A 57209-nucleotide genomic window follows, 5' to 3' on the forward strand; every position below is an offset into this window, starting at 1 on the left:
CGGGCACAAAAACACACCGTTCCCGCTTCGGCGCGAGAACGGTCGCTGGTGCGTCCCTGGTTAGCCTTTGCCCTTGCTGGGCCGTCGTGAAACCCGCGGCGACACCGTGCCGTCGGCGAGACGGCGTGCGGTGAGCAGGAAAGCGGTGTGCGCGACCATCCGGTGGTCCGGCCGCACCGCGAGGCCGACGACGTGCCAAGGCCGCATCAGCGTCTCCCACGACTCCGGCTCGGTCCAGCACTGCTGTTCCCGCAGCGATTCCGTGACGCGGGACAGCTGGGTGACAGTCGCGACGTAGACCGTCAGCACTCCGCCGGGCACGAGGTGCGCGGCGACGTTCGGCAACTGGTCCCACGGCGCGAGCATGTCCAGCACGACCCGGTCGACCTCGCCGGTGTGCGTGGCCAGATCGGCGACGGTGAGCGTCCAGTTGTCCGGCTTCTCGCCGAAGAACTTCGTGACGTTGCGTTCGGCGTGCTCGGCGTGGTCGTCGCGGATCTCGTAGGAGAACACCTGTCCCGCCGGACCGACCGCGCGCAGCAGCGAGCAAGTCAGCGCGCCCGAACCGGCGCCGGCTTCGAGGACGCGCGCGCCCGGGAAGATGTCGCCCCACATCACGATCTGCGCGGCGTCCTTCGGGTAGATGACCTGAGCGCCGCGCGGCATCGACAGCACGTAGTCCGGGAGCAGCGGCCGCAGCGCGAGATACGTGCTGCCGCCCGCCGAAGTGACCACGCTGCCCTCGGGACGGCCGATGAGGTCGTCGTGCGCGAGGGCGCCGCGATGCGTGTGGTACTCGCCGCCGTCGGCGAGCGTGAGGGTGTAGTGCCTGCCTTTCGAGTCCGTCAGCTGAACCCGGTCACCTGCACGAAACGGTCCGCTGACCGACAACTTCTTCCTCCACTGCAAACCCGGAACGCCGACGTCGAATCCTCGCAGGTCGTCCCGCGCGCGTCGTGCGCGGGTGCCTCACTGAGCGCGACGGCCCTGCATCAGCGCGGTCCGCAGGTCCTCGCGGCGCAACACTCCCGCGGGGCGGCCTTCGTCGTCGACCACGAGGAACTGCCAGGCAGGCGTCTCGCGCACGCGCTCGGCGATCTCCTCGCCCGGTTCCGACGCCAGCAACACGGTCTCCGCACGGATCGGCTCGGCGGCCTGTTCGGCGGGCGCGTGCGGACTGATGCTCGCCAGCTGCTGCGCGGCTTGCTCGTCCAGCAATCCGGCCGCGACACCGTCCGCGCGCACCAGCACGACGCCCCGTCCCGCCGACGCGGCCAAGGCGTCGGAGACCGGGCTTTCCGCGGGCAGCTGCAGCACTGGACGCACCAAATCGGACAGTTCCAGCCCGGCAGGCCAGCCGCGCCGGGCTTCGGCGGCCAGCTCGGACCGCGCGCCGAGGATCACGAACCACGCGGTCACGACGCACACGCCGAGCCGCAGCCAGCGGTCCGGGCTCTGCATCGCCAAGCCGAGCAGCGCCCACACGATCAGCCCGGTCGCGACCAGCGCGCCGCCGGCGACCGCGGCCTTCGTTCCCTTGGCCCGGAGCCCGGTCATCGCCCAGACCCCGGCGCGCACGAGCCGTCCGCCGTCCAAGGGCAATCCCGGCAGGAGATTGAACAACCCGACCGCGAAGTTGGCGACCGCGCACTCCGCGACGAGCAGCCACACCGCACCGTTCGGCGGGACTGCGAAGAGCAGCAGCGAACAGAATCCGCCCAGCACCAGCGAAACCGCCGGACCCGCCGCCGCGACAAGCCCTTCCTGCCCCGGCCGTCGCGGCGTACGGGCCACTTCGGACAGTCCGCCGAGGAGGAAAAGCCGCAACCGCCGGACGGGAATCCCGAGCCGCAGCGCGACGAGACAGTGGCCCAGTTCGTGCGCGAGCACGGAAAGCCCGAGCAGCACCGCGAACGCGGCGGCGAGCAGCCAGGAAGTCGGCGTCGAAACGTCCGGCAGCAGCCGCCCGACCAGCGGCGCGTAAAGCACCACGATGACGAGCGACCCGATCCACCACGACGGGGCGAGCAAAACGGGCACCCCGCCGACCCGGAACAGCAGCAGGCCGCCGTCCCCGCCGGCTCGCCGAGCGGGCCCGGCGCCGTGCTGACTGGTCGCGGCCATGCCGGACAGCGTAGGGGTCGGCGTGTGGGAAGCCGGTGACCCGGTCGCCCCGGACGGGTGGTGTCGTCTCGCCGCCCCCGGATTCCGGCGGCTCCCGGCGTCACGGGCTTTCCAGATTCGCCGACGCGACCCGCCTCCGGAACTCCCCGTGACAGGCGACGTCGCCGTCTCCACAGCCCCGGATCGGCGTCCGTCCGCCACGCCCGATTCTCCCCATGAAGGATCAACAGCAACGCACGATCAGACGGCCCGTCACCGTGCCCCCTCGACAACCTCGCCCACGCCCGTCGAGAGATCCAGCCCTCTGCCACCGCTAGACAAACTCCCGGCTCTTCTTTTCCAATACAACACAAAAAATCCCGAGGCCCCCGGAAGCCGCACCGCCTCCCCCGGCCCATCGAGCCCCACCACACACCCCCAACCCGACCACAACGCGAGATCGCGCCAGCTTGAGAGCGATCTCGCACGTCCCGGCGAAGCCGGGACCAAACAATTGTCGTACCCCGGCGTTACGCTCTGCCCCATGTCCGACACCGCCACGGTCACCACCCCTCCCGAGGCAGGCGCGCCCGCCAGGAGGCGGCCTGCGTTGTCGCCGTCCCGGGCGAGCGACTTCAAGCAGTGCCCGCTGCTCTACCGATTCCGCGCAGTCGACCGTCTGCCGGAGGTCCCCACCAGGGCGCAACTGCGCGGCACACTCGTCCACGCGGTTCTGGAGCGGCTTTTCGCCCTCCCCGCCGCCGAACGAGTAGCTCCGCGCGCCAAGGAACTCCTCGCCCCGACGTGGACGGAGCTGTCCGGCGACAGTCCGGAGTGGACAGAGCTGTTCGCGGACGGCGAACCCGGCGAGACCGACAAGTGGCTGGCTTCGGCCGAAAAACTGCTCGACTCGTACTTCGAGCTGGAAGATCCGCGCAGGCTGGAGCCGGAGGCGTGCGAGCTGCACGTCGAGATCGAGCTGGGCTCGGGGGTGCTGCTGCGCGGGTACATCGACCGGGTGGATGTCGCGCCGACCGGCGAGATCCGGGTCGTGGACTACAAAACCGGCGCCGCGCCGCGGGAAATCGGCGAGGCCAAGGCCCTCTTCCAGATGAAGTTCTACGCGCTGGTGCTGTGGCGGTTGCGCGGGGTGGTCCCGCGGCAGCTGAAGCTGATGTACCTGACCGACGGGCAGTCGCTGGCCTACACGCCGGACGAAGCCGAGCTGGTGCGGTTCGAGCGCACGCTGGAAGCGATCTGGCAGGCCATCCTGAAGGCGGGCAAGACCGGCGATTTCCGGCCGAACAAGGGCAAGCTGTGCTCGTGGTGCGATCACCAGGCGCATTGCCCGGAGTTCGGCGGCACGCCGCCGGAGTACCCGGGCTGGCCGGAGCCTGATCCGGGCGAGGAAACCGTCCTGGACCGGGCCGACTGATGGGCGACGCGTTCTTCCTCCCGCTCGGCGGCGAGCGGTACGAGGCGACTGAGCACACCACCGGCCCGTGGAACCCGGGCGCGCAGCATTTCGGCCCGCCGTCGGCGTTGCTGGTACGCGGGCTCGAACGGCTGGAGTCGAACCATCCGGCGCAGCTGGCGCGGGTGACGGTCGAGATCCTCGGCCCGGCTCCGGTGGGCGAACTGGAGCAGCGGTCGTGGATCGAACGGCCGGGCCGGACCGTCGAATTGATCCAGTCCGAGCTGTCCGCGAACGGCCGGACGGTCGCGCGGGCGTCAGGGTGGCGGATCGCGACGTCGGACACCGCCGACATCGCCACCGACGGCGGTCCGCTGCTGCCCGCGGCCGACGCCGGCAGCGAAGCGGCCTTCCCGGACGACTGGCAAGGCGGCTACCTCCACGCGATCGAATGGCGTTCGGTCCGGGGCGCGATCTCCGCTCCCGGCCCGGCCGCGGTATGGGCGCGGCAGCGGTATCCGCTGGTCGACGGCGAGGAACCGACGGGCCTGCAACGGCTGTTCGCCATCGCCGACTCCGGCAACGGGGTGTCGCACTTCCTGCCGACAGCCGAGTGGTGGTTCATCAACTCGGAACTCACCGTGCACCTGCGCCGGATCCCCGAGGGCGAGTGGATCGGCCTCGACGCGGTGACGCTGGTCGGGCCGCACGGCGTCGGCACCGCGACCAGTACGCTGCACGATCGTTCCGGTCCGGTCGGCACCGGCGCGCAGGCTTTGCTGGTGCGTCCGCGACAGGCCGGGGGCGGATGAGCGCGCCGCGGCGCACGAGTCCGATAGCCTTCGCGGAACGACCGACAAGGGAGCGCTCCGGCATGCAGATCACCTCGGTGGTCAACCAGAAGGGCGGGGTGGGCAAAACCTCGCTGAGCGTGGGCGCGGCCGCGGCCCTCGCCGAACGCGGCAGGCGGGTGCTGCTCGTCGACCTCGACCCGCAGGGGCACGCGACCACCGAGATGCTCGGCATCGACGAGGTCCCGGCGGACGCGCCGAGCCTGGCGAAGGCGCTGACGAAGCTGTGGAAGGGCCCGATCGAGCAGCTGGCGGTGCCGCACCCGCGCAGCAACATCGGCCGCGGCGGCGCGTTCGACGTGATCCCCACGTCCCCCGGCATGTTCGACCTGATCCGCAGGCTGGACCAGTTCCGCGTGCCCGGCTGGCAGCTGGCGAGGGTGATCCAGTTCGCCCACTACGACCACGTGATCATCGACTGCCCGCCGGCCCAGGACGTCCTGACGAACAACGCGCTGGCCGCCTCGCACGGCATCCTGGTCCCGGTCCAGCCGGACAAAACGAGCATCCGGGCCCTGCGCCTGCTGTCGGAACAGGTCCGCTACGTAGAACAAACCACCGGCCGCGCCCCCATCGCGTGGTTCGGCATCGTCCCGGGTCTCTACCGCCGCCCCATCTCGCACTACGCCGCGGCCGCGCTGCAGGAGATGTACTCCTTCGGGGTCCCGATGCTCTCGCACGTCCCGCTGGGCGTAGTGATGAACGAGGCCGCCGCCCACGGCGTCCCAGTCACGACCTTCGCCCCGGAGACCATCCAAGCAGTCTCGTTCCGGGAAATCGCCGAAACCCTGGACAGCTACCTAGCCCAAAACCCAGGCCCCACCGAGGTCCCCGCCGACGACGAGTTCGTGTTCGAGGATTTCATTTCCGAGGTGGCAGTCGCCCGCAACGTCAACGACAACGGCGCCCGCAAGAAGCTGTACGACCTGATGCCCAAACGCCCCAACCGCCCGCGCTAAGGCACCGTCCACTTCAGACCAACAGGACCACAACGCGGGATCGCGCCGGCGTTTGGGGGCTCACCGGCGTGACAGGCCGAAGGCCCCTCACGCCGGTGAGCCCCCAAACGCCGGCTTAAAAGCGATCCCGCCCGCGGCGGCGAAGCCGACGCCAAAAACACAGCTGGTGACCGCTCCAACCGACAGGACTACAACCGACAGGACCGAATATCCGACGCCAACACAGCCTTGGCACCAGTCTCAGCCAACTCATCCATAATCCGGTTAACTTCCTTACGAGGCACCATCGCCCGCACAGCAACCCACTTCTCATCCGCCAGCGGAGCCACAGTAGGCGACTCCAACCCCGGCGTAATCGAAATAGCCCGCTCCAAAATCTCCCGAGGGCAGTCGTAATCCAGCATCATGTAGTGCTGCGCGAACACCACCCCCTGCAACCGAGCCGCCAACTGCGACTTGGCCCGAGACCCCTCACTCGCAGCCCGCTGCAACAACACAGCCTCAGACGAACAAATCGGCTCCCCGAACGCCACCAAGTTGTGCTGCCGCAACGACCTTCCAGACTCGACCACATCGGCAATAGCGTCCGCGACCCCAAGCTGGATCGAGATCTCCACCGCCCCGTCCAGCCGGATCACCTCAGCCTCGACCCCGTGCCGAGCAAGATCGTCCCGAACCAGCCGCGGATAAGAGGTAGCCAACCGCTTCCCGTGCAGGTCGGCCGGTTTCCAGTCCCGGCCCGCGGGCGCGGCGTACCGGAACGTCGACGCCCCGAACCCGAGCGCGAGCACCTCGTCCACCGGCGCCCCCGAGTCGAGCGCGAGGTCGCGCCCGGTGATCCCGAGGTCCAGTTCGCCGGAACCGACGTAAATGGCGATGTCCTTCGGCCGGAGGAAGAAGAACTCGACCTCGTTGACCGGGTCGAGGACGGTCAGGTCCTTGCCGTCATGTCGCTTGCGGTAGCCCGCCTCGGAAAGCATCTCCGCCGAAGCGGCGGCGAGGGCTCCCTTGTTCGGCACGGCAACACGCAGCATTTCGGTTTCTCCTCGGTATCCGGTGCGCGAGCGCGTCACAGGTAGCGGTACACGTCCTCGGTCGAGATTCCCCGGCCGAGCATGAGCACCTGCACCCGGTACAGCAGCTGCGAGATCTCTTCCGACAGCCGGTCGTCGGACTCGTGCTCGGCGGCGATCCACACCTCGCCCGCCTCTTCGAGCACCTTCTTGCCCTGTGCGTGCACCCCGGCGTCCAGTGCGGCGACGGTGCCGGACCCGTCGGGACGGGTACGCGCGCGCTCGGCAAGCTCCGCGAACAGCTCATCGAAGGTCTTCACGAGGCCGGATCCTTTCATCCCGCGCCCGTCCGCGCCGTTCCGGGTGACCCGGATGCCGCCGAGGTCACAGCGAGGGCAGCAGCGCCGCCAGTTCGGGCACGCCGACGCCGGCCAGCGACGTGCGGAACACCCGGCGCGGGCCGTCCGGGACGGGCACGTCGTTGGGGACGACGAGCACCGTGCAGCCTGCGCTTTCGGCCGATTCCGCGCCCGGCGGCGAGTCCTCGACCGCGACGCAGCGGGACGGCGGCACGCCGAGCAGTTCGGCGGCCTTCAGGTACGGCCGCGGGAGGGGCTTGTTCTGGCCGTCGACCTCGTCGCCGCAGACCGTGACGTCGAAGAATTCCCGCCCGATCGTGTCGAGCGCGAGTTCGGTCAGCGCGCGTTCGGTGGAGGTGACCAGCGCGGACTTGAGCCCGGCCGCGCGGACCGCGGCCAGCGCCTCGCGCGCGCCGGGACGCCAGGGCAGCGCGTCGTCGAACAGCCCGGCGGTGCGGCGGCGGATCCACTCCCCGGTTTCCGCGACCGCTTCCGGGGTGACCGGACGGCCGGTCTGCTCGAGCAGCACGGTGGCGGTGGCGTCCATGTTGGACCCCACGAGCGTCATCCGGATCTCCTCCGAAAGCGTGCCGCCGAGCGCCTCGGCGGCCTCGTACAGCGCGACGTCCCACAGTTTCTCGGAATCGACGAGGGTGCCGTCCATGTCCCAGAGGACAGCCGCCAGTCCGTCCGAAGAGGACGGTGCAGTCACAGTTTCTCCTTGTCCGGTGCGCCGCTCCGGCCGGGCGCGCTCGCCTCCAGCGTCCCACGCGGGCCGTCGTGAGCGGGGCCACACCCGCTCCGTGACACGCGGGGGCGGACACGCTGCGCAGCGTAGGTGCCCAAGGCCGTAGGCTGGTCAGGTGAGTGAGCCTGTCGACGACACCCCGCGGCCCGGCGACCCGGAGCAGGACCGCGCCGATGACCAACGCCCGATCATGATCCTGGCTTTCGAAGGCTGGAATGACGCAGGGGACGCGGCGAGTCAGGCGATCGAACACCTCCAGCTCACGTGGGACGCGACGCCGCTGGCCGAGCTCGAGCCGGACGACTACTACGACTTCCAGGTGAGCCGCCCCACGGTGAAGATGGTCGACGGCATCACCCGCCGGGTCGAATGGCCGACCACGCGGCTCTCGGTGTGCCGTCCCGAGGGCTTCGACCGCGACCTCGTGCTGGTGCAGGGCCCGGAGCCGAACATGCGCTGGCGGAAGTTCTGCGCGGAGATCGTGGAGCACGTCCAGGAGCTGGACGTGTCGATGGTGGTCGCGCTCGGCGCCCTGCTGGCCGACACCGCGCACACCCGCCCGGTCCCGGTCACCGGGACGGCCTACGACAAGGACACCGCGAGCAAGTACCGGCTCGAGGTGAGCAACTACCAGGGCCCGACCGGGATCGTCGGGATCCTGCAGGACTACTGCGTGCAGGCCGGCATCCCGGCGGTGTCGATCTGGGCCGCGGTGCCGCACTACGTCTCGCACCCGCCGTCGCCGAAGGCCACGCTGGCGCTGCTGCACAAGCTGGAGGACGTCCTCGACGTCGAGATCCCGCTCGGCGCGCTGCCGGAGCAGGCCGAGGAATGGCAGCAGACGGTCAGCGAGATGGCCGACGAGGACGAGGAAATCAGCGAGTACGTGCGCAGCCTCGAGGAACGCGGCGACGCCGAGACCGACTTCACCATGGAGGAGGTCTCGGGCGACAAGATCGCCGCCGAGTTCGAGCGGTACCTGCGGCGGCGCCGGCCCGGGCAGGACGGCGGCTTCGGCCTCCGCTGATCCGCGGGTCGGCCTCGTGAAGTACCCGCGCCGGGAAGACCCGCGCGCGGGCGGCTTCTCGTCCGCGACGCGCCGAAGCGGCGAGGAAGCGGTCGAGCGCGACGGCGAGCAGCCGGCTCCCCGTCGGCGACAGTGCCCCCGCGCTCGCCCAGCCGAGCCTGTCCGTCACTCACCGTGGCAGCGGTCGAAGACTGCCCGGAATGCCCAGGCCTCACGGGCCACGGCGAGTCGCATTTCACGTTCCTCAGCGCCGTTTCGCGGTCGGCAAACCCCTGCGGGCAGCGGCTTGCCCGGCAGCAGTGCCATGCGCGCCACAGCAGAGGGAACGCACAGTAGCTTCTGATCTACGAACAGTCACCTGGGCCGCCCGGCGGGATGACGGCGCCTGCGCCGTGGACTGAGCACGCCGCGCCGCTCTGGTGCCCTGCCGAGCGTGTCTCGTTGACTGGCCTGGCGCGAGCGACATCGCGCGGACCAGGAGGTACGAGAATGTTCGGCAAGGCTCTAGCGGCGGCAGTGCTCGCGGCGGGCGCGATCACCGCGTCGGCGGCGACAGCGTCGGCGGCACCGGTTTCCCCGGTGACGGCGAATGGTTTCGGCGCCTGCATGGACTATGCGGTGGGCGAGTACGACGTCGAGCCCTGGCTCGCGCACGACGCGTGCGACGCCGGCTCGTTCGAGGAGTGCTACTGGATCCTCCGCCGCGACTACGTTCCCGCACAGGTAGCGGCTACGGCCTGCCGCCTCTCGTTCGACTGATCCGCGCCGGAGCACAGCGGGGGCGCGAGCGCGCCGATCGCGTCCCCGCTGTGCTCAGGCGGTGAGCAGCTTCCGCACTGGAACCGCGCCGCGGGCCCGCTTCCGCCATTCGCGCGGGTAGCCGAGTGACACCTCTTCGAAGCGCACCCCGTCCGCGGACGTCGTGCGCGGGATGTGCAGATGCCCGTACACGGCCAGCTCGGCGCGGTAGCGCAGGTGCCAGTCCTCGGTCTGCGTGGTGCCGCACCAGAGCGCGAAATCGGGGTAGTACAACGGATTCGTCGGGTGCCGGTGCAGCGGCCAGTGCGACATCAGGATCGTGCGCCGGTCGGCCGGGATCGCGTCCAGCCGGTCGCGGCTGACCTTGAGCCGTTGCTCGCACCAGGCCGCGCGCGACTCGTACGGGTCCGGGTGCAGGTAGTACTCGTCGGTGCATACGACGCCGATTTCGCGGGCGTGCGCGAGCGCCTCTTCGCGGGTCTTGCCCTCGGTCGCCGGGGTGCGCCAGCTGTAGTCGTAGAAGACGAACAGCGGCGCGATGGTCAGCGGCTCGGGTCCGAAGTCCCACACCGGGAACTCGTCCTCGGGCGTGAGCACGTCGATCTCGCGGCACTGCTCCACCAGGAACTCGTACCGCGCCTGGCCGCGCAGCTGGCATTCGTCGTTCGGCGTGGTCCACAGCTCGTGGTTGCCCGGGACCCACACGACCTTCGCGAACCGCTCGCGCAGCCTCGCGAGCGTCCCCCGGATGACCTTGGCGGACTCGGCGACGTCGCCGGCGACGAGCAGCCAGTCGCCGGGATCGTCGGGCACGACCTCGTCGACGATCGGGCCGTTGCCCTCGTGGGTCACGTGGAGGTCGCTGGTGGCGAAGAGAGACGGCACTTGTCCACCGTAACGACTTTCCGCGCCCGGGAGCGCCGGAACCGCCCATTCCCCCACCCCAGAACGACCAGCCCGGCGCTCACGTGAAGGCCTGCCTGCACGTTCAGCAGCACTGTCGGACCGGTCACCGCGACGAGCGCGCCGGCCAGCAGCGAACCGGCCGCCGTGCCCGCGGCCATCAGCGCGTACACCGTGCTCAGCACCCGTCCCGCCCGGTCCGGGCCGGTTTCCGCCTGGACATGCGACAGCAGCCCGGCACCAGCGACCACGGCGGGCGCGCCGACAGCCATGAACAGCCCGACGTACACCCCGAGCACCGTCGTCGCACCCGGCAGGTTCCAGATCGCCACCGACATCAAGCCCGCGGCGACCAGACCCCAGCCCTGCAGCAGCACCGGCGCGACCCGGCGGGCCAGCGTCGCCACCGCGAACCCGGCGGCCAGCCCGCCGATCGCCTGCACGCCGCGCAAGAGTCCGGCGTCGGCCTCGCTGCCGCGGAGGATGTCGAGCACGAACACCACGAACAGCACCAGGAACATGCCCTGCGCGACGGAGGTCAGCAGCGCCGACACGCTCGTCGGCCGGAGCCGCTTGCCCGCCAGATCGCGGACCCCGGCGAGCCAATCCGCCTGCTCCGGCACGGTCTTCCGCACCGTCACCCGGCGGAACGGGAACGCGAGCAGCATCCCCGCCACGGCGAGCGCGACGAGGTAGCCGGCGATCACACGATCCAGCCCACCCCACCCCAGCAGCGCTCCCCCGGCCCAGCCGCCCGCGAGCCGCGCGACACTGCCGTTCACACTCATCAGCCCGTTCGCCGAGGTGACGTCCTCGAGGCCGACCAGCTCCGGCACCAGCGCACTGCGGGCGGGCTCGAACACCGACGCCAGTCCCGCTTGCCCCGCCATCACCGCGTAGACCGCCGCGACCGGCAGTTCGGCGCCGATCAGCAACGGCAGCACCACGAGCGCCTGCCCGGCGCACACCACGGCCAGCACGACCCGGCGGTCCCACCGGTCCGCGACGACCCCGGCGATCGGGCTCAGCAGCACTGCCGGCAGCAGCCCGAGGACGATGCTCAGCGCGGTCGTGACCGCCGAACCGGTGCGCACGAACAGGTACACCGGCAACGCGACCTGCAGCATCCATTCGGCGGTCTCGCCGAAGAACGCCGAGACCCAGAGCCGGGCGAATCCCGGTGCCGCCAGCAGGCGTCTCATGCCGGTTTCCCGTCGTGCCCGATCCGGCGGAACGCGCGCATCCCGAGGAAGACCGCGCGGGCGTCGGCGGGCGCGTCCTTGCGGATGGTGCTGACGTACGGCCGGATCAGGTCGTCGATCGCCTTGGTCAGCGCGTTGACTTCCTCGGGCGTCGCGTTCAGTCCGTAGGAGAAGAATCCGCCGGTCTCGCGCCAGTCCTCGTCCAACTGCTCGACCGTGTCGAGGTACCGCTGAGTCAGCTCCTGCTCCTCGGCCAGCTCCGTGCCGGTGACCGCGAGCTGCGCCGCGGTGAGCGCCGGATCGCCGCCCGGGCGGCCGAGCACCAGCCCGACGTGGCAGGCCTGCCACGGCCGTTCCCGCCCGTCGCCGCCTTCGGCTCGCTCGACCAGGCCGTGTTCCGCCAGCTTGCGCAGATGCCAGCTGCAGTTCGACGCCGTCGAGCCGACCGCGTCCGCGCATTCGCTGGCCGTCGACGGGCCGACTGCCATCAGGTGGTGCACCAGCGCCGAGCGCAGCGGGTGCGCGAGCGCGCGCAGCAGCTCGACGTCGTCGATCCGCTTGCGCGGGGGCAGTTCAGTCATCAGAGGTCCGTCCAAACTCTGAAGGGTTTCTTTCGAAACTTCTCTTTCAGAGTTGCAGTCCGCCGCCCCGGCGTCAAGCCAGCTCCGCTACACCGCGGCGAGGAAAGCGCGCAGCCTCGCCAAGAGCACTTCGGCCGCCTCGGGGTCGTACGCGGGAAGCGACGAGTCGGCGAAGAGGTGCTGGTCCCCGGGATAGACGAACAGCTCCGCGTTCGCGGCCGAGCTGACGAGTTCGCGCGCGGCGGGCAAGTCCTCCTCGAAGAACTCGTCGTTCTCCTTGCCGTGGATCTGGGCCGGAACCCCGACCGGCCACGTCGTTCCGAACTCCTCGACCGGCAAGCAGGCGTCGATGAGCAGCGCACCGCGCGCACCCGGGCGGGTCTGCGCGAGCCGCTGCGCGATAGTGACGCCGAAGGAGAACCCGGCGTAGACGAGTTCGGGCCCCAGCGCCTCAGCCGCGGCGATCCCGCGCTCGCGCAACTTCTCGAGTCCTGCCTCGCGGGCGAAGGCGAACCCGTCCTCGATGCCGGCGAACGTCCGGCCCTCGAACAGATCGGGCGTGTGCACCGTGTGCCCCGCCCGGCGCAGTTCGCCGGCCACGCTCCGCACTCCGTCGGTCAGCCCCTGAATGTGGTGGTACAGCACGACTTCAGCCATGTCGGAAGCCCCTCAGTCAGTGAACGAATCATCTGGAACGTGCGGCCACGCTAGCCGGGGACCCGTCGCCGCGAAAAACCAGTTGCCAGGCGGGGCGCGCTCCGCGTTATGCTCCCGGCCATCATGGACAGCTGAACCGAGCCCTCCCCGCATCGAGGCCGCTCCCGGTCGAGCCCTGCTCCCGGGAAGCCCCGCGTTGCCCGTCGGGGATTTTGCTTCCACCGCAAAGGCCCGGTGATCACTCATGTCTACTGTCCTGCACGCCTCCGACCTCGTCTTCGGCTACGGCGCCCGCACCGTCCTCGACGGCGTCTCGCTCGTCGCGTCGCCCGGGAGGCGGATCGGTCTCGTCGGCGAGAACGGGGTCGGGAAATCCACCTTGCTCCGGCTGCTCGCCGGGCTCGAAGTCCCGCGCGGCGGTGACGTCGTGCGGCACGGCGACCTCGGCTTCCTGTTCCAGGAGCTGCCGTTCGCCGGTACCGCAACGGTTTCCGACGTCCTCGACGAGGCGCTCGCCGAGATCCGCACCGCGGCGGCGACGCTCGACAAGCTCGCCGCCGTGCTCGCCGAACGCCCCGACGACCCGGAGGTGCTCAGCGAGTACGGCCACGTCCTGGAATGGGCGCAGGCGCACGACCTGTGGGACGCGGACCGGCGCGCGGACCTCGTCCTCACCGGTCTCGGGCTCGGCGACATCAAGCACGACCGGCGGCTGCACACGCTCTCCGGCGGACAGCGGTCGCGGCTCGGGCTGGCCGCGCTGCTGGTGCGGCGGCCGCGCATTCTGCTGCTCGACGAGCCGACCAACCACCTCGACGACAACGCCATGGAGTTCCTCGAGCGCCATCTCGCGGAACTGACCGGCGTCGTCGTGCTGTCCTCGCACGACCGCGTGTTCCTCGACGCGGTCTGCACGGACATCGTGGACCTGGACCCGGTTCCGGCGGACCGCCGCGTCGGCGGCGCGACGCGCTACGGCGGCAGCTACACCGACTACCTCGGCCAGAAAAAGGCCGAACGCGCGCGGTGGGAGCAGCGGTTCACCGAAGAACAGGAGGAACTCAAGCAGCTGCGGGAATCCGTGCACGGCACCGCGCGCCGCGTCGCACACAACCGTGCGCCGCGGGACAACGCGAAGATGCTCTACGACTTCAAGACCGGTCGCGTGCAGAAGCAGATCTCCCGCCGGGTCCGCAACGCGCAGCTCAAGCTGGACACGCTGGAGCGCGAGCAAGTCCGCAAACCGCCCGCGCCGCTGCGGTTTCGGGCCCCGCTGACCGCGGACACCAGCGGCGAAGGCCCGGCGGTGTCGTTGCGCGGCATCGCGGTTCCGGGCCGGGTGCAGCTGGACGAGCTGGACGTGGACCGCAGCGCGCGGCTCCTCGTCACCGGCGGCAACGGGGCGGGCAAATCCACCCTGTTGTCCGTGCTGGCCGGTCAGCTGGCCCCGGCGGCCGGGACTGTCCACTTCGGACCCGGCGTGCGCGTGGGATTGCTGGAGCAAGACGTCACGTTCGCCCTGCCGAAGCGGACCGCGCAGGAGGTGTACCGCGCCGCGGCCGGCGAGACGGCTCCGTCGCTGTCCACGCTCGGGTTGCTGCCGCCGAGGGAACACGACCGTCCGGTCGGCGAGCTTTCGGTGGGTCAGCGCCGCCGGTTGGCGCTGGCGGTGCTGCTCGCGGAGCCGCCGGACGTGCTGTTGCTGGACGAGCCGACCAACCACCTGTCGCTCAGCCTTGCCGAGGAACTGTCCGAAGCGCTCGACAGCGCGCCGGGCGCCGTCGTCCTTGCCTCGCATGATCGGTGGTTGCGCCGCCGTTGGGAAGGCGACCACCTGGCGCTGGCGGACGGCCAGCGCCAGGATGTATAGGTCGTTATACAGTTAAGTGCGGCTGGACGGTGGCCGGAGCGAGTTCCGGCCACCGTCCAGTCCAACGGCTCAGAGAACGATGCCCAGCAAGGCGTCCACGGCTTCCTTGATCAGGCCGGGCGCGGCCTGGTCGGTGCCGTCGCGGCGCAGCGCCGAGGCGACCCAGGCGTCGATCGCGGTGAGCGCCTTGGGCGTGTTCAGGTCGTCGGAGAGGTGGTCGCGCAGCCGCGCCACGGTGTCCCCCGCGTCGGGTCCGGCCGGCAGCGCGACCGCTTCGCGCCAGCGGGCCAGCCGCTCTTGCGCGTCGACCAGCAGCTGATCGGTCCACGCCCGGTCCTCGCGGTAGTGCCCGGCGAACAGCGCGAGCCGGATCGCCGCCGGGTCGATGCCGTCGGCGCGCAGCCGCGACACGAAGACCAGGTTGCCGCGCGACTTCGACATCTTCTCGCCGTCGAGCCCGATCATCCCGGCGTGCACGTAGTGCCGGGCGAACGGGTGATCGGCGGCGACCGCCTCGGCGTGCGCCGCGCTGTACTCGTGGTGCGGGAAGATCAGGTCGGAACCGCCGCCCTGCACGTCGAAGCCGAGCCCGAGGCGGTTCACCGCGATCGCGCTGCATTCGATGTGCCAGCCAGGCCGTCCGGCGCCCAGCTCCGATTCCCACGACGGCTCGCCTTCACGCGCGACGCGCCACAGCAGGGCGTCCAGCGGGTGCCGCTTGCCGGGACGGTCCGGGTCGCCGCCGCGTTCGGCGAAGAACTTCGCCATGGTCTCGGCGTCGTAGTTCGACTCGTAGCCGAACCGGCCGGTCGCGTTGTGGTCGAAGTAGACGTCCGGGAACTCGGCGTCGTCCGCGCGGTAGGCGCTGCCGTCGGCGAGCAGCTTCGCGATCACCTCGACGATCTCCGGGATCGCCTCGACCGCCCCGACGAACTGGCGCGGCGGCAGCACCCGCAGCGCCTCCATGTCCTCGCGGAACAGCGCCGTTTCCCGCATGCCGAGCACGATCCAGTCGTCCGAATCGCGTGCCGCGCGCTCCAGCAGCGGCTCGTCGATGTCGGTGACGTTCTGGACGTAGTGCACCTCGTGCCCGTTGTCCCGCCACACCCGGTTGACCAGGTCGAACGCGAGGTAGGTGGCGGCGTGGCCGAGGTGGGTGGCGTCGTAGGGGGTGATGCCGCAGACGTACATCCGGGCGGCGGCCCCGGGCGCGGTCGGACGGACCTGCCCGGTCGCGGTGTCGTGGAGCCGGAGGGGGCGGGGCGTGCCGGGCAGCCGGGGCACGGCGACGGAGGACCAAGTCTGCATACCTCCGACTGTAAGCGTGACGTCCGTCCGCTTTCCCACGAGGTGGGAGAGACAACCGATCTGCCTCTCCCACCCCAAAGGTCAGGCCTGCCGCCGGGCGGCGTTCGCCCGGACGGCGTCGCGCACGTACGCCCCGATGCCGGGCCGCTGCTCGTCCTCCCGGACGAGGAACGCCAGCTGCGCGGGCTCGTCCGCGTACAGGGCCGCGATCCGCTGCTGCATCGCGTACCCGCACTCCCCCATCACCGCGGACAGCATCGCCCGGTGCTCCTCGGCGAGCTCGCCCGCCGCCGGGCTGTCCGCCGCCACGCCGTCGTCGACCAGCGCGACCAGGCGGCGCACCCAGTCCTTCCGCTGCCGCTCCGCCTCGGCCCACTCCTCCTTGGTCTCCGGCAGCTGCGTCCGCTTCCACTCCGGGCAGTCGCCCCAGCGCCGCACGGCCTCCTCCGCGTAGCCTTCCGGCTCCCGGAACCCGCCGAACACTTCGAACTTCTCCTCGGGCGTCAACGCGTTGCCCATGGCTCTCGCCTCCAGCAATCGGTCGACGGCCGCGACCATGCGCTCGATCCGGTCCCCTTGCGCCACCAGCAGCTCGCGCTGCCGTTTCAGGTGGTGGTCGGCGTCGGTTCCCGGCTCCGCGAGCACGGACGCGATCGTCTCCAGGGGAAAGCCGAGCTCTCGGTAGAGCAGGATCCGCTGCAGCCGGTCGAGGTCGGCGTCGTCGTAGCGCCGGTAGCCGGACGCGGTCCGCCCGCTCGGCGACAACAGCCCGATCTCGTCGTAGTGGTGCAGCGCGCGCACGGTGACGCCGGCCAGCGCCGCCACCTCGCCCACCCGGTAGCCCATCGCTCTCCCCCTGTTTCTTCGGCCGAACGGCCCTTGCGAGAAACCACGATCACGCCTCACGCCGCGTGAGGGTCAAGTCTGGTGGACAGCGCGGTCCGGCGCGAGTACGAACAAAGCATGGCTCTGCGCACGCCGATCCGCGCCCGTTCCGCTCTCCCTCCTGGTCCCCGGCTGCCGATGGCGGTCCAAACCGTCCTTTTCGGCGCTTTCCGCAACTCCCTGCTGCCTCTGCTGCGACGCCGCTACGGAAACGTCGTGCGGCTTCGGCTGTACCCGGAGCGTTCGGTGGTGCTGGTCGGGGATCTCGACCTGGTCCGCGAAATCTTCGCCGGTCCGGTCGACACGTTCCACGCCGGCGAAGGGAACATGGTCCTCAAACCCATGCTGGGCGCGCATTCGGTGCTGCTCACCGACGAGGAGGAGCACCGCCGGGCGCGGAAACTGCTGATGCCCGCGTTCAACGGGGCCGCGATGCGCGGGTATCGCGACATGGTCACCGAGCTGACGGTCGCGGAGCTGGAGCGGTGGCCCCAGGGCCGGGCGTTCCGGGTGCACGACCGGATGCGGGCGCTGACGCTGGAAGTGATTCTGCGGGTCGTTTTCGGGGTGACGGACGGGCCGCGGCTGGCGGAACTGCGGGTCGCGCTGGAGCAGGTCATCGACATCAGCGCGCTGGATCTTTTCGGCTGGCACAGCCCGGCGCTGCAGAAGTTCGGGCCGTGGCGGCGGAATCTCGAGCGGCAGCAGCGGGTCGACCAGCTGCTGTACGCGGAGATCGCCGAGCGGCGGGCGGCACCGGATCTGGCCGAGCGGACCGACGTGCTGTCCCGCTTGCTGGCTGTGCCCGGCGAGGATCAGCTCAGCGACCTCGAACTGCGCGACCAGCTGATCACCTTGCTGCTGGCCGGACACGAGACCACGGCGACCGCGCTGGCCTGGGCGTTGCACGAGCTTGCCCGGGATCCGGCGACCGCCGCCGAGACCGCCCGCGCCGCTGACGAGGGCGACGAGAAGTACCTGGAAGCGGTGGCCAAGGAAGCGATGCGGCTGCGGCCGATCATCTCCGAGGTGTCGCGGAAGCTCACGAAGGATGTGCAGGTCGGCCCGTACACGGTTCCGGCCGGGCACATGGTGCTGCCCTCGATTTCGCTGATTCACGCGGACCCGGCGCACCATCCGTCGCCGGAGGCGTTCGATCCGACGCGATTCCTCGGCAGCGGCCCGCCCTCGGGCAGCTGGTTCCCGTTCGGCGGCGGCGCGCGGCGCTGTCTCGGAGCGGGATTCTCGTTGCTGGAGGCCACGATTGTGCTGCGGGAACTGTTCACGCGGTACCGGGTCAGCGCGCCCAGCCCGCGGCCGGAGCGAGTGATGACCCGCCACATCACGCTCGTGCCCGGCGCCGGCGCGCGGATCCTGGTGCACCGCCGCTGACGTCCGTGAGGGGAACCCTGAGGGACTCTGATTCCCCTAGGGTTCCCCTCACGGACTTTTGGCCGAGTGGTCAGCGGCGGCGGGTGCGCAGGTAGTCGCCCACTACTGCCGCGCCCAGGCCGTCCAGGTCCGGGGCGATTACCCGGCCGCCGGAGCGCCGGGCGATGGTGTCCACGAACGCTTCCAGGCGCGGGTCGTCGCCCAGGCGGAAGACGGTGACCGACGCGCCCAGCTTCGCGATTCTGTCCACTTCGGACAGTGTCTTGTAGATGGTCGCCGGTTCCGGCGGGTAGGAGAATTCCGCTTCGCCGTCCGGTTCCAGGTGGGCGGTGGGCTCGCCGTCGGTGACCATGAGGACAACCGGCTGGGCGTCCGGATGACGGCGCAGGTGGCGTCCGGCCAGCAGCAGCGCGTGGTGGGCGTTAGTGCCCTGTTCCCAGGTGCCTTCCAGACCGACCAGTTCAGGCAGCTCCACGGGCATCGCGTAGCGGCCGAAGGTGATCAGCTGCAGGGCGTCGTTGCGGAATCTGGTGCTGATCAACTGGTGCAGGGCCAGCGCGGTGCGCTTCATCGGCAGCCAGCGGCCCTCTTGGATCATGGACCACGACGTGTCGACCAGCAGCGCTACCGCGGCTCGCGAGCGATGTTCGGTCTCGATGACCTCGACATCCTCGACGTCGAGACGCACGCTCCCCGCTCCGACCGCGGTGGAACGCAGGACCGCGTTGCGCACGGTCCGCGGAACGTCCCACGGTTGCATGTCACCGAACCGCCAGGGACGGCTCGAACCGGTCGGTTCGCCTGCCGCGCCAGCGGATTCGGTCTCCCGCTCGCCCGTTTTGCCGCGCAGCGAATTGACCACATCGGACAGTGCGGTCTCGCCCAAGCGCCGCAATGCCTTGGGAGACAACCGCAAGGTGCCGTCCGCGGCGCGTTCGAACAGGCCTTGCTGACGCAGTTCTCGTTCCAGTTCGGACAGACGGCGAGCGTCGACGCCCGCGTCCGGGCCGAGTTGGCGCTCCAGCGCCTCCAGGTCGATGTCCTCCAGGCGGGCGCCTGGATACGACTGGCCCAGCTGCTCGGCGAGGGCGTCCAGCTCCGCCAGGTCGGCCATCGCCTGTGCGCCTTCGCCCAGTCCCAGCGGGTCTTGGCCGCGGAAGCGCGAGGACGACGTCCAGTCCTCCCCTGGCCGCAACGCACGCAACTGGGAGTCCAAAGCGGACAGTTGCTGCGCCAGCCTCGGGTCGCCGAAGGCTTGCTGCGACAGCTCGGCCAGCTCGGCCCGTTGTTCCTCCGACATCGAGTTCAACATCCGCTGCGCGGCGGCGGAACGAGCGGCGAGGACGTCGATCAGCTCTTCGACGTTCTGCGGGTTCTCCGGGAAGAACTCGCCGTGCCGCCGCATGAACTCGTCGAAGCGTTCGCCGATGTCGCTCGCGCCCTGGGCGTGCGCGGACAGCAGCGCGTTGAGGTCGCCGAGCATCTGGTTGATCCGCTCGACGTCCTCGGGCTCGGCGTTCTGCATCGCCTGCTTCATGCCCTGGAACCGCGCGTCCAGCAGCTCGCGGCCGAGGAGGTCGCGGATCTGCTCGTACTTCTGCCGTGCTTCGGCCGAGCGCCAGTCGTACTCGTTCAGTTCGCGGACGGCCGCCGCGGTGCCTGGCGACAGCGCGTCCAGCTGGGCTTCGCGGAAGCGGGCCTCGTCGTCGGGGTCCGGGAACAGCTCCCGACGCTCGGCTTGGAGTGCGTCCTGCAGCAGCTGCTGGACTTCCTGCAGCGTGCCGTCCAGCCGGTGCCGCCGCTGGATTTGCGAGCGGCGCTGCCACAGCTGGCGCGTCAGTTCGTCAAGACCGGCCGTGCGTTCGGTGCCGCGGCGCAGCAGTTCCTCCAGCGCCGAGCGCGGCGACGAACCGCCCATGACCTCGCGGCCGATCTCGTCCAGTGCGTCCCGCAGGTCCGCGGGCGGGGCCAGCGGGTCCGGCCCGTCGTGCCACGGGCCGTAGGCATATCCCTCCGGTAAGAGCGGCATTATTCGCCGTACACCGTCGTGCCGTCGTCGGAGTCCTTCGCCAGCCTGCGGGCGAGGAACAGCGACTCCAGGGCCAGTTCGACCGCCGCCGCGATCCGGCCCGCCGGCTCGTCCGCGGCCACTCCGGCCCGCTGCGCGACCTCGTGCAGCACCGGCAGTTCCGGCAGCGCCGCCAGCACTTCCGCGCCGGGGACGCGTTCACCGGTGGCGACCAGGTGACCGTCCGCGACCGCGTCGGACAGCGGGCGCAGGTCCAGCCCGGCGAACCGTTCGCGGGCGGTTTCCGCGATCGCGCGGCGCATCAGGTGCACGAGGTGCTCGACCTCGCGGCCCTCCTCGCCGGGCTCGAACTCGACCTTGCCGCGCAGCACGGCGGGCACGGCTTCGAGATCGACCGGCCGCGCGACCGCCGGGTCCTCCCCCGTCACCGCGGCCCGGCGCAACGCGGCCGCCGCGACGGTTTCCGCCGCCGCCACCGCGAACCGGGCCGAGACGCCGGAACGCTGGTCGATGACCGGCGACTCGCGCAGGTTGCGCACGAACCGGGCCAGCACCTCCAGCAGCGGCTCGCCGACCTCCGCGACGAGGTTCGCTTCCTGGCGCACGACGGCGACCTCGGACTCGACGTCGAGCGGGTAGTGCGTGCGGATTTCCGCGCCGAAGCGGTCCTTCAGCGGCGTGATGATGCGGCCGCGGTTGGTGTAGTCCTCGGGGTTGGCGGTCGCGACGAGGAGGACGTCCAGCGGCAGCCGCAGCGTGTAGCCGCGGACCTGGATGTCGCGTTCCTCCATGACGTTCAGCAGCGCGACCTGGATCCGCTCGGCGAGGTCGGGCAGCTCGTTGATCGCCACGATGCCGCGGTGCGCGCGCGGCACGAGTCCGAAGTGGATGGTCTCCGGGTCGCCGAGGCTGCGGCCTTCGGCCACCTTCACCGGGTCGACGTCGCCGATCAGGTCGCCCACGCTCGTGTCCGGCGTGGCCAGCTTTTCGGTGTAGCGCTCGCTGCGATGGCGCCAGGCCACCGGCAGGTCGTCGCCGAGCTCGGCGGCACGGCGGATCGAGGCGGGCGTGATCGGGTCGAGCGGGTGTTCGCCCAGCTCGGAGCCCTCGATGACCGGGGTCCACTCGTCGAGCAGGCCGGCGAGGGTGCGCAGCAGGCGGGTCTTGCCCTGGCCGCGTTCGCCGAGCAGGACGACGTCGTGGCCGGCGAGCAGGGCGCGTTCGAGCTGGGGCAGCACGGTGCGGGAGAAGCCGACGATGCCGGGCCAGGCGTCGCGGCCCTCGCGCAGCGCGGCGAGCAGGTTGTCGTGGATCTCGCGCGCGATCGGGCGCGGGGCGTATCCGGCGGCGCGAAGCTCGCCGGCAGTACGGGGAAGAGCGTCGGGAACAGCGTTCACCCCTTCGACGCTACTGACCGTTCCGGCATCCGTCGATGTGGAGCGGCTCCAGCCGGGCGGGGATCGGCGGAGCCGGGAGGAACCGGTAAAATCAGCAGTCGTGTGCCGACCCAGTGCGACCCTCGCCGTCTGGTCCTCCGCGTGGCTGAACGGGGCCGCGGCGTCCGACGACGTCCTCGATGCCCTGCAGGACTGGGCCGAGGCCCACGACGTCGTCGCGGCGGATCCCGCCGCCGCCGACGCGTTCGATCTTCCGCTCGCGTTCCATCGGGCGGCCACTCCGGTGCAGCTGCTGCTCGCGTTGCGGGCGCAGGGCGCCGGGAGTGTCCAGCTCGTCCTGCCCGTTCCCGGCGACGTGCGCGGGTTGGGCGGGGGCGGGCCGTTCGCTGACGCCGCGTTGCGTTGCGGCGAGGCGGTCGTGTTGAGCGGGCTGGCGTTCGGGCTGGTGCCGGAGCCGATCGCCGAAGGGCTGATGCGGTGGACGGTGTATTCGCTCGCCGCGCCGGTTTCGCTGGAGTATCAGCCGTTGGCGGACGCTGAGCATGGGTTGACGGACGCGATCCGGGCCAGTGCCGGGGCGTTGCAGGCGTTGGATGTGGCCAGTGATCGGCCTGGGGTTCGGGCGGAGTTGTCCGCGCATTTGCGGGCCCGGCCGCAGGTTGAGTGGCCTGCGGGGACGCCCGGGCGGGCGTTGCGGGTGTTGCAGCGGGCTGAGGAGATTTCGGCGATTTTGGCTGTGGCTCAGGCGGATGATCCCGGTGGGGCGTTGTCGGCTTCTGCGGTGAATCGGCGGGCTGAGGCGTTGCGGCCGTTGGTTGAGGCTGTTCGGGGGGCTCGGACGGCTTCGGTTAATGAGGCTGTTCGGGTGTTTGCTGAGCAGGGGGATCGGCAGGCTTGAATTTCCGGCTCGTCGCCTGGCGGCGACGTTGCGCCGCCTTGGTTGCGTGGGGCACCCCGAAGCTTGATTGTGACGACGGCGCGGGGGTGCTTGTCAAGGCGGGAAAGATGCCTTGACAAGCACCCCCGAACCGCAGAGAAGGCTTCGTATCGGGGTTGGGGTAGGGCCGGGTGCCTCGATGGTTGTGTGCAGCGGCGGCGGTTTAGCGGTGGGGCTCGCGCCCCAATGTGGCATTGGGTGCGTCAGACGCACCGAACGCCACATTGGGTGCATGCGATGCACCCAATGCCACATTGGGTGCATCCCGCTGGACGGGCGGGGCTGGTCCGTGAAGGGGTCGTTCACGGACTTGCGCGGGTCGTGAGGGGAACCCTGAGGGACTCAGAGTCCCTCAGGGTGGCCCTCACGGAACGTCGTCAGCGGGTAGGGCGGCGAGGGGGTTCGCAGCAGGCGACGGCGCAGGGGGCGCCGTTGACGGTGCAGCCGGCGACGGGGAAAGGCGAGAGTTTCCGCGCGGGGGCATCGGCAAGGTGTTCGCGGATCAGTTCGACCACCATTTCCGCGAACCTCGGGTCCGAGTCCGGCGTCGCGGCGCGGGCGAAGGCCATGCCGTGTTCGGCGGCTCGGTCCGCGGCTTCGTTGTCCAGGTCCCAGATCACCTCGAGGTGGTCCGCGACGAAGCCGATCGGGCTGACCACTACGGAGTCCACGCCTTGGGCGTGCAGGGCGTCGATGTGGTCGACGATGTCCGGTTCCAGCCACGGGATCTGCGGCGGGCCGGACCTCGACTGCCAGACCACGTCGTACTCGGCGATTCCGGCTTCGACGGCCACGAGACGGGCGGCTTCGGCGATCTGGTTCGAGTAGCGGCGGCCGCCCTCGGAAGGCGGGCCGGAGGCTAGATCGGCGCTTTCCGGGATCGAGTGGGCGGTGAAAACCGTGCGCGCGCCGGGGCGGTCGCCGAGTTTCGCGTGGGCCGCGCGGACCGCGTCGGCGATCGTGGCGATGAACAGCGGGTGGTCGAAGAACTGGCGCAGCTTGACCAATTCCGGCGCGTCATCGCCGACGGCGGCGCGGGCTCGTTCGATGTCCTCGTCGTACTGGCGGCACGCGGAGTAGCCGCCGTACGCGCTCGTCGGGAACACCAACGCGCGGCGAACGCCCGCGTCCTTCATCCCGGCCAGGGTGTCTTCGACCATCGGCGTCCAGTTGCGGTTGCCGAAGTGCACCGGAAGTTCGATGTTCTCGGCCGCCAACTGCTTCTCGACCGCAGCGATCGCGGCCCGGTTGAGCCGGTTGATCGGCGAGACCCCGCCGAAGTGCTGGTAGTGCTCGGCGACCTCGAGCAACCGCTCCCGCGGCACGCCTCGGCCCCGGGTGACGTTCTCCAGGAACGGCATCACCTCGTCGGGCCCCTCCGGACCGCCGAACGAAAGCCATAGCAACGCGTCGTAACCCACGGTGCTCCATCCTGCCCCTGTGGCGCTCCGCACGCCTCAGCGCCCCAGTTGTGTACTGAACTATCCAAAATGTGTTAGCGTGGTTGCATGCCGAGGCCACGCGAGTTCGACGAAACCGAAGCACTCGAAGGCGCCATGAACGCCTTCTGGGCGCGCGGATACGAATCCACGTCGACCGAAGAACTGTGCGCCGCCACCGGCCTAGGACGCAGCAGCATCTACAACACGTTCTCCAGCAAGCACGAACTCTTCCGGCGCGTACTAGACCACTACTCGCACCGCGGCATCCGACTGCGGGAAACCCTGCTGGACAACGCTCCCGACGGACTAGGCGCGATCCGCCTGCTCCTCGCCTCGACAATCGACGACGAACTGGAAAACGGCAGACGCGGCTGCCTGATGGTGAACGCCATCGCCGAATTCGGCACCACCGACCCAGAAGTCGCCGCACAGGTGAACGCGGACACCGAAGCACACCTGTCGGCGCTGACGCACTTCGCCCGCACCGGCCAAGCAGACGGCAGCATCACCCGCGACCGCGACGCCACCGAAATCGCGAACTTCATCCACGCCACCATCTCCGGAATCCGCACCATGTCCCGCCGCGGAGCCGAACAAAAAGCACTGACGTCAGTAGCAGAACTAGCGACCAGCGCAGTCTCCCGCCGCTAACCCCGCCGCCCGCAGCCGGAATACGCCCCAATGCGGCATCCGGTGCATCCCACGCACCCAACGCCGCATTGGGTGCATCCCACGCACCCAATGCGGCATCCGGTGCGCCAGACGCACCCAATGCCACATTGGGGCGCTAGCCCCCACCCACGAAACCGCACCGACGCACCCAACGATCGAGGCACCCAGCCCCACCCCCGCACCCCGATACGAAGCGTCCCTGCGGCCTGAAGGTGCTTGTCAAGGCATCTTTCCCGCCTTGACAAGCACCTTCAGGCCGTCAGCACAATCAAGCTTCGGGGTGCCCCACGCAACCACCACGGCAATGTCGCCGCCAGGCGACGAGTCGCCCCCCGCCCCTAACCCCACCCTAATTTTGTACTGTCAGTTTCAGAAAGAGAGACCCCCGTGCCCGCAGCCGTCTTCGTACTCGGGCTCAGCATCTTCGCGCTGGGCACCTCCGAGTTCATGATCACCGGCCTCCTCCCCGGAATGGCCGCCGACCTCGGCGTAACCATCCCGGACGCAGGCCTGCTGATCTCCGCCTTCGCCGTAGGCATGGTAATCGGCGCCCCGCTGCTGGCAGTCGGCACAATCCGCCTCCCCCGCCGAACCACCCTCCTCGGCCTGCTCGTCGTATTCAGCGCCTCCCACGTCATAGGCGCGATCTCCGACGGCTACGCCATCCTCTTCGCCACCCGCATCATCAGCGCGATAGCCTGCGCCGGATTCTGGGCCGTAGCCGCCGCGACCACCGTCAACCTCGTGCCAGAAGCCCGCCGTGGACAAGCGCTGGCAGTACTGGTCGGCGGCCTAACAGTCGCCAACGTCGTCGGTGTCCCGGCGGGAACGCTGCTCGGGCAGCACGCAGGCTGGCGAAGCGCATTCTGGGCAGTAGCCGCACTAACCGTCATCGCAGCCATCGCCGTTCTGCTGTCGGTCCCGCGCACCACCAAGGAAACCGAAGCCCCGCGAATCGCCGAAGAACTCCGAGTATTCCGCCGCAGCCGCTTATGGCTGGCACTCGGCGTGATCGCACTCCTGCAGGCAATGGTCTTCGCGACGTTCAGCTACCTAGCTCCCCTGCTGGTCTCGGTCGCAGGACTCCCCGAATCCGCCGTGCCAGTGGTGCTGGCGCTGTTCGGCGGCGGCGCAGTAATCGGCATCTTCGCCGGCGGCAAACTCGCTGACACATATCCGTTCGCGACGCTTTACGGCAGCCTCGGCATCGCCGTAGCCGCTCTAGTCGCGCTCGCCTTCGCCACCAACGCCGTAGTCGCAGTAGCCGCCGTCTTAGTCCTCGGTGCGGCTGGGTTCGCGGCGAACCCGGCGCTCAACGTCCGCGCCTACGCCGCGGCAGGAGGAACCTCAACGCTCGTCGGCGCAAGCACGACATCCGCGTTCAATGGGGTTGTTTCATCGTGGTTTGTGCTGGTCAAGTTGTGTTGACTTGGTCTGATAACGCTCATCCCGGGCCTGAACGGGCCGCATCGCGGACGCTTTGCTCGTGTTGGGTCAGGACGAGCAAAGCCCGCAGCAAGGTCGTGGCATGGCGGGTGTCGAGGCGGAGTTTGTCGAGGATGTGCCAGTGCTTGAGGGCGGCGAAGCCGCCCTCCACCGCGCACCGCATAGCCGCGAACGCCGCGTTCGCCTGCTTCTGCGCCTTGCTCAACGGCCGCTTCGCCTCGGCCTTGTAGGGGGTCAGCACGATCTGCTCGCACCGTCCCCCGCAGTCCGGGCAGTCACGGCTGGTGCGGACGTCTTTGTGCCAGCCGTGGAAGCCTTTGTCCCCGGCCGGGGTCAGGTCGTGAGCGTGCAGGCGTTCCCGGATCCGCAGCCGGCGGGCGGCGGTGATGTCGGCGGTCTTGCCCGGCAACGCCGCCGACACCCACAACAGCCGGCCGTGTTCGTCGGTCAGGGCGAGCACGACCAGGCCGTGCTGTTTGTGTTTGCCGTTGTAGTTCGCGCGGTTCGCCCGGCCGGTGCGGCGGCGGGTCCGGATCAGGGTGCCGTCCACCAGCACCACCGCCCCGCCCCGGACGGCCTGGCGGCGCAAGACCCGGCCCAGCCGGGCGGCGCGGGCGGCCAGCAGGGCGACGGCTTCCAGCACCCACCGCCGCACCGTGGACGCGGACACGCCCATGCCGGCCCCGAGGGGGGCCAGGCGCGGGTCGTGGCGCAGCACGGCGAGCACGGCCAGGGCCTGCTCGGCCGGGGCGGCTTTGCGCCAGCGGGAACGCAGCCGACGGCGATGGGCGCGGATCAGCTCAGCCAGCATCTGCAGGGTCGATCGCGAGAGAGGAAGCGCGACCTGATAGGAAAAGGACTCGAAGCCCTCGGCGGGTTGTTGACTCACATCTCGATCTTGCCGAGGGCTTCACCCGTTCCCGGCCCCGCCACGCCGGTTCCGGCGCCGCTTCGTCGCCACCACAGGCAACCACCAGAACCCCAGCACCCTGACCAGCCACAACCACGATGAAACAACCCCAATGTGGGAAACACCGTCGGCCCGTGGCTGGGCGGAACGACGATCAGCGCCGGGCTCGGCTTCTCGAGCGTGGCATGGGTGAGCGTCGCACTCGGAGCGCTCGCGTTGGCGGCCCTGACGTTCGCACTGCGCCTCCACCGACGCGACACAACCCCGCAACTGGTCACCGCATAAAGAATGGCCCCGCGGGAACACTCCCGCGGGGCCATCCCACCGACAAGCTCAAATCCCGAGCGCGTGCACCCCGCCGTCGACCATGATCATCGAACCGGTGGTGGCGGGCAGCCAGTCGGACAGCACGGCGCAGACCGTCTTCGCGGTCGGCTCCGGGTCCGCAGAGTCCCAGCCGAGCGGCGCGCGGTCGCCCCATCCGGCCTCGAGCTCGCCGAAACCAGGAATGGACTTAGCGGCCATGGTCTTCATCGGACCAGCGCTGACCAGGTTGACCCGGATCCCCCGCGGGCCGAGTTCCTTGGCCAGGTACCGGTTCACCGACTCCAGCGCGGCCTTCGCGACGCCCATCCAGTTGTAAACCGGCCACGCGACACGCGCGTCGAAGTCCATGCCGACGATCGAGGCGCCGCTGCTGAGCAGCGGCAGCGTCGCGACGGCGAGGGACTTGAACGAGAACGCCGAGACGTCCACCGCGACCTTCACGTCGTCGCTGGGAGCGTCCAGGAACGGCGCGCCGAGGCAGCTCTGCGGCGCGAAGCCGATCGAGTGCAGGACGCCGTCGAGGCCGTCGACGTGCTCGCGGACGCGGTCGGCCAGCGAGTCGAGGTGCTCCTGGTTCGTGACGTCCAGCTCGAGCACCGGGGCGGGCTCGGGCAGCCGCTTGGCGATGCGCTCCACCAGCGACAGCCGTCCGAAGCCGGTGAGCACGACCTTCGCGCCCTCCTGCTGGGCGATGCGGGCCGCGTGGAACGCGAGCGAGGCGTCGGTGATGACGCCGGTGATCAGCAGCCGCTTGCCTTCGAGCAATCCGGGCAACACGTCCTCCAGGTCGTGGGTGTTCTTCTCGGGAAGGTCAGTGGCCGAGGCCGAGGCCGCCGTCGACGGGCAGCACCGCGCCGTTGACGTAGCCCGCCTCGTCCGAGGACAGGTACCGCACGGCGGCGGCGATCTCGGCCGGTTCGGCGTAGCGGCCGGACGGGACGCTGGCGAGGATCTCCTTGCGCCGGTCCTCGGGCAGCGCGTCGGTCATGTCGGTGTGCACGAAACCGGGCGCGACCACGTTCGCGGTGATGTTGCGCGAGCCCAGCTCCCGCGCGAGCGAACGCGCGAAGCCGACCAGACCCGCCTTCGAGGCCGCGTAGTTCGCCTGCCCGGCCGAGCCGGAAAGGCCCACCACGGACGAAATGAACACGAACCGGCCCCAGCGGGCGCGCAGCATGCCGCGCGAGGCCCGCTTCGCGACGCGGAACGCCCCGGTGAGGTTCGCGTTCAGCACGCGCTCGAACTGCTCCTCCGACATCCGCATGAGCAGGGTGTCGTCGGTGAGCCCGGCGTTGGACACGAGGACCTCGACCGGCCCCTGGTGCTCCTCCACGAGCTTGAACGCCGCGTCCACCTGCTCGGCGTCGGTGACGTCGGCCTGCACGCCGAAAAGCCCCTCCGGCGCGCCGGACCCGCGGTGCGTCACCGCGACCCGGTGGCCCTGCTCGGCGAGGTCCCGGGCGATCGCCAGCCCGATCCCTCGGTTGCCGCCGGTGACCAAGACCGACCGTCCCACTGCGTTCTCCTCGTCGTCTTCGCGATTGCGCCCGCCTGAGGCTATCGGCTGCGCTGACCGGCGGCGCACCCGGCACTCCCGTCCTAAGCGACGGTAAGGAACCGTGCCTCGACCTTGATGGTTACTCCCCGGTTGGTCACCGTGAGTCGCGACACAGGAGGTCAAGGATGACTACCCGGATCCAGGACGCCGGCTCGGCGCGGGACGAGCGGCGCGTGGTCGGCAACGTGCTGCGCGGCTCGATCGGAAACCTCGTCGAGTGGTACGACTGGTACGCCTATTCGGCGTTCACCGTCTACTTCGCGAAGGCGTTCTTCCCCGGCGGCGATGCCACGGCGCAGTTCCTCAACACCGCGGCGGTGTTCGCCGTCGGATTCCTCATGCGCCCGCTCGGGGGCTGGCTGCTCGGCCGGTTCGCCGACCGCTACGGGCGCCGGTCCGCGCTCGTGGCATCGGTTTCGATGATGGCCTGCGGTTCGCTGCTCATCGCGGTGACCCCGGCGTACTCGACGATCGGCATCGCGGCCCCGATCCTGCTGGTGTTCTCCCGGCTGCTGCAAGGGCTTTCGGTCGGCGGCGAGTACTCCACCTCGGCGACGTATCTGTCCGAAGTGGCCACTCCCGGCAAGCGCGGGTTCTACTCCAGCTTCCAGTACGTGACCCTCGTCGGCGGGCAGCTGCTCGCGCTCGGTCTGCAGCTGATCCTGCAGAGCGTGCTCACCGACAAGCAGATGGGCGACTGGGGCTGGCGGATCGCGTTCGTGGTCGGCGCGCTCGCGGCGGTGATCGTGATGGCGCTGCGGCGGTCGATGGACGAGTCCGAGAGCTATCAGCGGGTCAAGGAAAACACTGCGAACGCGGCAGGTAAAGACAACGAGCGCGGCACGCTGCGCCAGCTCGTGAAGTACCCGCGGGAGATCCTGCTCGTCGTCGGCCTGACGCTCGGCGGCACGGTCGCGTTCTACACCTACGCCACCTACACGCAGAAGTTCCTGGAGAACACCGCGCACATCCCGCGGCGCACGGTCACCGTGATCATGTTCCTCGCGCTGCTGGTCTTCGCGATCCTGCAGCCGCTCGCCGGGAAGCTGTCGGACAAGATCGGCCGCCGGAAGCTGCTGATGTTCTTCGGCATCGCGGGCACCCTGCTCACCGTGCCGATCATGACGCTGATGGCGCGCACCAGCCAGCCGTTCCTCGCGTTCCTGCTGCTGCTCGGCGCGCTGGTGATCGTGACCGGCTACACCTCGATCAACGCGATCGTGAAGGCCGAGCTGTTCCCGACGCGGATCCGCGCGATCGGCGTCGGCCTCCCGTACGCGCTCACTGTCGCGATCTTCGGCGGGACCGCCGAGCTGATCGCCCAGGCGCTGAAGAAGGCAGGTCACGAGTCGCTCTTCTTCTGGTACGTCGCGGGCTGCGTCCTCGTGTCGCTCGTCGTGTACGCGACAATGCGGGAAACTTCGCGTTCGTCCGCTCTCGAGCGCGGCGAGGACTGATCAGGAGGACGGCCGTGCGCGTGCTGCTCGTCGAGGACGACACCGGGGTCGCCCGGGCACTCGCCGAAACGCTGCACGCGCACGGCCACCCCGTCACCGCGGTCGGCCGCGGCTCGGACGCCCTCACCCGGCACCGGGACGCGGACCTGCTGCTGCTCGATCTCGGCCTGCCGGATCTCGACGGGCTGGACGTGCTCCGCAAGATCCGCCAGGTCTCGCCGGTGCCGGTGATCGTGCTGACCGCGCGCGCCGACGAGCGTTCCGTCGTCCGCGCGCTGCGCTTCGGCGCGGACGACTACCTGGCGAAACCGGTGCGGATGGCCGAATTGCTGGCTCGGATGGACGCCGTGGCGCGGCGGGCGAGCAACTCCTCCCCGGCCCCGAAAGACCCGGTCGTGCACATCGAGGACGTCGAAATCGACCTCGGCGCGCGCCGGGTCGTGGTCGACGGCCGGGACATCGGGCTCACCACGAAGGAATTCGCCGTACTCGCGGTGCTCGCCACGCGGCCCGGCACCGCGGTGAGCCGGCAGCAGCTGATGGACGAGGTGTGGGGCGACGCGTACCTCGCCGTCTCGCGCTCGCTCGACGTCCACATGACGCAGCTGCGCGCGAAGCTCGACCGGCCCGGTCTGCTCACTACGATCCGAGGTTTCGGCTACCGGCTCGGCCGGAGCTGATCGGTGCGCACTCGCCTGCTGGCTGTTCTCGTCACGCTCGCGCTCGCCGTCGTGGCGGCCTTCGCGGTGCCGCTGCTCTCCGCGACAGCCGATCAATGGACGCAGCAGCTGGTGATTTCGCGCAGCAGCGACGTCGATCGCTTCGTGGTGCTCGCGCAACAGGCTGTCGATTCCGGCGACGCGACCGCGTTGAACGCCGACGCGCGAGTGTATTCGTCGTTATACAGCGAAGGCGTGCTGATCGTCGACGCGCAACGGCGGCCGCTCGTCGAAACCGGCGGTCTGACCAGCAGCGATCCCGCCGCGCGGTCGATCATCGAGGCGACGCTGCGGAACGAGCCCGAGGCACCGGTCGAGCGGATCCGGCCGTGGTCGGACGCTCCGGTGCTCTTCGCCCGCCCGGTCGGCACCGGGACGCGGGTGTCCGGTGTGGTCCTGCTGCGGGCTTCGGTGACCGCCGCGGCGGCGGATGTCGGAGCCGCGTGGAGCGCCATCGCGGCCGGGGCGATGGTGGTCGCGGCGCTGTTCGTGTTGCTGGCGGTCCTGCTGTCGCGGTGGATGGTGCGGCCGCTGGTGGAGCTGGAAACCGGCGTGCTGGCGGTGGCGCGCGGCCGCCGGGCGCAGGTGCCGGAACGGTCCGGGCCGCGCGAACTGCGGTCGCTCGCGGCGTCGGTGAACCGGATGTCCGACGCGGTCGTCGAGTCGGCGAACCAGCAGCAGCGGCTCGTCGCGGACACGTCGCACCAGCTGCGCAACCCGATGGCCGCCTTGCGGCTTCGGCTCGACCTGCTCGGCACCGAGGTCGAAAACCGCCCGGCCTACGACGCCACGGTCGCGGAAGTCGAACGGCTGGAACGGATCCTCGACGGCCTGCTCGCCCTCGCCACCGCGGAAAGCACCGCGACCCGGCTGGCCGCGCGCGCCGACGACGAGCCCGCTGACCTGGCCGCGGTCGTGGCGGAACGGGTCGACGCGTGGCGGTTGTCCGCCGACGAAGCGGGCGCGACCCTCGTGCCGTGCGCGGGCCACACCGAGCCGCTGATGGTGCGCACGCCGGAGAGCGAACTCGCGCAGATTCTCGACGTCCTGCTGGACAACGCCGTCCACCACGCCGGGCAGGGAGCGACCATCACCGCCGCTTGGGAGTCCACTTCGGACACTGTCACGCTGATCGTCACCGACGACGGTCCCGGCCTTCCGCCCGAGGATATCGCCCGCGCCACCGAACGGTTCTGGCGCGCCGGAGGCGACGGCGCGCCGCGCGGAACCGGCCTCGGACTCGCGATCGCCCGGGAGCAAACCCGTGCGCGGGGCGGGGTTCTGGAGCTGCGCGCGGTCGAACCGCACGGCCTGCAGGTCCGGATCACGCTGCCCGCCGAGGTGACGCCATGACCGTCACCCGCCGCGCCGCGCTCCTTGGCGGCCTCGCCCTCGCACTCGCCGCGTGCGACGACACTTACCGCGGCCCGGACCGGCAGATCACCATCGCGTCCGGCGAACCCGGCGGTTTCTACTTGGCCTTCGCCGAGGTGCTGGCCGCCGAACTGTCGCGCGCCGAACCGCGGCTGCAGTGCAGTGCGCTGCGTACCGAGGCGAGCGTCGAGAACGTCGAACGGGTCCGCGACGGCACCGCGGATTTCGGGCTGGTGCTCGCCGACATCGCCCAATCCGCCATCTCCGGCGGCGCGCCGTTCGGCAAACCTGTTCCGCTGCAAGCGCTCGGCCGCGTCTACGAGAACTATCTGCAGCTCGTCGTCCGCGCCGAGGACCACATCACCGACCTGCGCGCGCTCGCCGGACGCCCGATCTCCGTCGGCGCGAGCCGCTCCGGTGCCGCGCAGCTGGGCGAACGGGTCTTCGCCGCGAACGGTGTCCCGGTCGAGGCGCAGCACCTGCCGCTGAACGACGCGGTCGCCGCGCTGCACGACCGCCGGATCGACGCGTTCCTGTGGTCCGGCGGGATCCCGACGCCCGCGCTCGCCGACCTCAACCGCACCACGCCGCTCGCGCTGCTCCCGCTGACGTCGGTGCTCCCCCAGCTACGCAAGGCGTACGGGCCGCTGTACGAGCAGGTGCAAGTGCCTGCCGGGGCGTATCGCGGGGTTGGCTCGCTGCCCACCATCGGTGTCGCGAATCTGCTGGTCTGTTCTCCTGCGCTGCCCTTCGACGTGGCTGCGGCGGTTGTGCGGGTGCTTGTAGAGCGCGCCGCCGAACTTGTGCCCGCGCAGGCTGTCGGGACGCAGTTCCTCGACGTGCGGACACTCATCGGGACCCAGCCCGTCCCCCTGCACCGCGGTGCCGCCGACACCTACCGCGCGCTGCACGGGTGATCGCTAGATTGGTCGGGTGACCGAACGCCGACCTCTCGCCGAAATGCCCCTCCGCGTGCGCTACCACGAATGCGATGCGCAGGGCATCGTCTTCAACGCGCACTACCTGGCCTACGCGGACATGGCGGCGTTCGAGGTCGAGAGAGCGCTCTTCGGCTCCCACGACGCGCTGCTCGCCACCGGGGTCGACGTGGTGGTCGCCGAGTCGAACCTGCGGTACTTCGCGCCGTGCCGGTTCGACGACGAGCTGGTGGTCGCGGTGTATCTCGTGCATCTGGGCACCACGTCGATGCAGTTCGAGCTGGAAGTCCGCCGCGGCGACACGGTGACAACCGAGATCCGGCTGCGGTACGTGTTCGTCGACACCGAGAACTACCGCAAGGCCGAACCGCCGCCGGAGGTGCGCGGGGCCTACGCGCAATACCTCCCCGAGGCGGCGTGATGTTCCGAGTGCTGTTCTACCGCCCCGAGATCCCGCCCAACACCGGCAACGCGATCCGGCTCGCGGCGAACACCGGGTGCGAGCTGCATCTGGTGGAGCCGTTGGGATTCACCTTGGAGGACAAGCAGCTTCGCCGCGCCGGGCTCGATTATCACGACCTCGCGCGGGTCCACGTGCATGCGGATCTGGCTGCTGCGTGGGAGGCTTTGCTGCCGTCAAAGGTGTATGCGTTCAGCGCCACGGCGACCCGGCTGTACACGGATGTGTCTTACGCGGCTGGGGATGTGCTGATGTTCGGGCCGGAGTCCGCCGGGTTGCCGGACGAGGTTCAACACGCGCCGGAGGTCACTGATCGGCTCCGGTTGCCGATGCTGCCGAACAACCGGTCGCTGAACCTGGCCAACACGGCCGCCATCGCCGTCTACGAGGGCTGGCGGCAGAACGGCTTCGCAGCGCCGTGAAGGACTCCTTGAGGGAATCTGGTTCCCTCAAGGAGTCCTTCACGGACTTACGGCAGTCTCTGGCCGAACACCAGCGCGGTGGCGGCGCCGGCCATCAGGATGATCGTCCCCAGCACCACCCACGGCTTGCTCGCGTCGGCGTTCTTCAGCTCGTAGCCGATCTGCTCGCCCAGGTCGGCGTACACGCGTTTCAGCTCGTCCGCGCTCGCCGCCTTGTAGAACTCGCCGCCGGACAGCCGGGCGATCTCGCGCAGCGATTCGTCGTCCACGCGGACGTCCTGCTGCTTCCCCTCGATGTCCACCGAACCGTGCTCGGTGCCGAACGAGATCGACGAGATCGGCATTTGCGCCTGCTTCGCCGCCTGCGCCGCGGTGTACGCGCCGCGCGGGGCGTACAGGTCTTCGGGCACCGTCTGCTTGCCGTCGCTCATCAGCACGATGCGCGCGGGCGGCGGGCCGTCCGCGCCGCCGACCACGGCGGAGAAGCTCTGGATCGACTGCATCGCCGCGTAAATGCCCTCGCCGGTGGCGGTGGACTGGGCGAGCTTCAGGTTGTCGATCGCCTTCGACACGCCCGCCCGATCCGTCGTCGGATTGACGAGCACGGTCGCGGTTCCGGCGAACGAGATCAGGCCCAGGTTGACGCCCGGCGTCATGTTCTGCGCGAACTGCTTCGCCGCGTCTTGTGCTGCCTTCAGCCGTGTCGGGGCGACGTCGGTGGCTTCCATCGACAGCGAAACGTCGATCACCAGCATGACTGTCGCCCGGTTGCGCGGCACTTTCTGCTCGGCCGTCGGGCCGGCCAGCGAGACCGTCAGGAACAGCAGCGACAGCACGATCAGCACCGCGGGCACGTGCCGGATCCAGCCCTGCGCCTTGGGCGCGACCTTCTCCAGCAGTTCGAGATTCGCGAACCGCATCACCCGGCGGCGGCGCTGCCGCTGCGACAGCACGTACGCGCCCGCCACCGCGGCGACCGCGAGCAGCAGCAAGAACCACCACGGCGAGCTGAAACCGGCGAGGCTCATGCCGTCGCCTCCTTACTGGTTGCCCGGGCGGCGGCCGCGTGAATGGCGATGGCGCTCATGCGACACCCCCGGACCAGCGACGCTTGCGGGCGACCACGAACCGCACCATGTCCGCGATCCAGTCGGAATCGGTGCGCAGCACCAGATGCGCGGCCCCGGCCCGGCGCAAACCGGCCGCGACCGTCTGCCGGTGCGCGTTCGCCGCCGCGCCGAATTCCTTGCGCAGCAACGCCGAAGCGTGCACTTCGCGCTGCCGTCCGGTCTCCGGGTCGGCCAGCACGACGGTGCCGACCTCCGGCAGGTCCACATCTCGCGGGTCGACGATCTCGATGGCGATCAGCTCGTGCCTTCCGCCGAGCGCGCGCAACGGGCGCTCCCAGTCGAGCGGGCCAAGGAAGTCGGAGATCGCGACCGCCAGGCCGCGCCGACGAGGCGGGCGGCGCAATTGTTCCAGTGCACCAGCGAAATCACCGCGGACGCCCTCGGCGGCACGAGGCGTTTCGGCCAGCCGCCGGACCAGGCCGCGGGCGTGTGGAAGCCCGCCACGCGCCGGGAGCCGGGTGATGCCTTCGCCGTTGGACACGAGCGCGCCGATCCGGTTTCCGCCGCCGCCGGTCAGGTGTGCGACAGCAGCGGTCGCGCAGACCACCAGATCCCGCTTCTCGCACAGCGCGGTGCCGAAGTCGAGGCTCGCGGACATGTCCGCGACGACCCACGTCTCCAGCTCGCGGTCCGCCACCGTCTCGCGGATGTGCGGCGTCGTCGTGCGCGCGGTGACCGCCCAGTCCATCCGGCGCACGTCGTCGCCGGGCTGGTACGGCCGCGCCTCGCCGGGCTCCGAACCCGGGCCCGGCACGAGGCCGAGGTGGTTGCCCTGGAGCAAGCCGTCGAGGCGGCGGCGCACTTCGAGTTCGAGGGTGCGCAGTCCCGCTTCCATCCGGTCGCCGCGCAGGACCGGCGGCGCCCAGCCGGGACGTCCGCCCGGGTCTTTCTCAGAGGTGCCAGCCACGCCGCTACCTGACGGGCGCGCCCGCCGGCACCGGGCCGGCGCCGCCCTGCGGCCGGGCCGAAACCTGCGGCAGCGGCACGGTCTGCAGGACGCGGGTGACGATGTGGTCCACCGGCACGCCGTCGGCCAGCGCGTCGTAGGACAGCACGAGCCGGTGGCGCAGCACGTCCGGCACGACGTCGACGACGTCCTGCGGGAGCACGTAGTCCCGGCCGCGCACGAGCGCCAGCGCCCGCGCCGCGGCGATGATGCCGAGGCTCGCGCGCGGCGAAGCGCCGTAGGACACCCAGCCCGCGACGTCGGAGAGGCCGTGGTCGTTCGGGGTGCGCGTGGTGAGCACCAGCCGCACGACGTAGTCGACCAGCGCGTGGTGCACGAACACCTGCGACGCGACGCCCTGCAGCCGGACCAGCTCGCCCGGGCTCAGCACCTCGTGCGGCTCGGGCGGCGTGACGCCCATCCGGTAGATGATCTCGCGCTCCTCCTCGGCGGAGGGGTACTCGACGAGGATCTTGAACAGGAACCGGTCGCGCTGGGCCTCCGGCAGCGGGTAGACGCCCTCGTTCTCGATCGGGTTCTGCGTGGCCAGCACGAGGAACGGGTCGGGCATCGGGAAGGTCTTGCCGCCGATCGACACGTGCCGCTCGGCCATCACCTCCAGCATCGCCGACTGCACCTTCGCCGGGGCGCGGTTGATCTCGTCGGCCAGCACGAAGTTCGCGACGACGGGGCCGAGTTCGACGTCGAAGCGCTCGGCGCCCTGGCGGTAGATGCGCGTGCCGAGGATGTCGGCGGGCACCAGGTCGGGGGTGAACTGCACGCGGGAGAACGAACCGCCCACGACGCGCGCGAACGTCTCGACCGCGAGCGTCTTCGCGACCCCCGGCACGCCTTCGAGCAGCAGGTGCCCCTTCGCCAGCAGCCCGACGAGCATGCGCTCCACCAGCCGGTCCTGTCCGACGATGACGCGCTTCACCTCGAACACGGTGCGTTCCAGCAGCTGGGCGTCCCGCGCCGGGGTGCCGGGCTGCTGCCCGTTCGCTCCCTCGGCGAAGCCGGGCTCGGTCACTCTTCCTCCAGGGGTTTCACGTCTGCGTGCTCGCCCGCGACCCTACTGGGTCGAGAACTTCCCGCGACGGTAGCCAATCGCATCGCCGGTGTGACAGCTGTGAAGCCCCTGTCAGCGGTGCTTTTCCAGGTCCTCCGGCGTGTCGATGTCGTCGCTCTCGCCGGGTTCGGCGGCCGCCTCGGCGATCCGCAATCCGCCGAGCGTCCGGCGTAGCGACGCGTTCTCCGGACGTTCGGGCATCGCCTCGCGCAACGGCTCGGCGTGCCAGGCGCTTACCAGCCATTGCCGCTCCCCTGCTGCATCAACGAGGACGGCGCCGTCTGCTGTGCCCACAGTGGACCGCAGCCGGTCCACTGTGGAGCGGCGGATGCCCGGGAGATCAGCGGCGAGCAGCACGACGATCTCGGCGTCGCCTACTGCCTCTAGCCCCGCGGCGAGCGCGGCGACCGGCCCCGCGCCAGGAACGGCTTCACGGGCCCAGACGACCGCGTCGTATCCCGGCCGCCTCGGCCCGCACACCACGACCGGATCCGCCCCGGCCAGCGCCTCGACCGCCCGGCCCAGCAAGGACATCCCGCCGACCCGCAGCTCCGGCTTGTCCACTCCGGACAGCCGCCGCGCCGACCCGCCGGCGAGCACGATCCCCGCGAACCGGGTGCGTTCAGTCATGACCCCAGGGTGCCCGCCGCCGGAAAGCGGGAGCGGCGGGGGTGGGTGCTCGGCTCTCCGCCGCGAAAACCCGCGCGCGCTCCGAGGTCGGGCGGGTTAGGTTGCCGACGTGCCCGACGCCGCGCGGCTGCTCGCCGCTTACGACCGCGAAGTCCGCCAAGCCGAGCTGACGCAGGCCGAACCCGGACAACAGCTGACTCTCGACGGCCCGCTCGCCCGCCTCACCGGCGGCCGCCGCGGTTTCGTCTCCGGCCCGCCCGACCTCGGCGTGACCGGCGCCGCGCTCGACGAGCTGATCGCCCGCCAGCGTGCGTTTTTCGCCGCCCGCGGCGAGGAGTTCGAATGGAAAACCCGCAGCCACGACCGTCCCGCGGAGCTTCCCGAACGCTTGCTGGCCGCCGGTTTCACGCCGGAGGAAACCGAAACCGTCCTCATCGCGCCGCTGGACTCGGTCGCTGCCTCGGCCCCGCCGTCCGCCGACATCGTCGTGCGCGAGGCCGACGGCGACGACGACCTGCTGCGCATCGCGACTCTCTCGGCGACGGTGTTCGGCCACGAAGAGGCCGCGGTCGCCGCGGATCTGCTCGCCCGCGCCCGTGCCGATTCCGGGACCACCACGCACGTCGTCGCCGAAGCGGACGGCCGGTTCGTGGCCGCGTCCCGGCTGGAACTGGTGCCCGGCACCGGATTCGCCGGACTGTGGGGCGGCGCGACCCTGCCCGAATGGCGCGGCCGGGGTCTCTACCGCGCGCTCGTGGCGCACCGGGTCGGCGCGGCGCGGGCTCGCGGAGTGGACTACCTGCAGGTCGATGCGCTGCCTACGAGCCGCCCGATCCTCGAACGGCTGGGCTTCACCGCGGTCACCGAAACGACGCCATACGTGTGGAGCCCGCTCAGCCGATCAGGCGCGTCGCGTACGGCATGATCCCGCCGTACCGGACCGAAACCACGCGCACGTACGAACCCGACTGCGGGGCCTCGACCATCTGCCCGTTGCCCAGGTACAGGGCGACGTGGTGGATGCCGCCCGAGCCGCCCCAGAAGAGCATGTCGCCGCGGCGCATCTGGGACAGCGGCACCCGGCGGCCCGAGGTGTACTGGTAGCCGCTGAAGTGCGGCAGGCCCTGCACGCCGGCGAAGGCGTAGATCATCAGGCCGGAGCAGTCGAAGCCGATCTTGCGGTAGTCGCCGTACCGGTCGGCCACGCCGCCGTCGCGGATGCCGCGGGTCGGGCCGCTGCCGTTGCCGCCGCCCCACGCGTACGGCATGCCCACCTTGGACAGCGCCCGCGCGATCACGGCTTCGATCGAACTTCCCGCCGCCGGGGACGGACGGCTGCGGCTTCCGCCGCCGTTGTCATCGTCGCCGCCGTCGTCATTGTTGTTGTTCGCCGCGGCCGCCCGCAGCGCCGCCTGCCGCGCGCGCTCCTCGTCCTCGCGCTGTTTCTGCGCGACCCAGTCCTGGTAGCGCTGGCGCTGCCCCTGCAGGCCGTTGACCTTCGCCTGCGCGGCGTAGAGCTGCTGCTCGACGGAGTTCTTGTTGGCTTCCAGCTGCGTGTTCTGCGCGGCCTGGGCCTGCTGCGCGGACACGGCGGCGGACTGCGCGGAGTCCGCGGTGCCCTTCGCCTGGGTGGCCGCGTCCTGCTTCTGCTGCGCGAGCTCCAGCGCCTTGCGCGCGGCGGAGTCCTTGTTGGCCTTCTCGGTCTGGGCCTGCTGGAGCCGGTCCATCGCGTTGAGCCGCGAGCCGCCGATGGCGTTGAGCAGCTGGGCGCGGGCGAGCAGGTCCTTCGGGCTGTCCGAGGTGAGGTACGCCGAGACCGACCCGATCGTGCTGCCCTGCTCGAAGCTCGCGGCGGCGAACTTCTTCGCGTCCGCGCGGGCCTTCTCGATCGCGCCGACCGCAACGTCCGCCTCCTGGCGCGCGGACTTCGCGTCGTTCTGCGCCTGGGTGGCCTCGTCCTGCGCGGTCTGCAGGTCGACCAGGGCCTTCATGGCCTGTTCCTGCTTCAGCTCGACGTCGTCCTGCAGCGAGCTCAGCTTCTGCTCGGCCTGGGCGAGCTGGTTGGTGAGCCGCCCGACCTCGCCCGCTTTCGCGTTGGCGTCGCCCTTGGCGTCGGTGATCGACGAATCGCTCGGGTTCGGCGGCGGAGGGGGCACCGCGAGCCCCGTGCTCGTCGCGCCGAGCAGCGCGACCAGGGTGACCGCCGCAACCGTCAGGCCGCGCCGGGCTCCGGCGCCGTGCACCGGCGCACCCGCCGTCCCGGACCGTCCCCGCCTGGCCATCACGCCCCGCCACCTCCGCTCGCCGGCCGCCCGCGCGCCGTTTCGGACAAGCACGGACACACCGCGTACCACTGCAGTCACACCACTATCACAAGCAACAGGGAGAACTTACACACCGCGGAGATCATTTCCCCTGTTCGGGGGACCTGCCGGAGGAGCGTGTCCGCATGGCGTAGGTCACTCCGCGTGTCGTCTTGAACGAAATACAGGACACGCGTACTGTTTGGAACGACGGACGAGGTGTGCCCTCCCGGTTCCGGTCTTACGGTGGGGGTGCGCAAGACTCGCCTGGGTCGACCCGACGACCCGGAAACGACACCGAACTGACCCGGGAGGACACGCCGGCGGCGGCGTGGAATCCATGCCACTGGAGTTAGACGTGACTGCACCTAGCAAGGACAGCTTCGGCGCCAAGGACACCTTGCAGGTGGAAGAGAACTCGTACGAGATCTTCCGCCTGGACAAGGTCGAAGGCGCCGCCCGGCTGCCCTACAGCCTGAAGATCCTCCTCGAGAACCTGCTGCGCACCGAGGACGGCGCGAACATCACCGCCGACCACATCCGCGCGCTCGGCGGCTGGGATCCGAACGCGGACCCGTCGATCGAGATCCAGTTCACGCCCGCCCGGGTGATCATGCAGGACTTCACCGGCGTGCCCTGCGTGGTCGACCTGGCCACCATGCGCGAGGCCGTGACCGCCCTCGGCGGCGACCCGGACAAGGTCAACCCGCTCGCGCCGGCCGAGATGGTCATCGACCACTCGGTGATCATCGACGTGTTCGGCCGCGCGGACGCCTTCGAGCGCAACGTGGAGATCGAGTACGAGCGCAACCGCGAGCGCTACCAGTTCCTGCGCTGGGGCCAGGGTGCCTTCGACGAGTTCAAGGTCGTCCCGCCGGGCACCGGCATCGTGCACCAGGTCAACATCGAGCACCTGGCCCGCACGGTCATGGCCCGGGGCGGCCAGGCGTACCCCGACTCCTGCGTCGGCACCGACTCGCACACCACCATGGTCAACGGCCTCGGCGTGCTGGGCTGGGGCGTCGGCGGCATCGAGGCCGAGGCGGCCATGCTGGGCCAGCCGGTGTCGATGCTGATCCCGCGCGTCGTCGGCTTCAAGCTGACCGGCGAGATCCCGGCGGGCGTCACCGCGACCGACGTCGTGCTCACGATCACCGAGATGCTGCGCCGCCACGGCGTGGTCGGCAAGTTCGTCGAGTTCTACGGCGAGAGCGTCGCCCAGGTGCCGCTGGCCAACCGCGCCACCATCGGCAACATGAGCCCGGAGTTCGGCTCCACCGCGGCGATCTTCCCGATCGACGACGAGACCGTCCGCTACCTCAAGCTCACCGGCCGCTCGGCCGAGCAGGTCGCGCTGGTCGAGGCGTACGCCAAGGAGCAGGGCCTCTGGCACGACCCGGCGCACGAGGCGCAGTACTCGGAGTACCTCGAGCTGGACCTGTCGACGGTCGTCCCGTCGATCGCCGGCCCGAAGCGCCCGCAGGACCGCATCGAGCTGACCGACGCGAAGTCCTCGTTCCGCAAGTCGGTGCACGACTACGCCGAGGACGAGCAGCCCACCCCGCACACCAACGTCGACGAGACCGTCGAAGAGACCTTCCCGGCCTCCGACCCGGCCGCGCTGTCGTTCAAGGACGAGACCGCCGTGCCGGTGCAGTCCGCGGCGAACGGGGCCACCGGGCGCCCGACCAAGCCGGTCAAGGTGTCGACCGCCGACCGCGGCGACTTCATCCTCGACCACGGCGCCGTGGTGATCGCCTCGATCACCTCGTGCACCAACACCTCCAACCCGTCGGTCATGCTGGGCGCGGCGCTGCTCGCGCGCAACGCGGTCGACAAGGGCCTGTCGGTCAAGCCGTGGGTCAAGACGTCGATGGCGCCGGGCTCGCAGGTCGTCACCGACTACTACACCAAGGCCAACCTCTGGCCCTACCTGGAGAAGCTGGGCTACCACCTGGTCGGCTACGGCTGCACCACCTGCATCGGCAACTCGGGCCCGCTGTCGGACGAGATCTCCGCCGCGATCCAGGAGAACGACCTCACCGCGGTCTCGGTGCTCTCGGGCAACCGGAACTTCGAGGGCCGGATCAACCCGGACGTCAAGATGAACTACCTGGCGTCCCCGCCGCTGGTCATCGCCTACGCGCTGGCCGGGACGATGGACTTCGACTTCGCGACGCAGCCGCTGGGCCAGGACACCGACGGCAACGACGTGTTCTTGAAGGACATCTGGCCGTCGGCGCAGGAGATCCAGGAGACCATCGACTACGCGATCACGCAGGAGATGTTCACCAAGGACTACGCCGACGTCTTCGACGGCGGCGAGCGCTGGAAGTCGCTGCCCACCCCGGAGGGCAAGACCTTCGAGTGGGACGCCGAGTCCACCTACGTCCGGAAGCCCCCGTACTTCGACGGCATGGCCGCCGAACCGGCTCCGGTGCGGGACATCTCGGGCGCCCGCGTGCTGGCGAAGCTGGGCGACTCGGTCACCACCGACCACATCTCCCCCGCCGGCGCCATCAAGGCGGGCACCCCGGCCGCGCAGTACCTGGTCGAGCACGGCATCGAGCGCAAGGACTTCAACTCCTACGGCTCGCGCCGCGGCAACCACGAGGTCATGATCCGCGGCACCTTCGCGAACATCCGGCTGCGCAACCAGCTGCTGGACGACGTGCAGGGCGGCTACACCCGCGACTTCACCGTCGAGGGGGCCCCGCAGGCGTTCATCTACGACGCGGCCCAGAACTACGCGGCGGCGGGCACCCCGCTGGTCGTGCTGGGCGGCAAGGAGTACGGCTCCGGTTCCTCGCGCGACTGGGCGGCGAAGGGCACCAGCCTGCTGGGCGTGCGCGCGGTCATCACCGAGTCGTTCGAGCGCATCCACCGCTCCAACCTGATCGGCATGGGCGTCATCCCGCTGCAGTTCCCGGCGGGCGAGTCGGCGTCGTCGCTGAAGCTGGACGGCACCGAGACGTTCGACATCGAGGGCATCACGAAGCTGAACGACGGCGAGACGCCGCGGACGGTCCACGTGACGGCCACCAAGGAGGACGGCTCGAAGGTCGAGTTCGACGCGGTCGTCCGCATCGACACCCCGGGCGAGGCGGACTACTACCGCAACGGCGGCATCCTGCAGTACGTGCTGCGGAAGATGACGCAGTCCTGACGGCCTGAAACCCAGCTTGCGGCCCGCTCCGGTTCTCCCGGGGCGGGCCGCACTGGTTTCCGGCTGCCCCGGACCGTCCGTGAGGGGAACCCTGAGGGAATCTGATTCCCTCAGGGTTCCCCTCACGACCCGCGACGGTCGCGAGGTGCCCCTCCACGACCCGCTCCCCGCCGCCGCATGCACCCAATGTGGCATTCGGTGCGTCACATGCACCCAATGCGGCATTCGGTGCGTCACATGCACCCAACGCCACATTGGGGCGCTAGCCCCGCCCGAAACCGCAGCCGATGCACCCGAATCGAGGCACCCACACCACCCCCGCACCCCGATACGAAGCCAAAAACGCGGCGCGGAGGTGCTTGTCAAGGCATCTTTCCCGCCTTGACAAGCACCTCCGCGCCGTAGTCACAATCGGGCTTCGGGGTGCCCCACGCAACCGCTCAAAAGCAATGTCGCCGCCAGGCGACGAGCCGCCCCCGACCCGCAGCGCCCCTCTTAACCGACCACAGCCCCAGTCTTAGGGTCCAGCTTCAGCGGTTTCGCCTTCGGATGCGAGAAGTCGAACATCCCCGTCAACGGCGCCGCCAGCACATCGAACGACCCGCCGCCGATCCGCCCGAGATGCCAGTTGTCCTCGATGAACCGCAGTACCGACGTCTGGTCCGTCATCGTGTGGTCGACGTGATTCACCTTGCTGTACGGCGAAATCACCAGCAGCGGCAGCCGCGGGCCGTAGCCGCACCGATCCGCGAAGCCGCCCAGCTTCACCGGCTTCGACGTGCACACCGACGCGTCCTGGGCCGAATCGTGCGAGCCGTTGAGGATCTTCGGCGCGACGTGGTCGTACCAGCCGTCCGAATCGTCGTACGCCAGCACGATCGCGGTGTTCTTCCACTGCGGCGACGCCTGGATCCGGTTGATCTCGTCAGCCACGAAAGCCTGCTCGTCCAACGGATCCGAGTAGCCCGCGTGCCCGTCCTGGTACTCCGGGGCCTTCAGGAAGCTCACCGCGGGCATGGTGCCCGCGGCGAGTGCGTCGTTGAAGTCGCGGACGTCGTACTGGTGGTTCGCCTGGTCGTGCTGGCCCACCGCGTGCAGCGAGGACGGCGGGAGGTGCTTCCGGTTCGCGGTCGACTGGTAGTACTGGAACGGTTCGTGGTGCGGGCTGTAGTCGACGGACGCCTGGCCGCCCACGTTCGGGTGTTTCGTCCCGCAGACGGCGTATCCGTTCGCCTCGCCGGTGGGCTGGAAGCCGCCCTCGAACCAGCCCCACGTGACGCCGCGCGCGTTCAGCAGGTCGCCGACGTTGCGGCCCTGGAACGCGCCGAGGTTGTCCTTCGCGGTGTGGTTCTTGTCCGAGCAGTCGTCGAACGCCGGGTCCGGGTCGGTGATCATGGTGCCGACGCCGCGGGAGTCCGGCGAGGCCGCGGTGTGCGGGTCGACCTTCGGCTCGCCGGTGACCGAATCGACCGGCTGCAGGCCGTGCGTCTGGCCGGAGACGAGGTTGATCGCGCCGGGGCTGGACGGGCCGAAGACGGTGTTGAAGGAGTTGTCGTTCAGCGCGTAATGCTGGGCGTAGTTCCACATCGCGGTGACGGTGTTGCCGTCGAAGTAGTTCATCACCAGGCCGGGTTCGCCGAACAGCACCGGCTGCCCGGTGCACTTGTCCTTCTCGGTGTACTCGACGAACTTGTCCATCTTGCCGCCGTTGAACGCGGCCTGTTCCTTCTTGTAGTCGTGCGCCTGGTCGCAGGTGAGCGCCTGGTCCGGGCTGAGGCGCTTCGGGTTGTAGGCGTTCGGGTTTCGCTGCAGCAGGTCCGGCGTGAGGCCGTTGACCTTCGGCGTGCCGGGCGCGGCGTGGAACGGGGTGCCGTTTTCGTTGGTGGCGTTCGGATACGTGCCGAAATAGTGGTCGAAGGAGATGTTCTCGCCGAAGATCACCACGACGTTCTTGATCGGCGTCGACGTCGTGAACGTCTCGGCGGCGATCGCGTGCGCCGGTGCCGAGGTCGACGCCGCGCTGCTCGCGCACGCCGCGGCCAGCGCCGCGGTCGCCGCCAGCGCGGCCGCCGCGGTGGCCCGCTTCCTGGTCCGCTTCACTGCAGAACTCCTTCCGCTCAGCCCAGCACTGCCCGGCCGTAGTGGTCGGCCGGATCCGTCACGCCCGGGAAGAGGTGGAAATACCCGCCCCCGAACGGCGAGACGTAGTCGGTGAGCGGCTCCCCGGCGAGCCGCTTCTGCACGGCCTCGAACTGCTGCTCGAGATCGCGCTGGTAACAGGTGAAGACGAGGCCCATGTCGAGGTTGCCGTTGGAGTCCACGCCGCGGTCGTAGTTGACCGCGCGGCGCAGGATCCGCTGCCCGTCGGTCTGCGGGGTGCGCGGGTTCGCGAGCCGGATGTGGCTGGTCAGCGGGATGACGGTGCCGATCGGGTCCTCGGCGTAGCGCGGCGCGTCCTGCTCGGCCGCGCCGTCGAGCGGCGCGCCGGTGTCGCGGCGGCGGCCGATCATGTTCTCCTGCTCCGACAGCGACACCCGGTCCCAGAATTCGACCAGCATGCGGATCAGCCGGATGACCTGGTAGCTGCCGCCGTCGTCCGTCCACACCAGACTGTCCGCTTCGGACGGTGCGGGATTCGCGGTGCCGTCCTTGAAGCCGAGCAGGTTGCGCGGTGTCCCGGCCGGACGCGGCGGCGAGCTGAACCCGTCGATCTTCCAGCGCAGCTGCATGCCGCCGCGAGTCGCGCGGGCGATGTCGCGCAACGCGTGCAGCACGGTGTCCGGTTCGGCGGCGTTGAGCACGAGGCTCAGATCTCCGTGGCACCACTGCGGATCGAGCGCGTCGTCCGGGAACATCGGCATCTGCTTGAGCTTCGGCGGTTTGCGCGCGGCCAGCCCGTACCGGTCGTCGAACAGCGACGCACCGGCGCCGACGAGCACCGACAACTGTCCTTCCGGGACTTCCGGGCCGAGGACGCCGGAATCCGCGGGCGGTCCGGTGATCCCGACCGACGCGGGCGCGCCGCCGCTGGTGAGGAACCGCGCGCGGTCGGTGAGTTCCTTGAGCAGCGCGGTGAGTTCGGTGCGGTTCTCGGCGACGACGTCGAACGCGGCGACGATCGAATGTCTCGCGGGTTCCGCCAGCACGGCCGTCTGCCGGGGACCGTGGAACGGCACCGCTCCCCCGGCCGCCGTCGCGCTTCCGGACAGGCCGACCAGGCCCGCGCCCGCTCCAGCGGCTGCCGCTCCGCGCAGGAACGCGCGCCGCCCCAGGGTCACGAGGTCCTCCTTGGCTCGGCGATCGCCGCGACCGGGGCCAGGCGTTCGGTCAGCTCGGAGACGTCGGCGTTGATCCGCTGCCGCTGCTTCCGGTCCAGGGCGGGCAGCGGTTTGCCAGCGACGGCCCGCAGATCGCGATCGGTGCGGGCGATCCAGGCGTCGAGGTCTTTCAAGCCGGGGAACCGGGTGGTCAGGAGCGGACGCAGCACGTCAAGGACCGCGCGGGTGCCGGTGAGGTTCGCGCCCGCGGTCGCGAGGTTCGAGCCGCTGCCGTAGTCGGTGCGGCCGGTCAGCTCGAACTGGAGGGTGTTCTCCATGATCTCGTGCGCGCGCAGGCCGAGGTCGTTCTGGTCGATCTGGGCGTCGGCGAACGACGTGCGCAGCTTCTGGACCGCTTGGTCGAGCTGATCGGCGACCGGGCTCAACGCGGGCATCGCTTCGTTGTGCCACAAGCCGTTCTCGAGCCGGTGGAACCCGGTGAAGCCCGGATCGGCGGCTCCGCCGGGCAGCCCGGCGGTGGTGCCGTTGATCGCCCCGTCCGAATCGCCGAAGGCGTTGTAGGCGGCGCCGAGCCGTTCATAAGTCAGGTGCGCGGCGAGCCAGGCTTGTCGCGCCGCGCCGCGATTCCCCGACCGGACGGCTTGCGCCAGCGCGGCGGTCTGGCCGGTGAGCGTGCCGAGGCCGTCGGCGACGTACCCGTGGTACTGCTTGAGCGGCCCGAGCAGATCGGCGTTGGTCACCGGGACCACCGCCGGTCCCGGACGGGCCGCGCCGCCGGTGACCTGGACCGTCGGGCCGACGAACGGCGTGCCGTCCTCGGGTGCGCAGCGCAGGGCGTACGCGCCGTTGGCGAAGTTCACCGGCAGCGCGCGCGTCGTGCCCGGGCCGACTCCTTCCAGCTCCCCGAAGACCGTGCCGGTGGCCGGGTCGACGAGGTCGATTTCCATCGTGACAGCGGCGTCGTTGCGGACCTGGAGAGTCTGCGGCCCGGCCGGCGGCGCGGTCCAGCCGTCGCCGCAGGCCGAGCGCGAAACCGCGACCGGACCGGGCTGGGCGGGCGAGCCAGAGCAGCCGGAGAGCACCGCGGTCCCGACCAGGACCGCCGTCCACCTGGCCGCGCCGAACCCGCCCGCCCAGCGCCGCACGTCAACTCCCCTCAGGTGAACTTCTGGCGGACACTTTCACCGATCCGCCGACCGCTGACAAGAGGGTTGTGCCGTTATGCCCGTTTCCGGCGCAAGATCCACCGATAGATCAACCGATCAGCCGTTCGCGGGCGTCGTGAAGGGCTGCCGGTCCGGCTGGAACACCTGGCCGTCGGCGGGAACCTTCAGGTCGATCAGGTACGCGGCGGTCGCGTCGTCGACACCCCGCGCGCGGCCGAGGATGCAGTGGCCGAACGAATCGACCGACAGCAGCCGGGAGTTGCCCAGCTCCTCGGCCATCCGCTGGCCGAAGCGGTACCGCGTGGCCGGGTCGTAGAGGTTGCTGACCACCAGGACCGGCGTAGCGGTGTTCGCGCGCCACGGCCCGCGGTACGGGTCGGACGTCTTCGCGGCCGGCCAGACCGGGCAGGCCGCGATGTCGGAGAACACCTGGTAGCGGCCGAACGTCGGCGATTCCCGGTCCGCCTTGCCCGCGATGCCCGGCACCTGCTCCTGCTTGATCCGCATCGGCTTGTCCGCGCAGTTCACCGCGAAGTACGAGTCGTTGCCGGTGTACGGGCTGTCCGGGGCGAGGTCGAGCAGACCGCCGCGGCCCGCGGACAGAGTGCCCTTCCGTGCGGACTGGGCCTGCAGCGACGGGTGCAGCACCGAGTACGCCTGCTGCAAGCCCTCGGCCAGCTCGCCGAACGAGTCCGGCGAATACATCGCGCTCGACGCCGCGCTGATCAGCGTGCCCAGGTCCACCTTCTGACCGCCGGGCAGCGTGATCGGGTCGGTGCGCACGTGCTCGCGCAACTCGTCGAACTTCGCCCGCGGGTCGCCCGCGCTGAACGCGCACTTGTCGCCGGCCTGAGCACAGCGCTCGAGGAAGCCGTCGAGCGCGATCTCGAAGCCCTGCGCCCGCGCCAGGTCGTAGGTGACGCCGTCGTTGGTGCGCAGCTGCGGGTCGACGTTCCCGTCGATCACGATCGCCCGCGTCTGCTTCGGGAACATCGCGGCGTAGGTGGACCCGACGAGGGTTCCGTAGGAGAAGCCGGTGTAGGTCAGCTGCTGGTCGCCGACCGCGGCGCGCAGCTGGTCGAGGTCTCGCACCACGTCGCGGGTGGACATGTGGTCCAGCAGCGCGCCCGCGTTGCGGCGGCAGAACTGGCCGTAGTCGCGGTACCCGGCGAGGGTGCTCGAGATTTCGTTGCGCGACAACGGAACCGGCAGCAGCTGGCTCTGGACGTCCTGGGCGTCCTCGGCCGTGGTGAAGCAGCGCAGCGGGTTGCTGGCGCCGACGCCGCGCGGGTCGAACCCGACGAGGTCGAAGCGGTCCATCACCTGCGGACGGAAGGTGCGGTCGCCGGAGATCGGCATCCGCAGGCCGGACCCGCCCGGGCCGCCCGGGTTGAGGAACAGCGACCCGATCCGCTGCCCGGGAATCTTCGCGGCGCGCTTCATCAGCGCGATGTCGATGCTGCCGAGCGACGCGTCGTCGTGGTCGATCGGCACGCGGTAGAGCGAGCAGCTGTACAGCTTCACTTGGTCTTCCGGGACACCGCGCAGCTGTTCTTTGGTGCAGTCCTCCCACTTGACCGGCGCGGTGCGCGCGATCTCCGCGGGTTTGGCCGGTCGGGCCTGCGCCGCCGGGCCGGCTGGCGCCGCGACGGCAGTGCCAGCCAGCCCGGTCAGCGCGGTCGCGATCGCCGCGACCAGTGCTCCGGTTCGTGCTCTTCTCGATCCGCGCACGTGGAATCTCCCCTGTTTGCGCGCCCGCCTGATTACGGGGCGTCACCGAGACTGGCATAATCCGGCCAAGCCGGGCACCGGCCAAAAGGAGGATGTGCGGGTTCGGACGAGCGACAACGCGCGCTCAGGAGCAGTCCTCGACGACGGGCCGGACCGAGCCGCGCCCGCACACCGAGAGCTGAGCCCGGGCGGCTCCGCGCCCCGGCTGGGGAAAGGCCGCGCGAGCGGGAAGCGTCCAGCCGACGTGCCCCGGGAACGCTCAGCAGCGGGACAGCACGAACACCGGGAAGTCCCGCCGCGCCTCGTCCCGTTCCATCTGGTAGCCCGGCCAGAATTCGAGCAGTTCCGCCCACATCCGGTCGTACTCCGCGCCTTCCAGCTCCCGCGCCTTGACCTCGATCTCCCGGCCGCGCAGCGCGACCGTCGCCCTCGGGTTCTCGCGGAGGTTGTGCGTCCACGCCGGGTTCTGCGGGCGGCCCCAGTTGGAGCCGGTGAGCACGAACTCGCTGCCGTGCGGGTAGTACAGCAAGTTCGTGCTCCTCGGCAGGCCGCTGCGCCTTCCGGTGGTGGTGAGCCGCAGGGACGGCAGGCCGGCCAGGCCGACCAGGCTGATCCGGCCGCCGAACCACCGGTGCAGCTGCCGGTCGGTCGCGATGATGGCGCGCGACGCGCCCATCAGCCTGGGCTGGGTGCCGAGCTTGCGGGCGAGCGCCGCGACAGGGTTACGCACGCACTGATCTTGCCAAACTCACCCCGAACCGCTGCTGTGAGTCTGTCCACCATTGTTCCAGCGCGAACCCGGCGGCGTTCAGTTCCGCCTCGACGCCGCCGCGCCGGAACTTCGCCGACACCTCGGTGCGGATGTGCTCGCCCTCGGCGAAGGGCACGACCAGGTCCGCGCCGGGGATGCGCACCTCCGTCCGGTTCCGGGCGCGCAGGCGCATTTCGATCCACTCGTGCTCGGCGTTCCAGTGCGCGACGTGGTCGAACTCGTCCGGGTCGAAGTCCGCGCCCAGTTCGGTGTTGATCACGCGCAGCACGTTGCGGTTGAAGGCCGCGGTGACGCCGGCCGCGTCGTCGTAGGCCCGCTCCAGCGTTTCCCGGTCCTTCACCAGGTCGGTGCCGAGCAGCAGCCACTCCCCTTCGCCGAGCACGTCCCGCACCGAGCTCAGGAACTCGGCGCGTTCGCCGGGCAGGAAATTGCCGATCGTGCCGCCCAGGAAGGCCACGACCCGCGGCGCGGTGCCGGGCAGCAGCCGCAGGTGCTGGGTGAAGTCGCCGACCACTCCGCGCACCTCGAGCTTCGGATAGTCCGCCGTGATCGCCGCGGCGGCCTCGGCGAGCGCGGATTCCGACACGTCCATCGGCACGAACGCTTCCAGCGTGCCGTGCGCGGTGAGCGCGTCCAGCAGCAGCCGGGTCTTCTCGCTCGACCCCGAGCCCAGCTCGACGAGCGTGTGCGCGCCGGTGCGTTCGGCGACCTCAGCCGCCCGCTGCGCGAGGACCTCGCGCTCGCTGCGGGTCGGGTAGTACTCCGGCAGGGCGGTGATCTTCTCGAACAGCTTGCTGCCTTCGGCGTCGTAGAACCACTTGGGCGGCAACCACTTCTGGTCGGCCGTGAGCCCCTCGCGCACGTCCGCGCGCAGTTCGGCGGCCACGTCCCGGCGATGGCTCTCCAGATCCGCTTCGGTCATCCGGCGGTGCTCCGTTCCAGGGTCAGGGGAAGGATGTCGACGCCGGCCGCGGTGACGCGCACGGCGTGGTGGTCGGGCACGGCGGTCCAGGCCGGGTCCGGATCGCACGGCTCCGACGCCAGCACCACGCCGGTTTCCGTGCGGCGCACGGACAACGCGTGCGTCCAGGCGGTGCCGACGAGCAGTTCGCCGTCGGTGAGGAGAAGGTTCAGCCGGGAGCCGGGGGCGACTGCCTCGACCTCGCGCACGAGGGCGGTCGCCGCTTCGAGCGGCTCTTCCCCCGCGCGCAGCCGAGCCCGCAGCAATGCCCACAGCAGCGCGGAATCCGTCGGCGCTTCGAGCGTGAACAGCTCGGTCACGTCCAGCCGTCCGGCGAGCCCGCGCATCGAGCCGGGCCAGCCGCGGACCACGCCGTTGTGGCTGAACAGCCAGCGGTCCTCCAGGAACGGCGCGGCGGCCGCCTCGGTGACCGGCATACCGGTGGTGCCGTTGCGCACCGCCGCGACGAACGCGCGAGTGCGCACCGAAGCGGCCAGCGCGGGCAGCGTCTGGTCGGTCCACAACGGCTCGCGGCGGCGGTACCGCTGCGGCGGCGCGCCCGGTTCCGGGTACCAGCCCAGGCCGAAGCCGTCGGCGTTCACCGAACCGCCGCCGCGCATGTCGAGCGGCGCGTACGACTGCACGAGCAGCGCGTGCGGCGCGGCGAACATCAGCTCCGCCGGGGACACCGGCGCGCCGAGATAGGCGAGATGACGGCACATCCGGCTAGCCCGCCTCGCCCGGGCGCGGGTCGCGCGCGCACCGGAAGCCGGAGAAGATCTGCCGCCGGATCGGGTAGTCCCAGTTGCGGAACGTGCCCCGGATCGCCGCCGCGTCGGTGCCGAACGACCCGCCGCGCAGGATCTTGTGCTCCGGTCCGAAGAAGACCTCCGAGTACTCCCGGTACGGGAACGCCGAGAAGCCCGGGTAGCCGTGGAAATCCGTGCTCGTCCACTCCCAGACGTCGCCGATCAGCTGGTGCACGCCCAGCGGCGACGCGCCGGCCGGATACGCGCCCGCCTCGGCCGCGCGCAGGTGGCGCTGCCCGAGGTTGGCGTGCTCGGCGGTCGGTTCCTCGTCGCCCCACGGGAATCGCCGCGACCGCCCGCTCGCCGGGTCGTGCCGGGCGGCCTTCTCCCATTCCGCCTCGGTCGGCAGCCGCTTGCCCGCCCAGCGCGCGTACGCCTCGGCCTCGTAATACGAAACGTGCACGACCGGTTCGTTCTCCGGGACCCGCTCGTGCACGCCGAAGCGGGTGCGCCACCAGCCGTCCGGTTCGCGGCGCCAGAACCGGGGCGCGGTGATGTCGTGCTCGCGCAGGTACGCCCAGCCGGGCTCGCTCCAGAGCCGCCGCTGGTCGTAGCCGCCGGATTCCAGGAACTCGACGTACGCGCCGCAGGTGACCGGAGCGGTGTCGAGGACGAAGGCGGGCACGTCGATCTCGTGCGCCGGGCGTTCGTTGTCCAGCGCCCACGGTTCGGCGGTGGTGCCCATGGTGAAGCGGCCGCCGGGCACGAGCACCTCGGCGGGCAGCTTGCGGGCGGGCGCGGGCGGCGGCTCCGGGGCGTGCAGGACCGGTTCGCCCTTGCGCAGCTGGTGGGTGGCCAGCATGGTCTCGTCGTGCTGCTGCTCGTGCTGGGTGATCATGCCGAACGCGAACGCGCTCTCGGTGAGCCGCCGTCCGTCCAGCGGAGCGGTTTCCAGGACGTCGAACGCCTTGTCGCGAACTTCCTTCACGTAAGCGCGGGCCTCGGCCGGGCCGAGCAGCGGCAGCGCCGGGCGGTCCGCGCGGGCGTGCTGGAAGGCGTCGTAGAGGTCGTCGATGTCCGGGCGCAGCGGCTCCCGGCCGCCGACGTCGCGGACCAGCCACAGCTCTTCCTGGCTGCCGATGTGCGCGAGGTCCCACACCAGCGGCGACATCAGCTTCGAATGCTGCCGCACGAGGTCCTCGTCGTCGACCGCGTCGGTGAGGGCCACGCTGCGCTCGCGCGCCCGGGTGAGGGCGGCGGCCGTGTGCGCCCGCAGGTCTTGCGGGCTCAGCTCCAGCAACGGGTTCTGTTCGGGGATGGTGCTCATCGCTCCTGACTCCTCGAGTCCGGGGTGTGCCGGGCGCGCGGCCCGGCGGTGATCTCGGTCCTGCTCATCGGTCCTGGCGCGGCACTCCGGCGGCCCGGGCGCGCAGCCCGGCGACCAGCCCGGCGACGGCGCCCTCGGGAAGCCCGGTGGCCGGAAGCCCGTCGATGCCCAGCTCCACCAGCTCCCTGGCGACCGCCGCCAGTTGCGCTTCGGCCATTCCGCGCCGCGCGGCGTCGACCCACCGGCCCGCCGCGGGCGCGCACACCTCCCGCACCTTGTCCACTGTGGACTGATTCGCCAGCAGCGCGGTGACCAGCGCTACCGGCGGCAGCCATTCCCCCGGCGGCTGCCCGTCCAGGTACCTCAGCTCGAGGTAGCCCTGCGGCCGCACCGGGGTGAACATCGTGGTGAGGTGGTAGTCGAGGTCCGCGACCGTCGGGCGGCGCAGCACGGTGGCCGCGCCCCGGCCGCTGATCCACTCGGCGAAGGTGAGCCCGTCGGGCGCGTCCCACGGCCGTTCTCCGCGCGGGAACACCATCAGCGGCGTGTCCATCATCCGCCGGGCCCATTCGCGGGCCGGGTCCGGGCCGGGTTCGGGCGACTGGCTCCGCACTGGTTCGGTTTCCAGCACCGCGAGCCAGCGCGCCGAGGCGAATCCGGTGTCCGCTCCGGCGTGCACGCGGGAATTCGCGAACAGCGCCAGCAGCGGCGGACCCATCGCGTGCGCGGCCGCCCAGCGCGCGGCGACCTCGTGGGTTTCGCCCGCGTCCACGCAGATCTGCAGGCCCGCGGTGCTGCACATCATGGTGATGCCGCCCGCCCCGATCGGGGCGAACCGGCGTTCCATGGCGGCGTAACGGGGCGTGCGCAGAATGCGCCGGGGCGGCCGGTGCTCGTCGATGCCCGCGGCGCCGAGTTCGAGGCCGTGGCGGGCGAGAAGACCGGTGAGATGAGCGAGATCGGCCTCCACAGCCGCGTGCAGATCACGCAGCGAGGCCTGCGGCGGAGCGGAGATCTCCACCTGGCACCCGGGTTCCAGGCTCACCGGCGCACCGGCCGGGAGCGGGATCGCGGGGCTGTCGGGGCGCAGCGTCCGCGGGGTGTGCGGGCCGAGCGCCGTGGCAAGGACATCGGGGTCGAGAGGGCGGACCGGGTCGCCGGTGTGGTGCACGGTGAACTCGAGTTCCACCCCGAGCAGTCTCGGCGGGCCGTGCTTGAAACACACCGAAGCGACGTACTGCTCCCCCTCCGCGCGGTCGGCAAGCACCCGCGCGGTCAGGTTCGCCGCGCTCCCGGATCTGTCCGGAAAATCGTGCACTGCAGTCATCTGTCGCCGTCCGGATCAGGAGGTCCGCGGGGCCGGACCTCGTCGCTTCGCGACGCTACACGCGGGGTCTGACAAAAACAGGGCCGCGAAGTCGGGGAGGCGATCGATAAGCATCTCGTAATCTGTGTTGACCTGGGAGTTCACCGGAAAGATCAGACTCGTGCGCACTGCTCCATCCGGGGCACCCCGGCCGCACCGGCAAGGCGGGTTCGGAGCCCGGGCCCAGTTCGACCACGGCATCCCGCACCGCGGCGGCCGCGAGTACAACGCCGGACGCCGAATCCGGGCCGTCCCGCTCACGGCAAGACGTATTCCGTGCCCAGGCCCCAACTCAGCCGCGGGATCCCGCACCGCGGCAACCACCAGATGTGACGGCGGAGCCCAGCGCGAACACATCGATTCCCTGCGGGCACAGGCCGAAATCGGACATCAGCGCCACGCCGAATCCGGAGCACCCGGCTCACGGCAAGGCGGGTTCCGTGCCCAGCCCCAACTCGGCCGCGGCGTCCTGCACCGCCGCGACCACCAGGTGCAACGCCGGACGCCGGATCTCCGTGCGGCGATAGGCGATCGACACCGTCCGCAGCAACGGCGGGGCCAGCGCGACCACGTCGATCCCCGGCGGGCGCAGCAGCCGCAGGCCCAGATCGGACACCAAGGTGACCCCCAGACCGGCACCGACCATCGCCATCGCGGTCGACTGTTCCTCGACCTCGTGATTGATTTTCGGCTGGAAACCGTGCCGCTGGCAGGCAATCCGGATCGCACGGCCGAAATGGGACTTAGGGCTCGCCAGGATCCACGGGTGCTCCGCCAGCGCGTCGAGCGGCGCCGTGGCGGACGGCAGCGCGCCCGCCGGGACCGCCGCGTGCAGCCGTTCCACCGCGACTACCGCGCGCTCCAAGCCGTCGCTCCACTCCATCGGGGCATCGGAGTAGTCGATGACGAACGACAGGTCCAGCGTGCCGTCCCGCACCGCGTCCGCGGTCGCTTCCGGGGCGAGTTCCTTCGTCCGCACTTGGATTCCCGGGTAATCGGCGGCCAGCGCGGTGAGCGCGGTCGGCAGTAAACCCGAGGCTACGGACGCCCACACGCCCGCGGTCAGCCGTGCGGACATCGAGCCCTGCGCTTCCTCAAGCGCGAGCGTCGCGCGCTCGACCGACCCCAGGATCTCCTCGGCGTGCTCGGTGAGCAGGATGCCGAGTTCAGTCAGCTGGACCCGGCGGCCGAGCCGTTCGAACAGCTTCGCGCCGACGTCGCGTTCCAGCTGCGCGAGTTGCTGCGACACCGCCGAAGCGGTGTAATGCAACGCTGCGGCAGCCGCGGTGACTGTGCCCCTGCGACGCAGTTCGCGGAGCATCCTCAAGCGGTGCAACGAAAGCTCCATGTACGAACCCTAAACAACTTCGTGCACATTCGGTAAATGGACGCGGGCCCCGATCGGGCAGCACCCTCGGAAGCAGGCGGCGAACCGCGCCGCCGGCGGACCCGAGGAGGTGAGTGGCTCGATGGACACGCGGATCGCCGAACCGCTGATGAAGCTCACGTGGACGGACCCGGTCACGGGCGCGCGCGGCTACCTGGTCGTGCACAGCCTGGTTTCCGGCGTCGCCACGGGCGGCACGCGGATGCGCGCCGGCTGCACGGTCGACGAGGTGGCCGACCTCGCGCGCGGCATGGCGAACAAGACGGCCGCGTTCAACCTCCCGGTCGGCGGCGCGAAGGGCGGCATCGACTTCGACCCGAAGGACCCGCGCGCGACCGGCGTGCTCACCCGCTTCTGCGAGTTCCTGCGGCCGTGGCTGGACGCCAGCTGGGTGACCGCGGAGGACCTGGGGGTGCCGCAGCACCTCATCGACGAGGTTTTCGCGACGCTCGGGTTGGAGCAGTCGTACCACGCCGCGATCCGCCGGTCGGCTGATCCGGCTCGGACGCTTCGGCGGGTTCAGGCCGGGCTCAATGCGCCTGTTCCTGGCGGGCAGTTGCTCGGGGATGTGATTGGCGGTTACGGGGTCGCGCAGGCTTGTCTTGGGGCGGCTAATACTTGGGGGTGGGGGGTTGCCGAGACCTCTGTCGCGATCCAGGGGATCGGGACTATGGGGGGCGGTGCGGCTTGGTACCTGCATGAAGCGGGGATGAAGGTCGTCGCTGTCGCCGATGCTGCCGGGACGTTGTACGACCCGGAAGGGTTGGACGTGCCTGCGTTGCTGGAGTTGCGGGACCGGTTCGGGGAGGTTGACCGGGGGCGGTTGCCTGACGGGGTTCAGTTGTTGCCTCGTGAGGCTGTCGTGTCTGTTGACGCGGACATCTTTGTGCCTGCGGCTATTTCTTATGCGTTGCGGGTGGACAACGAGAATCTCGTGAAGGCCAAGGTGGTGGTCGAGGCGGCCAATGCTGCTACTACGCCTGAGGCTGAGGCGGCGTTGTCTGCGCGTGGAGTGGCGGTGATTCCGGACTTTATCGCCAATGCCGGGGCTGCTGCTTGGGCCTGGTGGTTGCTGCTTGGCGAGGTGGGGGCGGATCCGGCGGATTCGT

Annotated in this window: 52 protein-coding genes (2 of these 52 only partly in view); 20 read left to right on the forward strand and 32 right to left on the reverse strand. The window is 70.4% G+C overall.

What is annotated here, in order from left to right; all coding sequences use genetic code 11:
• Positions 1–64, forward strand: partial view of a hypothetical protein gene (locus tag ACFORO_RS45405; protein WP_354751038.1) — the end only. 395 nt of this gene lie to the left of the window's left edge; the window shows 64 of its 459 coding nt (coding positions 396–459); its start codon lies off the left edge, out of view; it ends in the stop codon at positions 62–64.
• Here ACFORO_RS45405 and ACFORO_RS45410 read toward each other — a convergent pair.
• Positions 61–891: a tRNA (adenine-N1)-methyltransferase gene (locus tag ACFORO_RS45410; RefSeq protein WP_344274147.1), complete on the reverse strand. Its 831-nt coding sequence runs from the start codon at positions 889–891 to the stop codon at positions 61–63. The two genes, ACFORO_RS45405 and ACFORO_RS45410, sit on opposite strands and share 4 nt — an antisense overlap.
• Positions 892–969: 78 nt before the next feature.
• Positions 970–2124, reverse strand: coding sequence for a M50 family metallopeptidase (locus ACFORO_RS45415; protein WP_377873563.1), 1155 nt, complete (start codon positions 2122–2124; stop codon positions 970–972).
• 523 nt (positions 2125–2647) lie between these two features.
• On the opposite strand from ACFORO_RS45415, the gene ACFORO_RS45420 reads away from it, so the two are divergent.
• From ACFORO_RS45420 to ACFORO_RS45430, 3 genes are all read left to right on the forward strand, one after another.
• Positions 2648–3538, forward strand: coding sequence for a RecB family exonuclease (locus tag ACFORO_RS45420; protein WP_354751035.1), 891 nt, complete (start codon positions 2648–2650; stop codon positions 3536–3538).
• Positions 3538–4329 carry a thioesterase family protein gene (locus ACFORO_RS45425; RefSeq protein ID WP_377873562.1) on the forward strand — a complete coding sequence of 264 codons (792 nt, stop codon included), beginning with the start codon at positions 3538–3540 and terminating at the stop codon, positions 4327–4329. Before ACFORO_RS45420 ends, ACFORO_RS45425 begins: the two co-directional genes overlap by 1 nt.
• Positions 4330–4391: 62 nt before the next feature.
• Positions 4392–5327, forward strand: a complete 936-nt coding sequence (locus ACFORO_RS45430) for a ParA family protein (RefSeq protein WP_354751033.1) — start codon at positions 4392–4394, stop codon at positions 5325–5327.
• Between the two features lie 188 nt (positions 5328–5515).
• Here the strand turns inward: ACFORO_RS45430 and hisG are convergent, their stop codons facing one another.
• The 3 genes from hisG to ACFORO_RS45445 form a co-directional block, all read right to left on the reverse strand.
• Positions 5516–6361, reverse strand: a complete 846-nt coding sequence (gene hisG, locus ACFORO_RS45435; protein WP_377873561.1) for an ATP phosphoribosyltransferase — start codon at positions 6359–6361, stop codon at positions 5516–5518.
• Positions 6362–6396: 35 nt separating this feature from the next.
• Positions 6397–6660, reverse strand: coding sequence for a phosphoribosyl-ATP diphosphatase (locus tag ACFORO_RS45440; RefSeq protein ID WP_027927607.1), 264 nt, complete (start codon positions 6658–6660; stop codon positions 6397–6399).
• Between the two features lie 64 nt (positions 6661–6724).
• Positions 6725–7411 (reverse strand): HAD family hydrolase, encoded by a 687-nt coding sequence (locus ACFORO_RS45445; protein ID WP_354751074.1) that lies wholly within the window; start codon positions 7409–7411, stop codon positions 6725–6727.
• A gap of 151 nt (positions 7412–7562) precedes the next feature.
• Here ACFORO_RS45445 and ACFORO_RS45450 point away from each other — a divergent pair, with 151 nt between their 5' ends.
• A complete protein-coding gene (locus ACFORO_RS45450) occupies positions 7563–8474 on the forward strand; it encodes a PAC2 family protein (protein WP_377873560.1) in 912 nt (303 codons plus the stop codon).
• A 489-nt stretch (positions 8475–8963) separates the two neighbouring features.
• Positions 8964–9233: a hypothetical protein gene (locus tag ACFORO_RS45455; protein ID WP_354751076.1), complete on the forward strand. Its 270-nt coding sequence runs from the start codon at positions 8964–8966 to the stop codon at positions 9231–9233.
• 54 nt (positions 9234–9287) lie between these two features.
• On the opposite strand, the gene ACFORO_RS45460 is transcribed toward ACFORO_RS45455, so the two are convergent.
• The 4 genes from ACFORO_RS45460 to ACFORO_RS45475 all read right to left on the reverse strand — a co-directional run bounded on the left by ACFORO_RS45460 (position 9288) and on the right by ACFORO_RS45475 (position 12576).
• A complete protein-coding gene (locus ACFORO_RS45460) occupies positions 9288–10118 on the reverse strand; it encodes a metallophosphoesterase family protein (protein ID WP_370937234.1) in 831 nt (276 codons plus the stop codon).
• On the reverse strand, positions 10082–11338 hold the full coding sequence (locus ACFORO_RS45465; RefSeq protein WP_377873559.1) for an MFS transporter: 1257 nt from the start codon (positions 11336–11338) through the stop codon (positions 10082–10084). Before ACFORO_RS45465 ends, ACFORO_RS45460 begins: the two co-directional genes overlap by 37 nt.
• Positions 11335–11919 (reverse strand): winged helix-turn-helix domain-containing protein, encoded by a 585-nt coding sequence (locus ACFORO_RS45470; protein WP_377873558.1) that lies wholly within the window; start codon positions 11917–11919, stop codon positions 11335–11337. The genes ACFORO_RS45465 and ACFORO_RS45470 overlap by 4 nt, the downstream gene beginning before the upstream one ends.
• Before the next feature lie 87 nt (positions 11920–12006).
• Entirely contained in the window at positions 12007–12576 is a 570-nt protein-coding gene (locus ACFORO_RS45475; protein ID WP_377873557.1) for a dienelactone hydrolase family protein, read from the reverse strand.
• Between the two features lie 244 nt (positions 12577–12820).
• Between ACFORO_RS45475 and ACFORO_RS45480 the strand changes: the two genes are divergently transcribed.
• Positions 12821–14446 (forward strand): ABC-F family ATP-binding cassette domain-containing protein, encoded by a 1626-nt coding sequence (locus ACFORO_RS45480; RefSeq protein WP_377873556.1) that lies wholly within the window; start codon positions 12821–12823, stop codon positions 14444–14446.
• Between the two features lie 69 nt (positions 14447–14515).
• On the opposite strand, the gene mshC is transcribed toward ACFORO_RS45480, so the two are convergent.
• Positions 14516–15754 (reverse strand): cysteine--1-D-myo-inosityl 2-amino-2-deoxy-alpha-D-glucopyranoside ligase, encoded by a 1239-nt coding sequence (gene mshC, locus ACFORO_RS45485; protein ID WP_377873555.1) that lies wholly within the window; start codon positions 15752–15754, stop codon positions 14516–14518.
• Between the two features lie 81 nt (positions 15755–15835).
• A complete protein-coding gene (locus tag ACFORO_RS45490) occupies positions 15836–16600 on the reverse strand; it encodes a MerR family transcriptional regulator (protein ID WP_377873554.1) in 765 nt (254 codons plus the stop codon).
• Positions 16601–16717: 117 nt separating this feature from the next.
• Between ACFORO_RS45490 and ACFORO_RS45495 the strand changes: the two genes are divergently transcribed.
• Positions 16718–18031, forward strand: a complete 1314-nt coding sequence (locus ACFORO_RS45495) for a cytochrome P450 (RefSeq protein WP_377873595.1) — start codon at positions 16718–16720, stop codon at positions 18029–18031.
• A gap of 70 nt (positions 18032–18101) precedes the next feature.
• Here the strand turns inward: ACFORO_RS45495 and ACFORO_RS45500 are convergent, their stop codons facing one another.
• Together ACFORO_RS45500 and ACFORO_RS45505 are read right to left on the reverse strand one after the other, a co-directional pair.
• A complete protein-coding gene (locus ACFORO_RS45500; protein WP_377873553.1) occupies positions 18102–20060 on the reverse strand; it encodes a hypothetical protein in 1959 nt (652 codons plus the stop codon).
• Positions 20060–21457, reverse strand: a complete 1398-nt coding sequence (locus ACFORO_RS45505) for an ATP-binding protein (RefSeq protein ID WP_354741774.1) — start codon at positions 21455–21457, stop codon at positions 20060–20062. The genes ACFORO_RS45500 and ACFORO_RS45505 overlap by 1 nt, the downstream gene beginning before the upstream one ends.
• A 100-nt stretch (positions 21458–21557) precedes the next feature.
• Here ACFORO_RS45505 and ACFORO_RS45510 point away from each other — a divergent pair, with 100 nt between their 5' ends.
• The gene (locus tag ACFORO_RS45510) at positions 21558–22355 is read left to right on the forward strand and encodes a hypothetical protein (RefSeq protein WP_354741772.1); all 798 of its coding nucleotides are present in this window, start codon (positions 21558–21560) and stop codon (positions 22353–22355) included.
• Between the two features lie 416 nt (positions 22356–22771).
• Here ACFORO_RS45510 and ACFORO_RS45515 read toward each other — a convergent pair whose 3' ends face one another.
• Entirely contained in the window at positions 22772–23815 is a 1044-nt protein-coding gene (locus ACFORO_RS45515; protein ID WP_377873552.1) for a ferrochelatase, read from the reverse strand.
• Between the two features lie 87 nt (positions 23816–23902).
• Between ACFORO_RS45515 and ACFORO_RS45520 the strand changes: the two genes are divergently transcribed.
• Positions 23903–24487, forward strand: a complete 585-nt coding sequence (locus tag ACFORO_RS45520; protein ID WP_354741768.1) for a TetR/AcrR family transcriptional regulator — start codon at positions 23903–23905, stop codon at positions 24485–24487.
• A gap of 408 nt (positions 24488–24895) precedes the next feature.
• Positions 24896–25936, forward strand: coding sequence for a Cmx/CmrA family chloramphenicol efflux MFS transporter (locus ACFORO_RS45525; RefSeq protein WP_377873551.1), 1041 nt, complete (start codon positions 24896–24898; stop codon positions 25934–25936).
• 16 nt (positions 25937–25952) lie between these two features.
• On the opposite strand, the gene ACFORO_RS45530 is transcribed toward ACFORO_RS45525, so the two are convergent.
• The 3 genes from ACFORO_RS45530 to ACFORO_RS45540 all read right to left on the reverse strand — a co-directional run bounded on the left by ACFORO_RS45530 (position 25953) and on the right by ACFORO_RS45540 (position 28707).
• Positions 25953–26843 (reverse strand): transposase family protein, encoded by an 891-nt coding sequence (locus ACFORO_RS45530; protein ID WP_377873550.1) that lies wholly within the window; start codon positions 26841–26843, stop codon positions 25953–25955.
• A 354-nt stretch (positions 26844–27197) separates the two neighbouring features.
• The gene (fabI, locus tag ACFORO_RS45535; RefSeq protein ID WP_344274082.1) at positions 27198–27965 is read right to left on the reverse strand and encodes an enoyl-ACP reductase FabI; all 768 of its coding nucleotides are present in this window, start codon (positions 27963–27965) and stop codon (positions 27198–27200) included.
• A gap of 37 nt (positions 27966–28002) precedes the next feature.
• Entirely contained in the window at positions 28003–28707 is a 705-nt protein-coding gene (locus tag ACFORO_RS45540; protein WP_354741764.1) for a beta-ketoacyl-ACP reductase, read from the reverse strand.
• A 167-nt stretch (positions 28708–28874) separates the two neighbouring features.
• Here ACFORO_RS45540 and ACFORO_RS45545 point away from each other — a divergent pair, with 167 nt between their 5' ends.
• The 6 genes from ACFORO_RS45545 to ACFORO_RS45570 are packed head-to-tail and all read left to right on the forward strand — an operon-like array spanning position 28875 to position 34119.
• Entirely contained in the window at positions 28875–30206 is a 1332-nt protein-coding gene (locus ACFORO_RS45545; RefSeq protein WP_377873549.1) for an MFS transporter, read from the forward strand.
• Between the two features lie 14 nt (positions 30207–30220).
• The gene (locus tag ACFORO_RS45550; protein ID WP_354741761.1) at positions 30221–30886 is read left to right on the forward strand and encodes a response regulator transcription factor; all 666 of its coding nucleotides are present in this window, start codon (positions 30221–30223) and stop codon (positions 30884–30886) included.
• A gap of 3 nt (positions 30887–30889) precedes the next feature.
• Positions 30890–32278, forward strand: coding sequence for a sensor histidine kinase (locus ACFORO_RS45555; RefSeq protein ID WP_377873548.1), 1389 nt, complete (start codon positions 30890–30892; stop codon positions 32276–32278).
• A complete protein-coding gene (locus ACFORO_RS45560) occupies positions 32275–33216 on the forward strand; it encodes a TAXI family TRAP transporter solute-binding subunit (RefSeq protein ID WP_377873547.1) in 942 nt (313 codons plus the stop codon). The genes ACFORO_RS45555 and ACFORO_RS45560 overlap by 4 nt, the downstream gene beginning before the upstream one ends.
• Positions 33217–33232: 16 nt before the next feature.
• Positions 33233–33658: an acyl-CoA thioesterase gene (locus ACFORO_RS45565; RefSeq protein ID WP_344274064.1), complete on the forward strand. Its 426-nt coding sequence runs from the start codon at positions 33233–33235 to the stop codon at positions 33656–33658.
• Complete coding sequence (locus ACFORO_RS45570) at positions 33658–34119, forward strand: tRNA (cytidine(34)-2'-O)-methyltransferase (protein ID WP_377873546.1); 462 nt, start codon at positions 33658–33660, stop codon at positions 34117–34119. Before ACFORO_RS45565 ends, ACFORO_RS45570 begins: the two co-directional genes overlap by 1 nt.
• Positions 34120–34166: 47 nt before the next feature.
• Here ACFORO_RS45570 and ACFORO_RS45575 read toward each other — a convergent pair whose 3' ends face one another.
• From ACFORO_RS45575 to mobA, 4 genes are all read right to left on the reverse strand, one after another.
• Positions 34167–35147: a VWA domain-containing protein gene (locus tag ACFORO_RS45575; RefSeq protein ID WP_116206855.1), complete on the reverse strand. Its 981-nt coding sequence runs from the start codon at positions 35145–35147 to the stop codon at positions 34167–34169.
• Between the two features lie 55 nt (positions 35148–35202).
• On the reverse strand, positions 35203–36084 hold the full coding sequence (locus tag ACFORO_RS45580) for a DUF58 domain-containing protein (protein WP_377873594.1): 882 nt from the start codon (positions 36082–36084) through the stop codon (positions 35203–35205).
• A 76-nt stretch (positions 36085–36160) separates the two neighbouring features.
• Positions 36161–37225: an AAA family ATPase gene (locus ACFORO_RS45585; protein ID WP_377873545.1), complete on the reverse strand. Its 1065-nt coding sequence runs from the start codon at positions 37223–37225 to the stop codon at positions 36161–36163.
• Between the two features lie 111 nt (positions 37226–37336).
• Positions 37337–37894 carry a molybdenum cofactor guanylyltransferase gene (gene mobA, locus ACFORO_RS45590; RefSeq protein ID WP_377873544.1) on the reverse strand — a complete coding sequence of 186 codons (558 nt, stop codon included), beginning with the start codon at positions 37892–37894 and terminating at the stop codon, positions 37337–37339.
• Positions 37895–38003: 109 nt separating this feature from the next.
• Here mobA and ACFORO_RS45595 point away from each other — a divergent pair, with 109 nt between their 5' ends.
• On the forward strand, positions 38004–38819 hold the full coding sequence (locus ACFORO_RS45595) for a GNAT family N-acetyltransferase (RefSeq protein WP_377873543.1): 816 nt from the start codon (positions 38004–38006) through the stop codon (positions 38817–38819).
• Here ACFORO_RS45595 and ACFORO_RS45600 read toward each other — a convergent pair.
• Complete coding sequence (locus ACFORO_RS45600; RefSeq protein WP_377873542.1) at positions 38788–40176, reverse strand: NlpC/P60 family protein; 1389 nt, start codon at positions 40174–40176, stop codon at positions 38788–38790. The two genes, ACFORO_RS45595 and ACFORO_RS45600, sit on opposite strands and share 32 nt — an antisense overlap.
• Positions 40177–40537: 361 nt before the next feature.
• Here ACFORO_RS45600 and acnA point away from each other — a divergent pair, with 361 nt between their 5' ends.
• Entirely contained in the window at positions 40538–43363 is a 2826-nt protein-coding gene (acnA, locus tag ACFORO_RS45605; RefSeq protein ID WP_377896778.1) for an aconitate hydratase AcnA, read from the forward strand.
• A 495-nt stretch (positions 43364–43858) separates the two neighbouring features.
• Here acnA and ACFORO_RS45610 read toward each other — a convergent pair whose 3' ends face one another.
• The 10 genes from ACFORO_RS45610 to ACFORO_RS45655 form a co-directional block, all read right to left on the reverse strand.
• Complete coding sequence (locus tag ACFORO_RS45610; RefSeq protein ID WP_377873541.1) at positions 43859–45463, reverse strand: phospholipase C; 1605 nt, start codon at positions 45461–45463, stop codon at positions 43859–43861.
• Positions 45464–45480: 17 nt separating this feature from the next.
• Positions 45481–46641 carry a Dyp-type peroxidase gene (locus tag ACFORO_RS45615; RefSeq protein WP_377873540.1) on the reverse strand — a complete coding sequence of 387 codons (1161 nt, stop codon included), beginning with the start codon at positions 46639–46641 and terminating at the stop codon, positions 45481–45483.
• On the reverse strand, positions 46638–47786 hold the full coding sequence (locus ACFORO_RS45620; protein ID WP_377873539.1) for an EfeM/EfeO family lipoprotein: 1149 nt from the start codon (positions 47784–47786) through the stop codon (positions 46638–46640). Before ACFORO_RS45620 ends, ACFORO_RS45615 begins: the two co-directional genes overlap by 4 nt.
• A 117-nt stretch (positions 47787–47903) precedes the next feature.
• Positions 47904–49538: an alpha/beta hydrolase gene (locus tag ACFORO_RS45625; protein WP_377873538.1), complete on the reverse strand. Its 1635-nt coding sequence runs from the start codon at positions 49536–49538 to the stop codon at positions 47904–47906.
• 259 nt (positions 49539–49797) lie between these two features.
• Positions 49798–50268: a nitroreductase family deazaflavin-dependent oxidoreductase gene (locus tag ACFORO_RS45630; RefSeq protein WP_377873537.1), complete on the reverse strand. Its 471-nt coding sequence runs from the start codon at positions 50266–50268 to the stop codon at positions 49798–49800.
• Positions 50261–51232, reverse strand: coding sequence for an L-histidine N(alpha)-methyltransferase (egtD, locus tag ACFORO_RS45635; RefSeq protein WP_377873536.1), 972 nt, complete (start codon positions 51230–51232; stop codon positions 50261–50263). The genes ACFORO_RS45630 and egtD overlap by 8 nt, the downstream gene beginning before the upstream one ends.
• Complete coding sequence (gene egtC / locus ACFORO_RS45640) at positions 51229–51993, reverse strand: ergothioneine biosynthesis protein EgtC (RefSeq protein ID WP_377873535.1); 765 nt, start codon at positions 51991–51993, stop codon at positions 51229–51231. Before egtC ends, egtD begins: the two co-directional genes overlap by 4 nt.
• A gap of 4 nt (positions 51994–51997) precedes the next feature.
• Positions 51998–53347, reverse strand: coding sequence for an ergothioneine biosynthesis protein EgtB (gene egtB, locus ACFORO_RS45645; RefSeq protein WP_377873534.1), 1350 nt, complete (start codon positions 53345–53347; stop codon positions 51998–52000).
• A 64-nt stretch (positions 53348–53411) separates the two neighbouring features.
• Positions 53412–54674, reverse strand: coding sequence for a glutamate-cysteine ligase family protein (locus tag ACFORO_RS45650; protein ID WP_377873533.1), 1263 nt, complete (start codon positions 54672–54674; stop codon positions 53412–53414).
• 460 nt (positions 54675–55134) lie between these two features.
• Positions 55135–56061, reverse strand: a complete 927-nt coding sequence (locus tag ACFORO_RS45655; RefSeq protein ID WP_377873532.1) for a LysR family transcriptional regulator — start codon at positions 56059–56061, stop codon at positions 55135–55137.
• 121 nt (positions 56062–56182) lie between these two features.
• Here ACFORO_RS45655 and ACFORO_RS45660 point away from each other — a divergent pair, with 121 nt between their 5' ends.
• On the forward strand, positions 56183–57209 hold the 5' portion of the coding sequence (locus ACFORO_RS45660; RefSeq protein WP_377873531.1) for a Glu/Leu/Phe/Val dehydrogenase dimerization domain-containing protein. It continues 173 nt past the right edge of the window; the window shows 1027 of its 1200 coding nt (coding positions 1–1027); its start codon is at positions 56183–56185; its stop codon lies beyond the right edge, outside the window.

It is taken from the genome of Amycolatopsis halotolerans (assembly GCF_042647905.1).
In the GTDB taxonomy this organism is placed as follows: domain Bacteria; phylum Actinomycetota; class Actinomycetes; order Mycobacteriales; family Pseudonocardiaceae; genus Amycolatopsis; species Amycolatopsis halotolerans.

Bases quoted from the DNA above. Each gene is read 5' to 3' on its own strand.
- ACFORO_RS45490 (WP_377873554.1), bottom strand. From the start codon at position 16,600: ATGGGCTACCGGGTGGGCGAGGTGGCGGCGCTGGCCGGCGTCACCGTG.
- ACFORO_RS45655 (WP_377873532.1), bottom strand. From the start codon at position 56,061: ATGGAGCTTTCGTTGCACCGCTTGAGGATGCTCCGCGAACTGCGTCGC.
- mshC (WP_377873555.1), bottom strand. From the start codon at position 15,754: ATGCAGACTTGGTCCTCCGTCGCCGTGCCCCGGCTGCCCGGCACGCCC.
- acnA (WP_377896778.1), top strand. From the start codon at position 40,538: ATGCCACTGGAGTTAGACGTGACTGCACCTAGCAAGGACAGCTTCGGC.
- hisG (WP_377873561.1), bottom strand. From the start codon at position 6,361: ATGCTGCGTGTTGCCGTGCCGAACAAGGGAGCCCTCGCCGCCGCTTCG.
- ACFORO_RS45520 (WP_354741768.1), top strand. From the start codon at position 23,903: ATGCCGAGGCCACGCGAGTTCGACGAAACCGAAGCACTCGAAGGCGCC.
- mobA (WP_377873544.1), bottom strand. From the start codon at position 37,894: ATGACTGAACGCACCCGGTTCGCGGGGATCGTGCTCGCCGGCGGGTCG.
- ACFORO_RS45415 (WP_377873563.1), bottom strand. From the start codon at position 2,124: ATGGCCGCGACCAGTCAGCACGGCGCCGGGCCCGCTCGGCGAGCCGGC.
- ACFORO_RS45560 (WP_377873547.1), top strand. From the start codon at position 32,275: ATGACCGTCACCCGCCGCGCCGCGCTCCTTGGCGGCCTCGCCCTCGCA.
- ACFORO_RS45475 (WP_377873557.1), bottom strand. From the start codon at position 12,576: ATGGCTGAAGTCGTGCTGTACCACCACATTCAGGGGCTGACCGACGGA.
- ACFORO_RS45420 (WP_354751035.1), top strand. From the start codon at position 2,648: ATGTCCGACACCGCCACGGTCACCACCCCTCCCGAGGCAGGCGCGCCC.
- ACFORO_RS45465 (WP_377873559.1), bottom strand. From the start codon at position 11,338: ATGAGACGCCTGCTGGCGGCACCGGGATTCGCCCGGCTCTGGGTCTCG.
- egtB (WP_377873534.1), bottom strand. From the start codon at position 53,347: ATGAGCACCATCCCCGAACAGAACCCGTTGCTGGAGCTGAGCCCGCAA.
- ACFORO_RS45495 (WP_377873595.1), top strand. From the start codon at position 16,718: ATGGCTCTGCGCACGCCGATCCGCGCCCGTTCCGCTCTCCCTCCTGGT.
- ACFORO_RS45545 (WP_377873549.1), top strand. From the start codon at position 28,875: ATGACTACCCGGATCCAGGACGCCGGCTCGGCGCGGGACGAGCGGCGC.
- ACFORO_RS45580 (WP_377873594.1), bottom strand. From the start codon at position 36,084: ATGGAAGCGGGACTGCGCACCCTCGAACTCGAAGTGCGCCGCCGCCTC.
- ACFORO_RS45430 (WP_354751033.1), top strand. From the start codon at position 4,392: ATGCAGATCACCTCGGTGGTCAACCAGAAGGGCGGGGTGGGCAAAACC.
- egtD (WP_377873536.1), bottom strand. From the start codon at position 51,232: ATGACCGAAGCGGATCTGGAGAGCCATCGCCGGGACGTGGCCGCCGAA.
- ACFORO_RS45480 (WP_377873556.1), top strand. From the start codon at position 12,821: ATGTCTACTGTCCTGCACGCCTCCGACCTCGTCTTCGGCTACGGCGCC.
- ACFORO_RS45650 (WP_377873533.1), bottom strand. From the start codon at position 54,674: ATGACTGCAGTGCACGATTTTCCGGACAGATCCGGGAGCGCGGCGAAC.
- ACFORO_RS45600 (WP_377873542.1), bottom strand. From the start codon at position 40,176: ATGGCCAGGCGGGGACGGTCCGGGACGGCGGGTGCGCCGGTGCACGGC.
- ACFORO_RS45455 (WP_354751076.1), top strand. From the start codon at position 8,964: ATGTTCGGCAAGGCTCTAGCGGCGGCAGTGCTCGCGGCGGGCGCGATC.
- ACFORO_RS45470 (WP_377873558.1), bottom strand. From the start codon at position 11,919: ATGACTGAACTGCCCCCGCGCAAGCGGATCGACGACGTCGAGCTGCTG.
- ACFORO_RS45425 (WP_377873562.1), top strand. From the start codon at position 3,538: ATGGGCGACGCGTTCTTCCTCCCGCTCGGCGGCGAGCGGTACGAGGCG.
- ACFORO_RS45575 (WP_116206855.1), bottom strand. From the start codon at position 35,147: ATGAGCCTCGCCGGTTTCAGCTCGCCGTGGTGGTTCTTGCTGCTGCTC.
- ACFORO_RS45500 (WP_377873553.1), bottom strand. From the start codon at position 20,060: ATGCCGCTCTTACCGGAGGGATATGCCTACGGCCCGTGGCACGACGGG.
- egtC (WP_377873535.1), bottom strand. From the start codon at position 51,993: ATGTGCCGTCATCTCGCCTATCTCGGCGCGCCGGTGTCCCCGGCGGAG.
- ACFORO_RS45570 (WP_377873546.1), top strand. From the start codon at position 33,658: ATGTTCCGAGTGCTGTTCTACCGCCCCGAGATCCCGCCCAACACCGGC.